This window comes from Glutamicibacter mishrai, assembly GCF_012221945.1.
Classification (GTDB): Bacteria; Actinomycetota; Actinomycetes; order Actinomycetales; family Micrococcaceae; genus Glutamicibacter; species Glutamicibacter mishrai.
In genome coordinates, this window is the sequence record NZ_CP032549.1 from 1,091,563 (window position 1) to 1,148,221 (window position 56,659).

Consider the following 56,659-nt stretch of genomic DNA (forward strand, 5'->3'; position numbering starts at 1 on the left):
AACGGCGAGACTAGTCTTCCAAGATGGCCCACTCGCCGACTTCTTCGTTCTGCGAGTCGTAAACGTCTTCTTGGGAACCGGGTTCCAAGGGGTACATGGCTACGCGCTGGGACCAGTCACCGAGGATTCTTTGCAGCTCCTCCATTGGCTTGAGCTGCATGTTCTCGGTATCAAAATTGACTTCCAAAACAAAACGCATGATCTGCTCCTTGCTCTTCCGGTTGCCGCCATCCTATGCCCGGGACCGGAGAAAAACGAGAGCTCTTCATGGCGTGCCGTGACGAAAGTTTCTGGCTGCGCACAGAAAAATAGCGGGCACCCGAGGTATCCCGGATTCCCGCAATTGGAAAGAGCAGCTGAAAGCTACTGGACGCCGCCCATGTATGCCAGCGACTGGATGGCTTCGTTGCCGCCGACCTTGTACAACGCCAAGACGAGGCCGCCGAAAACAATGCCCATGGCTGCGCTGAAGCCAAGTGAGATCTTGACCAGCGAACGTACTTCACCGCGGCTGACTTCAGCTTCATCGTTGAGGTACTTGGCTGCGCCCTGGCTGATGCTGGCAGCTGGGGTCAAGGCGCGAGCGGGAAGGGTCATCAGATTTGATGCGGCGTCGGTCTGGCCGTCGCGGAGGATGGCAATGGTGGCTCGGTTCTTGCGATCTTGGCGAAGCTTCACGATGTTGGCACCGTGGCGTGCCAAGAGAATATCTTCACCGAGTGGGATCGTTGCCATTGCTTTTGCTCCTAGTTAATTTCCATCACGTCTTTCCAGTACTATCAATCATTTCTGAAACGTTTTATTCCCGTAACCCTTTTGTCGAGAACCACACATGCTCTTGTGATGCAATCCGCATGATTCTGGGGCAAAATCGGCTTTTCAGGTGACCGGGGACATAGCCAAAAGCAAATTTCCCATGCTGACCGACGACCGTTTTCGGCAAGAAAAAACCCGAGGGAATCAGTTCCCTCGGGTAGTTTTCAGCGGTCTTGAAATCACTTATGCGGTCTTCAAGTCGTTGTTCTTCTGCTGTCGCTTTGCCTCGCGGATCTGGATGCCCAGATCATGGTTCGACAGGTCTTCAGGTGAAGCCACGCCATACCGGTAGGCCTTGGCTACCAGGGCTTGGCGAATTTCTGCTTGGTGGTCCTTCTTGTAACGGATCACCATGAAGACGCTCACGATTGCCAAGACAATCAGAGTCACCACTGCAGTCAGAATCGTAGTTTCCAGAGTCATAATCTTCTCGACCTCCCCATTTTTCAGTCACTGCTGCATTTGGCCCGCTCGTTTGGTCGAAGAACTTCGTCCGACGGCCGAGGGACCGCAGTATTGCTAAGAGAAGAACAACAAGTTTAGCATATTTCTTCGAAGAGCGCCCGCAGGTATCGCTGACTCCTACGACAAAAGGGTCGCCGTGGCGAAGCAACGGGTGAAGCTAGAACTCTCCGTGGCCCTGCCCATGTTCGAAGACCAGCGACGTTTGTGTTGTTGCGACGGCCGGGTTCGCCGAGAGGTTGTCCAGGACGAATTGGCGGACGTCGGCCGAGTTGCGCACGGCCACGTGCAGGACAAAGTCGTCGGCTCCGCCGAGGAAAAACAGCTGTCGGACTCCGGGTTTGGTTTTCATCTCGCTGGCAAAATTGGCCATGAGGTGGCGGGCTCCGGGGCGGATCTTCACGAAGATCAACGCTTCGAGCTCGCGGCCGAGAACCTGCGGGTCCACCTCGATGGTGAACCGGGAGATCACCCCGGAATCGCGCAGGGCGTTCAAGCGCGCCAGGCACGTAGAGGCAGCGATCCCCAGCTCTTCGGCCAGCGAATTGTTGGTCCGCCGGGAGTTCTTGCTGAGCAATGCCAAGAGCCTGCGATCAATCTCATCGAGTTGCACGGTGCGGTTCTCGCGCTTCGATAGATTCAACGACATGGCGCCGCACCTGCTCTCTGTGTTCCGTGGATCGCTGAAATCATCATACGACCGTCTAGCAATTGATTTGGGATGATTCCGGGGCAGTTGTTTCTTGGGCAGGCCGCTTGCGGGCCCGCCGCCGCAAGACGATGAACACGACCACGCCGATCAACGCCAGGGCGCCTGCAATCCATGGCCAGTCCAAAGCCAGCCAGGCATAAAATACCGCTAGGCCCACCGTGGTGTAAATAGCGGACCATAGCAGCGCGCCCACGGCCACGGCCGGGAGGTACCGGCGCAACGGCATGCGGCTGATCCCTGCCGAAGCGTTGACCGCACTCTGGATTCCCAACGTGAGGAAGCTCAGCGGGATGGCGAAGATGCCCCAGCGTTCGATGAATTTCTGCGCCCTGCGGTACACCGGTCCGTGCAGGTGCTTGTGGAAGCGGGTGCGCTCCACGCCTTTGGCGATTCCCCGGCCCACCCAATAGGTGGCATTTCCCCTGGCGAAGGCCCCGAGGAAGAAGAAAATGAACGTCACGCCGAAGGGCGCGTCGTTGATCAGCCAGGAAATCGTCTCAGCCATGGTTACGGAACGCTCTTGATCTTGCGCACCAGCACTGCGCCGAGCAAGCTGACAACCACCGAGCAGAGGAACAGCGTCGGGTAGCCGCCCAGCCACGTCACGGCCAGCCACGCGACCAGCGGCGCGACGACCTGCGGCAGCGAATTGGCGATGTTGATCATGCCCAGATCCTTGCCTCGCGAATCAGCGGTCGGAAGCACCTGGGTCAGCAGCGCGAAGTCCACCGCAAGGTATGCGCCAAACCCGATGCCCAAGAGCACCGCGGCGATAATGGCCATCGCGAAGGTCGAGGACACGGCCATGACTCCGGCTGCCGCGGCGACGATCACCGAGGAAATGATGACGTATTTCTTGCGCTGGCCATCGCGGTCGGAGAGCTTTCCGGAGATCACCGAAGAGAAGATCACGCAGAAGGCATAGATGGCTGTCAGCACCAGCACGCCCTGTGCCGGATTCGGATGGCCAATGGCGTCCTGCAGGAAGTACAACAGATACACCAGGCACAGCTGGCTGCCCAGGTACAGCAGGAATCGGGTCAGCCAAGCCCACCCGAAGTCCTTGTGCTTGACCGGGTTGATCCAGAAGCTCTGCGCGAATTGCAGTGCGCTCAGTGGCTCCAAGGTCCCTTTGGGCAGCGGCGTATCCTGGCGCATCAGCACAAAAGGCACCGCGCAAATGGCCACAGCCAAGGCAACCAGCGCGTAGCCGAAGACGAGGTTGCCGGCGGCCACCATGCCGATGACCGCGCCGATCAACGAGCCACAGGTCTGGCCCAAGGCGACCAGCCCGCCAACCACGCCACGCTGTTCCACGGGCACCCGGTCCGGGATGGCGGCGAAGATGGCAGCTACCGCTGCATTTCCGGCGGCCTGCATCAGCGCCCAGCCGAGGACCAACAGCCCCACGGTATGAGCGGTGGACATCAGCAACAGCGCGAGCGCGCCGCAAATGGTTCCGCAGAACACCCAGGGGATGCGGCGCCCGAACCTTGAGGTGCTCCGGTCGCTCAACGCGCCAAAGAGCGGGTTGGCGATCAGCGATACCGCCGCGCCGACACCGGTCACCAGGGAAAGGATGGCACCCTTCTGGCTGGCATCAAGCTGCTCGGCGTGCAGCCCCAGGAGCACCTGGATGGGCGCAAAAAATCCGACATTGATGCCAATGTGAACGGTGACAACCGCGGCAATCCAGCCTCGACTGACTCGTCTGGTCGGAACCTGCAAAGCCAGTGGAATCTTCGCTGGTTCAGCTGTGCTCATTGCTCGTTCCGCCCTAAGTCGCGGGGACCCACACCCGGGTCTTCCAGTTGTTCAATGCTTGGCGTGATGCCTCGCGCGATCAGGCGCTTGACCGCCTTGGCCATCAACCCGCCGTCGACCATGCTGGCGGCAACCAGTGTGCCCGTCGCATCGAGGCCGAACACGGTTTGGATCTTGCCCCGTCGATTGCGGCGGATGACCGTGCTGGCGGACTTGCTGAAGTCTCCGACGGTTTCCACGTGCATTTCGTGGCGGTCAGTCCAGAACCATGGCACCGAGCGCTGCACCGGGGCGGCATTGACAATCGTGGCCGCTGCTTGGGCGGCATCTTCCATGGCCGCTTCCCAGTGCACGGCACGACGAGCGCCCTGCACCCGAGCAGCATCGCCGATGGCGAGCACCTGGGGATGGCTGATCGAGCGTTGCTCTTCATCCACCACGATGCCGTCTTCTACGCTCAGTCCCATGGCCGAGGCCAAGGAGGTTTCCGGTTGTACGCCAATGGCGCTGACAATCAGTGCCGCTTCAACTCGTTCGCCATCAACCACCACGTGATCGGCTTCGAAGCTGGACACCGTTCCGGTGATGGTGCGGATGCCGCGTTGCGCGTGATCCGCATGCAATTGTTCGGCGAGCTCTTGGCCGAGCACCGCAGCCAGCGGCGATTCAGTGTTGGAGATCAGTGTGACCTGCGCGCCGAGCATGCTGGCGGTGGAGGCGAATTCCGCGCCGATCAGTCCAGCGCCAACCACCGCCACCTGCAGTCCGAACATCGATGCGTCCAGCACTTGAGCCAAGGCGGTGGCGTCGGCGGCGGTGTGCAGGGTGCGCGCGTGTTCGGCTCCGGGAACCTGCAAGAGATTTGGCGTAGTGCCGGTGGCCAGGACGACCCAGTCATCGGCCTCATCTGGCACTGCGAGGTCCTCGATCTCTTCCTGGATGAGGTTGATGCCGTGCTCGGCATACCATGCGACCGGGGCGAAGGGCTCGACCTGCAGGGATTTGCTCAGTGGCGGCCGGTCATAGGGCAGGCCTTGGGGGTCGCTGATGGTGATGGTTCCGGTGTAGTTCTGCCGCACCAGCTCCCTGGCGAGCGTGTAGCCCGCTACCCCGCCGCCGATGATATGTACGGATGGCATTTAGATGTCGAGTTCCAGGAAGCCGTCCACAACGTTCACGATGTAGGTGCGGGCATCCACGGTGGCTGGCATGCACTGGACGCGGCCGGTCTTCAAATCGAAGGTCGAGGAGTGGATAGGGCATTCGACCGAGCAGTCTTCAATCCAGCCGTCGGAGAGCGAGGCGACTTCATGGGTGCATTCATCCTGCAAGGCGTAGAAGTTGCCGTCTTCGGCGTGGAAGATCGCAATGTCTTCGGTAGCTCCGCTGTCCTTGGAATCGACTAGGAGCGATTCGCCTTCAGGGACTAGATCTACGGGACCGACACGATAGCTCACGATGACTCCTTTGGTGCTCATTACTTATGAACCTATCTTGTCACCTATTTATCTTCAGCACCTAGCTGGCGAACCGCCTCGTGACGCTTTTCGCGTCGGGTTCACCGCCTGCAGCGGGAGATCAGTTCTTGAAGGGCATGGCCGGCGGGAAGCTGCGCCAAGAGCTGCACGCCATCAAGGCCGTTGCCGGTGACGGCTTGGACCTGCGCCCCGGAGTGCCGGGTGTGAAGTTCTTGGGTGAAGGACTCGCGGACATGCTGGCCTTCGAAGACACCACCGATCGCGGCGACCGGAACCGAGCCGCTGCTCTCCAGCCCCACCCGGCGCAGTGCCGTTGCGGCCGAGTCGGCTAGTTCCTTGCCTGCTCGTGCGCAGATTCTGGCGGCAATCTGGTCCGAATCTGCCAGCTCAGCGACACTGGCGGCGAAGGACGCCACCGTGGAAATGCGGTCCGGCAGCGCCTGGAGGTCGATATACGCTTCTGATAGATCGGGCCATCGTTCTTTGACCACGGCAGTGAGTGCGGTGTGCTCCCCGCGTCCGTCGTAGTCGCGCATGACGGCCATCAGGGCTTGCTGGCCAATCCAGTATCCACTGCCCGCATCTCCCATGATGTGCCCCCAGCCATCGATTCTGGCTACCCGATTGGGCCCTACGCCGAGGGTGACCACTCCGGTTCCGGCCGCGACGACGGTTCCATGCTCATTGCCCAGCGCGCCGAGATAGCTGGTCACCGAGTCATGGGCCAGGGCCAGGTGGCGGAGGTCTGCTGAATCAATGAGCTCTGCGAGCCGGCCGGCATCGTGTTCTTCTTTGACAAGCCCGGTCGTTCCGACGGCGACAGTGTCGATCCGCGCAGGCGTCTCGGAGATGATCCGCTTGATCACGCGTGCCAGCTGCGGAAGGACGGCTTCGTCGGTTTGCACGCCCGGGAATTTCAGTTCCGTGCGCTCCCCGCCGCTTTCCAGGCGGACTTTGATGCCGCTCTGTCCACCGTCAACGGCCAATACTCCAACTGTCATCTGCGTGCTCCTGTTTGTGCTTGGTTTTCAGATTACTGTGTGCCGGGTTCTTCGGGACCGCAATGCCCGTTAGACCTTGGAAATTGCTCTCAGAGCGGCCGGAGCAACTACGTGTTCGGTGAGTTCATCGAAGTTGTTCGCGCTAACAACTTCATCAGCCTGATAAAACCCTACAGTCATTATTCAAGGAATTAGGCAATGTCATTATCGGTAGATCTAACACCACTCCCCTAGATCCCTTTTCAAATCTCCACCCTCATCAACCCTCGGCTTCCGGATGGATAACATCCATGGTTTCGGATAATAAGTTACGCGTTTACAGTGGTCAGGATGAATCTGAAAATTTTTTCCACCACAAACACCTGGATAACCGGCATTCATTTCGCAAACCCGCAAAAGCTCTGGGGTTCTGCCGAGCGAAGATATGAAACAACTTTTTAGTACATGGATGAATATAAAAGATTTATTTGATAACTACTTCCGCTCGGCATAGTTGTACCGCTACGCTCCATATCGGCACACCCCATTTCGCTTGATCACCGAATTTTGTGCGCCCAAAACCCAACAAGGAGAACTTCAATGGCACGTTTTTCTACCCCGCTCTCTCGATCGATAGCCGCCTCAGCCGCGGTCATGATCGGACTAGCCGGACTCGGCACCGGCGCATTGCCCGCTTCGGCGGCGCCGGTGACAGTTCCGGCCGAAAAAACCACCCCTGCCCCGGCCAATGAGACCAGCGTCAAGATTGGTTCCGTGGAATCCGGCGAGTCCTACGACCAATTCATCGTCACCTACAAGGCGTCTACCCAAAGCGCCGACAAATCAGGCCGCGCGAAAGCTTGGGGCAAGGCTGCCAAGGATGCCGGAGTCTCGGTCAAGGAGCTGAGGGCTATGGCCACCGGCGGCTACGTGGTCAAGGCAGACAAGAAACTCAAGGATGCAGGCGCACAGGAGTTCATGGCGGACATCGCCAAATCCGGACTCGTTGAAGCGGTAGAGCCTGATGCCATCATGAAAATCTCCATGTCCCCCAACGACACCCGCTATGGCGAGCAGTGGGATTTCCACGGCACCAACGGCATGCGCCTTCCTTCGGCCTGGGACGTCGCGACCGGGTCCGGAAGCATCGTTGCCGTCTTGGACACCGGCATCACCTCGCATACGGATCTGAACTCAAACGTCATCTCCGGATATGACTTCGTCTCCAGCTCAACTTCTGCCCGTGACGGCAATGGCCGTGACGCCAACCCGCAGGACGAGGGCGACTGGTACGCCGCAGGTGAATGCGGAGACAGCTACTCGGGCAATTCGTCCTGGCACGGCACCCACGTAGCCGGCACCGTCGCTGCGGTCACCGGCAATTCCAGTGGCGTCGCCGGCGTGGCTCCCAACGCAAAGATCCAGCCGGTACGCGTCCTGGCCAAGTGCGGCGGCAGCCTCTCCGACATCGCCGACGCGATCGTCTGGGCCTCGGGTGGCAGCGTTCCGAACATCCCCGCCAACGCCACTCCAGCGGACACCATCAACATGTCGCTCGGTGGCGGCGGAGCCTGCGGCACCACCTACCAGGCAGCCATTGATGCGGCCGTTTCCCGCGGAACTTCGGTCGTCGTGGCAGCAGGCAACGAAAGCCAGAACGCCTCGAATTCGCGTCCTGCCAACTGCAACAACGTGATCACCGTGGCGGCCAGCAACCCATCCGGTGCGCCGTCGTACTACACCAACTACGGTTCAGCCATTGATGTCACTGCCCCTGGCGGAGATACCCGCTACGCAGGCCAGGGCATCCTCTCCACGATCAACACCGGCACCACCACCCCATCCAGCCAGGGATACACCTTCTACCAGGGCACCTCGATGGCCACCCCGCACGTTGCAGGCATGGTCGCACTTATGAAATCAGTGAGCCCATCGATGACCCCGGCACAGGTCGAATCGGCACTGAAGAACGGCACCCGCCCAATGCCTGGCGGTTGCAGCATCGGCTGTGGCGCCGGTTTGGTTGACGCCACCAAGATCATGACCGCTTTGGGCGGAACCACCCCGGAGCCGACTCCTGAGCCAAGCGGCAATCTGCTGAAGAACCCGGGCTTTGAAAACGGCGCCGAGTCATGGACCGCTAATCGTGCCGACACCTTCGAGACCGGCAGCGCAGCCCGCTCGGGCAACGGGCTGGCCGGGCTGAATGGCTGGGGCTACTCCAGCACCTACACCCTGGATCAGAAGGTCACCATTCCTTCGAATGCCACTGCTGCACAGCTGAAGTTCTACCTTCGGGTGCTCACCAACGAGACTACTTCCTCGACCCAGTACGACAAGCTGACCGTGCAGGTGCTTGATGGCTATGGCACCTACAACGTCGGTTCATGGTCCAACCTGGATGCGAATTCCTCGTATGAACAGCAGAGCATCGATCTGAACAACTACCGCGGCAAGACCGTGACCCTGCGTTTCAAGGGCGTAGAGGATAGCTCGCAGGCAACCACCTTCCGCATCGACGATACTTCGGTATCAACCAGCTGATCTGTCCAGCAGACAGCCAAGCGCAAAAAAGGTGAAGCCGGCATTTGCCGGCTTCACCTTCTTGAGTCAAGACTTCACTCCTTGGTTAGCCCAGGGTCCACGAACGCTTCGAGAGCCCGAACCAGAAACCATCAATGGCTGTTTTAGCTTCGATTCCGCCCGATGCGTAGGCCGCGCCGAGGGCTACGTACAGCGGTGCCCAATGCTCGGAACGCGGATGCGCTTCACGAGCGGCCGGAGCCTTGTGCAGGAAATCGAGGATGGAATCCACATCGCCGCGGGCCATGGCTTCCTCAGCCCAGTGGTCGAATTCGCTCGACGCTGTTGGCGGTGAAGCGTCGGCGCCGGCAGCGGGGTTGAACCAACGCAGGTTATGCGTGGTGAATCCCGAACCGACAATCAGCGTCCCGCGGTCGCGCAGCGATGCCAGGCTCTTGCCCAGTTCGAACAGGCCAGTGGGATCCAAGGTGGGCATGGACATCTGCACCACCGGGACATCGGCCTCCGGGAACATTTCCTTCAGCGGGACGTAGGCCCCGTGGTCCAGCCCGCGCGATTCGTCGCGTGCGACGTGGTGGCCGTGGGCTGCGGTCAGCCGCTCGACTTCATTGGCCAGTTCCGGTGCCAGCGGCGCGTCGTAGCGAACGTCGTAGTATTTCTGGTCGAATCCCCAGAAGTCATAAACCAGTTCGTTCTTCTCTTGCGTTGCGCTCAGCGTCACCGGAGCGTTTTCCCAGTGGGCCGAGATCATCAGGATGTCTTTGGGCTTCTCGAAAGAATCCGACCAACTAGCCAGCTCCCGGGTCCAGCGCTGATCGTCGGCCAGCGGCGGAGCGCCGTGGCTGAGGAAGAGGACCGGTGGTGCGCCTGTCTGCTGTGTCATGATTCCAAAGTAACAACAATTACTTGAAGCGTCAATGAAATTAGACGAGACGCACTCCGGCCCCCTGCTCCAGCCCTAGGCGCTCACCGCCAACCCGGCCTCGGCCGCCGATTGAACCGGGAAATGGCACTCGGCGATCTGCTGCTCTTCGCTCCGTGAAACTGACGGCATGCCCAGCGAGATCGTTCCATCAGCAGCACGCACACGGCTATCGGGCCGCTCAACTGAACAAATCGGTTGCGCTTTCCAGCACCTGGTACGGAACCGGCAGCCCGAGGGCGGATCGAGCGGGGATGGTAGTTCACCTTGCAGGACAATGCGATTCTTCGGCCTCAAAGCAGGATCCAGCTTGGGCGAGGCCGACATCAACGACGCCGTGTACGGATGCAACGGCGATTCGAATACCTGCTCGGTGGAACCCGTTTCGATAATGCGCCCCAAATACATCACCGCAACGCGGTCGGTGACATGGCGAACGACCGAAAGATCATGGGAGATGAAAATATAGCTGACTCCCAGCTGCTGCTGGAGATCATTGAGCAGGTTCAGCACCTGCGCCTGCACCGACAGGTCCAAGGCAGATACCGGTTCATCCAAGATGATCAGATCCGGCCCCAGGGACAGAGCCCGGGCAATGCCGATACGCTGGCGCTGCCCACCGGAAAATTCCTGTGGCGACTTATCCGCATCGGTAGCACGCAGCCCGACCAGCTCAAGCAGCTCCTTCAACCGCTGCTTCCGGGCGGCGGCCGTAGGGTACAGGTCCTTATGGGTCGCGAAGGGCTCGGTGATGATTTGCCCCGCGGTCATCCGCGCATTAAGCGAGGCGAACGGGTCTTGGAAGACCATCTGCACCCGGCGGCGCCAGGCGCGCAAGGACTTGCCCCGCAGCGCGAATGGATCTTGCCCGTCAAAGCGAACCGTTCCGCCATCGGGTTGTTCCAGCATCATCAGCGTCCGAGCCAAGGTGGACTTTCCGCAACCGGACTCCCCCACCAGCCCCAGGGTTTCGCCGCGCTTGACGCTCAGGTTGATCCCATCCAGGGCCTTCAGTTCGCGGGTCCCGGAGCTGCCCGAGGCCACGTGGAAGGTCTTGGCCAGATCCTGGACTTCGAGAACGGTGCGTTCAGGTTCGGTCTGTGTCTCGATACTCATCAGTGCGCATCCTGTCCGTTAGCTGCTTCATCGTTGGACTGCATCGTTGATACCTGCTCGGCGAAGTGGCAGGCGGAGCGCTGCCCGGGGCCGGTTTCACGCAATGCCGGGCGCTGTTCGCGGCAGATCGCCGAAGCCAGCGGGCAACGGTCCTGGTAGACGCACCCGGCAGGGATCTTGCTCAGCTCCGGCGGGCTGCCCGGAATAGAGGACAGCCCCTCGCCGCGTTGCGCATCGGCAGGCACCGAGGACAAAAGCCCTTTGGTATACGGGTGCGTTGGCTGCGTGAACACCGTGTCAACGCTGCCCTGTTCCACCACGTTGCCGGCATACATCACGCACACGTCGTCGGCTTCTTCGGCGACCACCGCCAAGTCGTGGGTAATGAGCACCACCGCCATCTGCTCCTCGCTGCGCAGGTTGCGCAGCAGCTGCATGATCTGGGCCTGCACCGTCACGTCGAGTGCCGTCGTGGGTTCATCGGCAATCAGCAATTTGGGGCTCAGCGCAACTGCCATCGCGATCAGGATGCGCTGGCGCATGCCGCCGGAGAATTGATGCGGGTAGGAGTTCACGCGGGTTTCCGGCTCCGGGATGCCCACGCGGCGCATCAGCTCGATGGCCTCGGACTTGGCCTGCTTCTTGCTCGCACCGCGATGGATCCTGAAGGCTTCGCCAAGCTGGGTGCCAATGGTGTACACCGGGTTCAAGGCCGCCAACGCATCCTGGAAAACAATGCCTAAGCCCTCGCCGGCCACCGCGCGACGCTGCTTGCCGTTCATGGAGAACAAGTCCCGCGAATCCAGGTAGGCCTTGCCGCCAGCAACGGAAGCCACCGGATCGAGGAGCCCGGCAATGGCCTTGGCCGTCATGGATTTCCCGCAACCGGATTCACCCAGCAAGGCCAGGGTCTTGCCACGGCGAGCGCTGAACCCGACGTTGCTGACCACGCGCACGGTCCCCTTCGGTGTGCGGATATCTACATCCAAGCCTTGGACCTGCAGCACCGCTTCATCCTGCGGCTGCTTGTTGGACACTGGTTCTAGCATTTCGGTCATCATCAGTCATTGCCTTTCTTGGCCTGCATTTTGGCCGCCTGGCGGGTGGCTTTCTCAAAGGCCTTGGTGCTCTTGCGATCCAGTTCCAGCCGCCAGCGCTGGGCAGGGTCGGTGGCGATGCGCATCCAGGCGGCCAGCACATTGGCAGCCACCGCGGTCAGCACGATGGCAAGGCCCGGAAGGATGGACAGCCACCATGCGGTCTGCAGGTATTGGCGTCCCTGCGCCACCATCAGGCCCCAGGAAACATCCGGCGGCTGGATGCCGATACCGAGGAAGGACAGCGAGGATTCGGCGAGCATGACAAAGCAGAATTCCAGCGTGGCCAGGGTCAGCAGGGTTGGCGTGACCACCGGGATCACGTGGCGCAGGATGATCGCGTTGGGCTTGGTGCCGAAGGTGCGTGCGGCATCGACAAAGGTGCGCGACTGCAGTTCTGCGGATTCAGCCCTGGCGGTACGCAGGTAGATGGGGATGCGGGTAATCGCCAGGATCAGCACGATATTCGCGGCCGAAGGGCTGAAGACGAAGAGCACCACCACTGCCAGAAGCAGCGACGGGAAGGACATGATGATGTCGGCGATGCGCATCGATACCGCTTCGCGCCGGCCCCGGTGGTATCCGGCCCAGACGCCCCACAGCGAGCCGACGATCAAAGCCACCAGCACCGCAGGCACAGCAACCAAGAGGGTGGTCTGGGTGGCGACCACCATGCGGGCGAGCATCGAGCGTCCGAGTGAATCGGAGCCCAGGATGTACAGCCAGCCATTGGCTGGATCGAAGGGCGCCTTGTTCATGAACATCAGATTTTGCGCTGTCGCGCGCTCGCCCATCACCGCCGGACCGAAGATCGCGGTCAGTACCACCAGCACCAGGAAGACAGCGGCCACGGTGGCGAAGCGGTCACGCAGCAACATCGTGAACATCGAGACCCGGCCGTCTTTGCCTTTTGCGGCTTTGGCCGCTGACGCGGCCTGTTCAAGTGATGCCATCACTAGTTCCCCCTTGTGCTATCGGCGGCCATGGAGGCGGCTGCCAGCTGTGGCGTGTGCTGCTCGGATCCCTGGGTAGGGCCTTGGGCGGCACGGGCCTTGCGGCGCTTGCGCGCTCCGGCGCTGGGCCGCACACGCGGATCGAGCAATGCATAGCCCAGGTCGATCAGGATATTCAGGATGAAGATCGCCACCGCGGTGAGCAGCACGCAGGCCTGGAGCACCGCGAAATCCCGCTGCAGGATCGAATCGATCATCAGCTTGCCAATGCCTGGCCAGCCGAAGATCGTCTCCACCACCACGGCGCCGTTGACCAGTCCGACGGTCAGGTCGCCGGCAACGGTCAGCCCTGGAGCTGCGGCATTGCGCAGCGCGTGCTTCCCGATGACCCGGTATTCGGTGGCGCCCTTGGATCGGGCCAGCTTGATGTAGGGTTCGGACAGGGCCGAGACCATGGCTCCGCGGATGACCTGCACCAGGGTGCCGAAGGGCCGCATCACCAGGGTGGCGACCGGCAGGAACCAGGCCGCCGCGCCGGCAACGCCGGAGGTCGGGACCCAGCCCAGGGTGATCGCGAAGACCCAGATGCCCACGATGGCCAGCCAGAAATCCGGGATGGAGGCGGCGGTCATGGACAGGAAGGAGCTGCAGCGATCCAGGATCCCATTGGGCTTCATGGCGGCGGCCGAACCGACCACGATTGCCAGCAGGATGGCGATGGCCATCGTGGTGCCGGCCAGTTGCAAGGTGGCTGGGAAGGCCCGCAAGGCCATCTCGGCGGCATCCTGGCCGGTGCGCATGGAGGTTCCGAAATCCAGCCGGAAGATCCCGCCGAAGTATTGGGCCATCTGCACGAGGAGCGGCTGGTCCAGCCCGTTGCGAGCCGCGAATTCCTCGCGCATCGTTTCGGTGGCGTTCAGCGGCAGGTAGAGCGCCGCCGGATTGCCGGTCATTCGCGCCAGCGCGAAGACGCCGATGATGACCACGACCAAGGGCAGCGCCGAGGCGATAATCCTTTTACGCAAATAGGTAAGCATGATGCTGTGCTTTCAGTTGCCGTTGGTTACTTGGCCGCGGTGACTTCAGCCAGGCGCAGCTCATCGCCGCTGGACGAGTTCGGCTCGTAGGCCACCGACTGGGAAATGCCGAGCATGCCGGTCTGGTGGGCGATATGCGCGAACTGGACGACTTCGTCATTCTGGTATTTGAAGACCTTTTCGAATGCCGCCTGGCGGTCATCGCCGGTCGCGGCATCCGCCTGGGCGATCAGCTTGTCCAGCTCCGGGGTGCCGAAGGCGGACTGGGCGCCCTTGGTGGTCATGTACTGGTCCACGGTGAAGGCCGCGTCACCGGCCTGGTTGCCGTGCTGGGTCATCAGCATGATGGCCCCGTCTTCCTTGGTCGGGAACGGACGGACCTGGTAGGTCAGGTGCTGGCTGGTTTCGAGCATCTTCAGGTTCACGGTCAGCCCGGCCTGGGTCAGCTGTTCCTGGATGACCTGGGCCAGTTCCTGGATCTTCGGGAACTGCGCGGTGCGCACCACGAGGTTGATCGGTGCCGAGACATCGGTCCCGGCGGCCTTGGCCTCCGCGACGAGGTCCTTGGCCTTCTGCGCGTTGTACTCCCACACCGGAAGATCCTCGCTATGTCCTACGACGCCTGAGGGCACCAGCTGGGCGGCGGCCTTGTCGCGTCCTCCGTAGAGGGAGGCGACGATGGATTCCTTGTCGATGGCGTAGTTCACCGCGCGGCGGATGCGGATGTCGTCGAAGGGCGCCTTATCGGCGTGCATGCGCAGGGCGACGGTTTCGTTATTCGGGTAGGAGACCCCCAGATCCCCGATGTTGTCTTCAGGGCTCAGGCCCGTGGCGATGTCGGCCTCGCCCGAGGTGATCATGGCTGCGCGCACGCTGCCTTCGGACCGCCATTGGTAGTTGGCCTTCTGGAATTCAGGTGCTTCGCCCCAGTAGTCCGTGTAGGCGCTGGCGTTGATGCTCTGTCCGGCCTGCCAGTCATCCAGCTTGTAGGGACCAGTGCCAATTGGCTCGCGCACCTTTTCGGTGGCCGAGGTTTCCTCTGGCACGACTTCCAGGAAGGACAGGCGCAGCGGAAGGATCGGATCCTTCTTCGCAGCGGTGACTTCAACCGTGTAGTCATCCACTTCCTTGAGCTTCAAGTCGTCATCGCCGAAGACGTAGCCTTCAACGTTGCAGCCGAGCTTGGAGTTGACCGCGCGGTCGATGGTGGCCACGGCATCGGCCGCAGTGAACTCGGAACCGTCGTGGAATTTGACGCCTTCGCGGAGCTTCAGGGTCCAGGTCTTGTCGTCCTTGCTGGACCACTCGGTCGCAAGTTTCGGTTCCAGCTCGCCACTGGTGGGGTTTCTTTCGATCAGCGGCTCGGTGATGGTGGAACGGATGACCACCCCGGTGCTGGTCAGGTTGGATTCGCAGGCCTCAAGGGTCGGTGGCTCCTGTTGGAGCACGACGCGCAAGGTGTCGCTGGGAGCTGAGGATCCGCCGGAGGCTGCCTCTTCCGAGTTGGCGACGGAGCAGCCTGACAGCGCGGTGGTGCCCAGCAGGGCGGAGGCTGCAAGGGCTAATGGGATGCGGCGGGAGCGAGCGATTCGGTTATGCATTGTGGTTCCTTCGCGACGGTGCGATGTGCAAGGTGGATCAAGCGGGAAATCCGCAGAAGTTCGTATCCACAGCCTTGACCGCGCGCCGGGCCGGGTCAAGGTTTTATTGGCCGGTTGCAACCGCCACTAGTGACCGACATGAAGGTACCGGACGGTAGGTGGAATGTGACTTGCGCTACATTCCGGGAGCAACGGGGCATCCATACCTCAAGGGCATGGATTCATCTAATTTGCGTGTTGGACGTGAATTGATCGCGCTCCCTACGATGCAGTTATGCCCACTCAAACCAGCGCCGCAGCGCAAGAACAGAGCACCCCGATCACCGGAGAGCAGATCCTCCGCGTTGGCCCGGTCAACCCAACCGTGGCCGAGAGCCTGAAGGAAGAATTCGCGACCCTCGTACTGCCCGATTCAAGCGCTGAACGCGCGGCGTTGCTGGCCTCGCACGGCGAGCAGATCCGGGTTGCAGTGTGCTCCGGCCGCTTTGGCGTCGACAGTGAGCTGATGGCACAGCTGCCAAATCTGGAAGCCATCATCAACTTCGGCGTTGGCTATGACGCGACCGATACCCAGCAGGCCGCTGAACGAGGGATCGCCATTAGCAATACCCCTGATGTGCTCAACGACTGCGTGGCCGATACTGCGCTGGGGCTCTACCTTTCCACCCTGCGCTCCTTGGGCGCGGCGGAGCGGTTTGTGCGCGACGGTTCGTGGGCTTCCGGCCAGAATTTCCCGTTGGCCACGCGCGCCAGCGGCAAGAAGGTCGGGATCCTCGGCCTGGGGCGCATCGGACAGGCGATCGCCACCCGGCTGGAAGCTTTTGGGTGCGAAATCCACTATCACAACCGCAATCAGAAGCCAGAAGTGAGCTACCAATACCACTCGTCGGCCGCGCAGCTGGCAGCGGAGACCGAGGTGCTCATCGTGGCAGCTGCCGGCGGCCCGCAGTCGGCCAAACTGGTCAACCGGGAAGTCCTTTCGGCGGTGGGTCCGCAGGGATTCATCATCAACATCGCCCGCGGCACGGTCATTGACGAACAGGCACTGGTCCAGGCGCTGCTCTCCGGCGAGATCGCAGGAGCCGGATTGGATGTCTTCGAAAACGAGCCGAATGCCCCTTCCGAACTATTGGAACTGGATAACGTCGTACTCCTGCCCCACCTGGGCAGCGGCACGCGGGAAACGCGCGCAGATATGGCGTCGCTGACTCTGGAGAATCTTCGGGCTTATTTGACCGAGCGAAAGCTGATCACGCCTATTTCCTAGCCTTCTACCGCTTTGGCACCCACGCCCCGCTGATCCGGATTACCCAGATCAGCGGGGCATTATTTGCGCAGCGAGAGGGCATGGAAGGATCTCTGCTTTTCTATCAGGAAATCACTTGTTAGATAAGTTGATAACTTGTACGATAAGTTCAGAAGCTCAAACACCCCACTCCCAGGAGCATGTTTTCCATGACCTACACTCCAGACGCCATCCGCCACGTCAAGCTCTCCACCGCTCGACTGCCGCTGGCCACTCCCATCTCCGACGCCAAGGTATTCACCGGCCGCCAAAAGCCAATGACCGAGGTCGTCTTCCTCTTCGCGGAAATCACCACGGAACAGGGTTTTGAAGGCATGGGGTTCTCCTACTCCAAGCGAGCAGGCGGGCCAGCACAGTACGCGCACGCCAAGGAAGTCGCAGAGACGATGATCGGCGAGGACCCCAACGACATCGCCAAGCTGTATACCAAGCTCTTGTGGGCGGGCGCCTCCGTGGGCCGCTCAGGCGTGGCAACCCAGGCACTGGCCGCCCTGGACATCGCGCTCTACGACCTGAAGTCCAAGCGAGCAGGCCTGCCACTGGCCAAGTTCCTGGGTTCGCACCGCGACTCGGTGCGCACCTACAACACCTCCGGCGGCTTCCTCAACGCCTCCATCGAAGAGGTCAAGGAACGCGCCAGCCAGTCCATCGAAGAAGGAATCGGCGGCATCAAAATCAAGGTCGGCCTGCCGGACTCGGCAGAAGATCTTCGCCGCGTCGCCGCCGTCCGGGAACACATCGGCAACGACGTACCGCTGATGGTGGACGCCAACCAGCAGTGGGATCGCGCCACTGCCCTGCGAATGGGCCGCAAGCTGGAGCAGTTCGACCTGGTCTGGATCGAAGAGCCGCTGGATGCCTATGACGCCGAGGGCCACGCGGCACTCGCCGCAGCCTTGGATACCCCTATCGCCACCGGTGAAATGCTCGCTTCCGTTGCCGAGCATGAGCGGTTGATTGCCGCTCGCGCCTGCGACATCATCCAGCCCGATGCACCACGCGTTGGCGGCATCACCCAGTTCCTGCGTCTGGCCACTTTGGCGGATCAGGCTGGCTTGGATCTGGCGCCGCACTTCGCCATGGAAATCCACCTGCACCTGGCGGCGACCTACCCACGCGAGCCATGGGTGGAGCACTTCGACTGGCTGGATCCGCTATTCAACGAACGCCTTGAAACCAAGGACGGCCGTATGATCGTGCCAGACCGTCCGGGTCTGGGCTTCACCTTCAGCGACCAGGCTCGCGCTTGGACCACCGACACCGTGGAATTCGGCCGACCATAACCAGCTAGTGAACCAGTGCCGGTGCCCGCTTCAGGCGGTCACCGGCACTTATGCTTTAAGGATGCAGAGCATGAAACCCAATTTAGCTTCTTCGCTGGTTGACCACCTGCGTGAACGTATCAGTTCCGGAGATATTGCGGCGGGCGAAAAATTGCCGAGCGAGAATACCTTGATCGCTTCGCACGGGGTCTCGCGCACCGTAGTCCGAGAGGCCATCACCCGGCTGCAGACCGAGGGATTGATCTACACCCGCCGCGGTGCCGGCAGCTTTGCGCTGACCCCTCCCCCGGAATCTTCCCCGGAATCCCAGACGTTGATTCCCCGCACCTTGGCTGAGCGCCGCCAGCTGATCGAATACCGACTGGGATTTGAGACGGAAGCAGCAGCCGGCGCCGCCTTGATGGCTTCCGAAGAGGACCTTTCAGCCATGGATGCAGCTCTGCAAGGTTTCGAGGCTTCGCTGGGCAACGCTTCGGTAAGCATGAACTGCGACTTCCAGTTCCATTTGGCTGTGGCTCGCGCCACCGGAAATCCGTACTTCAGCCAGGCGGTCCAAAGCTTCGGCCCCGCAATGATTGCCATGCCGCGCCGGCGCTTGGATTCCTCGGACTCCTTGCCTTCTGGCAGGCTGGATTCGGTCGCCGCGGAGCATCGGACGATCCATCAGGCGATTGCAGCGGGCAATCCTCAGCTGGCGTCCGCCGCGATGAGAATCCATCTATCCAATTCCATGGCCCGTTTGCAGGCCGAGGCGTAGGACGCCAGCGAATAGCAGTGTGCCCCGAAAGGGTTTCTCCGTTCGGGACACACTGCTATTTGGCAGGTTAGCCAACGAGCTGGCTGAGCAATAGGACTCCCAGCAGCCCCAGGATCGCCAGGGTGGTGGTGTAGGTAGTGCGCACCGCGAGCGCCTGCCCGACATTGAGGTTGAAGTACTCCTTGAACATCCAGAAGCCGGGATCGTTCACATGGCTGAAGGCGATGGAACCGCAGGCTGTGGCCAGGACCATCAATTCCGGCGATGCTCCGGTGGCTGCGACCAATGGCGCCGCGATGCCCGCCGCGGTCGAGACCGCGACCGTAGCCGACCCCAGGGCGATGCGCAGGATCACGGCGATGAGCCAGGCCAGGATCAATGGGCTGAGGTTCCAGCCCGAGGTGGTCTCCGCGATGTAATCGGCGATTCCAGCCGAGACCAGTACCTCTTTGAACGCGCCACCAGCGCCGATGACCAAGAGGATCATCGCCATGGCGCGGGCTGACTCGCTCATGGATTTCGCGACCTGGTTCATGGAACGATTGCTCATCGGCCCGAAAGCGATGATGGCAACGATCAAGGCAATGAGCAAGGCTATTTCAGCCGAGCCCAGCAGCTTCAAGACGTTGTCCACGGGTTCGCTCAGCTGCAGCGACATCCGTGCCACCTCGGAGCCGGCAATCAGCACGATCGGCAGCAGCGCGACGATGAAGGACATCGCCGTGGATGGCAGCTCTTCATCCTTGAATTCCTTCTCAGCCAACAGGCCTGCAGGCATCTGGGGATTCATCTTCCGCACGAAGGGCAAGCGTGGCCAGGTCATCGCGATGGCAACACCCACCGGAATGGCGATCAGCAGCCCATAGGCCAGCGTGAGACCGACCGAAGCGTTGTACAGGCCTGCCACGGCCGTCGGGCCAGGGTGTGGCGGGAGGAACGAGTGCATGGTGGACAGCGAGATCGACATTGGCAGGCCAACCCACAATAGATTCACCTTCGTGGCGCGCACCAGGGTGAAGGCCACGGGAACCAAAATGACGAATGCCACCTCGTAGAACATCGTGACACCAATGAGCATGGCCGAAATAACCATGGCCCACTGCACGCCGCGCTCTCCGAAGACCGCAAGGATCTTTTTCGCGATGCGCTGGGCAGCGCCGGCATCGCCCATGACGCGACCGATCATCGCGCCCAAGCCGATCACGATGGCGGTTCCGCCCAGTTGCCCACCCAGGCCCTCGGCAATGATTTCCGGGATGTCCGCGACTCCCGCCGGTTGCCCATCGAAGGTGAGCGAATCGGTCGCCACGGCCCAGAAGGCAACGAGGGTGGCGACAAGAATTAGGGAGATAAAGCCGTTGAGCTTGAACTTCATCATGAGAATCAGCAGCACAACAACAGCCAGCGCGACGATGAGCAATGGCATAGGTGACTCCAATCTGATGGACTGTGGGAAGAAAAGATGCGGGACACTGAATGGGATGCGAAGGCAATTCGGAAAAGTGAACTGGCGCATAGCTCTTTGTGCCAGCAATCACGTTAGTGAGTTCAATTCAGCCCGTCCAAGACTCGAACCGCATTCATTGATACCCAGCTGGCATCAGTCCCCCACTTCGACACCCTCAAACAGCCCGGCATCCCCGAAAATTCGCCATTCACGCCCGATCACGTTCAGTCTCCATGGAGATTAAATCGAGTCCGCGAGCCAGATTCTTGTGATCAGCATCACTGTTTGACAAGCTGTTTTTCGTCCGTATCAATCGTGGTTTTGACATGGAAAAGCAGGCCATGCCCCGCTCCTAAAAGGAGCGGAACATGGCCTGCTAGCGGTGTCTACGAGCGGCTGAGCTGCCCTTAGGAAGCCTTGACCGCCAGTACCGGATGTTCTGCCTGCAGCAGGATCCGCTGGGCCTGCGAGCCCATGATGAACTTGCCTACCTGGGAACGCTGGCGCAGGCCGATGACAATCAGCGAAACCTGGTGCTTGTCGGCCAAGCCGAGGAACTCCTCGGTGAGGTCGTCTCGATAGGTTGATTCAATGACCTGGGCTTGGACCCCTGCTTTGAGCGAAGCATCCAGCACCCGTGCCAGGTCTTCTTCTGAGGCCGTGTTCTTGTCCACCAATGATCCCTCGCGGGAGGAGTTGACGATGAGCAGTGTCTCATCGCGCAGCTTCGCTTCCTTGATCGCTGCAGCGACTGCGGCTTCGCCAACACTAGAAGGAACGTATCCGACGATTATGCTCATGCGTTTTCCTTTACCTTGTTTTCGGCAACCGTGGCTGCCAGCGAAGAGTTCTTCCGCTTGTCAATGGCGCTCTTGATGATTGGCCACACGGCGACAACAACGAAAAGAACCAGCAGGGTGGCCGAGATCGGCCGGGTGAAGAATCCTGTCGGATCGCCTTCAAGAACCAGCAGCGAACGACGCAGGTTGGATTCAAGCAAGCTGCCCAAGACAAAGGCCAGAACCAGTGGACCTGGTTCGAACCCGAACTTTTTCATCAGGTAACCGATAGCTCCAAAGAGCACCACGAGCAGCACATCGAACATCGAGTTGCGGATGGTGTAGGCACCGAGCATCGTGATGAGCGCGGTAATCGGCGCCAGGATCGCCGCACGCACACGCAGAATCCTCACGAAGACGCCGATCAGCGGAATGGACATGATCAGCAGGAGGATATTGCCGATGTACATCGAGTTCACCACGCCCCAGAACAGCTGCGGATCATTGCTGATCAGCTGTGGACCTGGCGTAATGCCCTGAATCAGCAGGGCACCGAAGATGATGGCCATGGTGGCGTTGGCGGGAATACCCAGGGTGAGCAGCGGGATGAACGAGCTGGTGGCAGCAGCGTTGTTGGCAGACTCCGGGCCGGCCACACCTTCGATGGCGCCCTTGCCGAACCGCGAAGGATCCTTGGCGGTCTTCTTCTCCATGGCATAGGAAGCCAGCGAGGCAATGGTCGCGCCGCCACCGGGAAGAATGCCCAGGAAGAATCCGAGCACGGACCCGCGGCCAATCGCACCGGACGCTTCTTTGATGTCCTTGCGCTTGGGCCAGACATTGGACACCTTCACCGGCGCATTGGCCGCGCGATGGCGTTCCTCGAGGTTGTAGAGGATCTCGCCGACGCCGAACAGGCCCATGGCGATCGGCACGAAGTCGATCCCATCAGCCAGCGACAGGTTGCCGAAGGTGAAGCGCTCAGCGCCGGTAAAGCCGTCGCGGCCAATCGTCGCCAGGAACAATCCGACGGCTGCTGCGATGATGGCCTTGATCTTGGTGCCGCCCGAGATGGTCGCGACCAGCAGGATGCCCAGCATTGCCAAGGCCGTGTATTCCGGCGGGCCGAAGTCCAGCGCGAAGCTGGCCACCAGCGGAGCCAGGAAGGTCAACCCGATGATCGAGATGGTGGCGCCGAAGAAGGAACCGATGGCGGCAATGCCCAAAGCGGCGCCCGCCCTGCCCTGCTTGGCCATCACGTATCCGTCGAAAACGGTGACCACGGAGCTTGCCTCGCCGGGCAGCCGCAGCAGTACCGAAGTGATGGTTCCGCCGTATTGCGCGCCGTAGAAAATGCCGGCCAGCATGATGATGGCGGTGACTGGTTCCACGCCATAGGTCATCGGCAGCAAGATGGCGATGGTTGCCGCTGGCCCCAGGCCGGGCAGCACGCCGATGAGCATGCCGACCACGACGCCCAGCAGGCAGTACAGAAGGTTTGTAGGATCCAGGACGACGTTGAAGCCGTCGAGGACCGGTCCGAAGAATTCCATGCGAATAAGCCTTTACGTGCTTTAGAAAAGTCGAGGGATCGTGGTGCCCAAGGCTGCGATGAAAATTGCGTAGAAGGCGAGAACGATCAAGATCGAATAGATCGTGGCCGACCTCCAGCGCTCACCGCCCAGCCAGCGCATCCACACGAAGCACAGCAGTAGCGATGGGATTTCGAAGCCGATGACCGGCATGAGGACCACCATCAGGATCAGCGTGCCGAACCCGATCGCGGCGTACCAGCTCAGGGCACTGAACTTCTCCCCGTCCTTGCCGCCGCGGCGGCCGACAATCACCTGCGCGATGGCCATCACGGAAGCAATGAGCGAAATAATAAAAGGCCACATGCCCGCGGCCGGCTCGGATGGAGTCCCCAATCCGAGCCCGGCCGAGAGCACCATGCCGGCGATGCCCGAGCCCAGGACCACCAAGGAGGAGAGCAGATTGGCAATCGGGCCAGCGGGTTCCGCGGCCTCGGCTTCCCACTGCGCGGCCAGCTCTTCAGGGGTTAGCGCTTCTTCAATGTCAGGCGCCTGCGCCACCTGGGTTTCCTCAACGCTGGCTTCAGCAGCATGCCGCGCGCGTTTCTCGTCCATAAGTTTCATCCTGGGATTCTCGCTTTCGCGTCTCGATGCGGGCTCGGTTGGCTACTTGCCAGCGAGCGAGATCCCGTGCTCGTCGGTGAGTTCCTTGTAGGTCGAAGCCAGTTCCTTCCATTCGGAAACCACTTCTTCGCCGCTGATCTCGTGAGGAGTCAGCATGTTCTTTTCGTTGAACGACTTGTAGCTGTCGGCTGCGGTGGCGTCCTTGATCGATGCCACCAGCTTCTCCTTGGCCTCGTCGCTCAGGCCCTTGGGGGCGGCGATGGCGCGGTACTGGGAGACTGGAACTTCGTAGCCGGCTTCGATGGCAGTAGGCACATCAGGGAGGAACTCGTTGCGCTCCTTGGAGAAGACGACAATCGGGGTCACCTTGCCGGCGTCGATCTGCGGCTTTGCTTCGCCCAACTGGATGGTGGACACCTGGACCTGGTCCCCCATGACCGCGGTCAGTGCCGGTGAGCCGGAATCGAAGGGAACCGTGGTTCCGTCAATGTCAGCCTGAGCCATCAGAAGTTCCTGGGCCAGCTGCGAACCGGTCCCCACGCCGGTAGTGCCGAAAGACAGCTTCTTCTTGCTCTTCTTGATGTCGTCAATGCTCTTAACACCTGAGGCGGTGCTGGCAACCATGACGTAGTCATCCTGGGACAGCCCCATGAGCACATCCAGGTCATCGAGCGAGACGGTCTCGTCTTCAGAAACAGCCAGCGGCGTAATGGTGATCAGCGATGCGTTCAGCAGAACCAGGTTCTGGCCGTCCGGTTCCATGGCAGCGACTTCCTTGGTGGCCAACGCCCCATTGGCACCAGCCTTGTTTACCACTGGCATGGAAACGCCAAGAGAATCTGCCATGCCTTCAGCGGCAGCTCGGGCAATCAGATCCGTTGATCCGCCTGGGGCCTGGCCCACGGTCATGGTCACCGGACCGGAAGGGAAGCTGCTGGATTCCTTGCTTCCTGCTCCAACGTTTCCACCGCAAGCGGTCAATGCCAGGACGGCACCAGTGGCGGTCAGCGCGAGCATCGTGCGACGAGTCATACGGTTTTTCATGATGTTCTCCTGCGTCTTCGAGTGTATGTGACCCGGATCCTTACCTTGCGTGAGGTAAGTCACCTTGCTGGTCCCGGATATAGCCTAGAAACTAGAAGTGATGCATGTCCAAGGCTGAATGTGCATGGAGTGATTCCCGGAAGGTATTGAATGTTTACTCTGGATCAGGCCCGAAGCTTTGTTGCGGTGGCAGAAGAATTGCATTTCGGTCGCGCGGCCGAACGGCTGAACATGACGCAGCCGCCGTTGAGCCGGCAAATCCAGAAGCTTGAGCGCACGGTGGGCGTCGAATTATTGGAACGTGATAACCGCCGCGTCTCGCTTACCGCAGCAGGCCAGGCATTCTTGCAAGATGCCCGGCGCCTGGTCATTGCCGCCGAACGCGCTCCGGATAATGCGCGACGGATCGCCGCCGGACAGCTGGGAGAACTGCGCATCGGGTTCACCGCCGCTTCCGGCTTCAGCCTGCTGGGCCCGTTGCTAGGAGAGATCTCGGCCCAGATGCCGCAGGTTCATGTGGAACTCGCCGAAATGGTGACCAGTGAACAAGTCGATGCGCTGCTCGATGGCGACCTGGATTTGGGGCTGGCCCGCCCGCCGTTTGATGAATCGCTCTTCGAATCGGCGTTGCTGTTTTCCGAGGGCCTTGTGGCAGCAGTTCCGGCCAACCATCCACTGGCCCAGTCCAAGCACGAAATCACTTTTGAGGACTTGCGCGATGAACCGCTGATCATGCATTCCCCGACAAAAGCACGCTACTTTTATGATCTCGTGGTGCGCTTGATCGATGTCGAGCACAAGAACGTGCGCCATACCGTGAGCCAGATCCTGACTATGATCGCTCTGGTGTCAGCCGGGCGAGGCATTGCTTTTGTTCCGGAGAGCGCCAAGCTCCTTGGCGTTCCCGGCGTGAGCTACCTTCGCCTGCCTGAGGTCCGCGAAGATCCTGTGCAGCTGCATGCGATCTGGAGCCGGACGTCCAAAAACCCTGCGCTGGAACGCCTGGTCAATATCGTCAGAGGCAGTCTTCACGGCAATGATGCCGACTAGGTATCAAACAATACAAATATGGGCTTGGACAGGCATCATCGGGTGTTCCTACGCTGAGAGTAATAGCTGATCAACTCTCACTTCTTTTCCGCGGTCTCCAGACGCGGGATACGAAACAAAGGACACCTTTCATGGCCCAGTACACCCCTGCCGAACTTGCCAATAAGCTCAAGGACGGACTGCTCTCGTTCCCAGTCACCGCTTTCGACGCCAACCTCGAAATCGATGAGGCCGCCTACCGCAAGCACCTGGCATGGCAGTCGAGCTTCGATGTCGCGGGACTGTTTGCCGCCGGCGGCACCGGAGAAGGCTTCACCCTTACCCCGCAGGAAGCGTCCAAGGTTGTGCGCATGGCCGTTGAGGAAGCAGGCTCCAGCGTTCCAGTGCTGGCGTCGGCCGGCGGCTCCACCAAGCAGGCCATCCAGAACGCCCAAGATGCTGAGGCTGCAGGCGCCGAAGGACTCTTGCTGTTGCCTCCATACCTGACCGAATGCGATCAGGAAGGCCTGTACCAGCACGTCTCGGCCATCTGCTCTTCGACCAAGACCGGCGTCATCGTCTACAACCGCGCCAACGCCGTCTACTCTGCAGACACCGTGGCACGACTGGCTGACAACCACGAAAACTTCATCGGCTTCAAGGACGCGCTGGGCGACATCGAGCAGATCACCAAGGTCTACGCCAAGAACGGCGACCGCCTGTTCTACCTCGGCGGCCTGCCCACCGCAGAGACCTTCGCTTTGCCGCTGCTGCAGCTGGGCATGAGCACCTACTCCTCTGCCATGTACAACTTCGTCCCAGAATTCGCTCTGGACTTCTACAAGGATGTTCGTGCCCAGGACCGCGTGGCCATCAACGAGAAGCTGAACCGCTTCGTCTTGCCTTACCTGGAAATCCGCGACCGCGTGAAGGGCTACGGCGTATCCATCGTCAAGGGCGGATTGAAGGCCATCGGCCGTGACGCCGGATCGGTGCGCCCACCGCTGCAGGATCTGACCGAGGCAGACCTCGCGGATCTCTCGGCACTGATCCAGAAGGCAGGCATCGTTCCTGCTGGCGCCACACTCTAGAACTGAACGGGCAAATTTTCGAATCGCAAGGAGCACCATGACTACCAACACCGAGCAACTTACCGGGCAGTCGATTCTCGCTGGTGAAAGAATTACTGGCACCGGACGAACCGTCAACGGTTTCAACCCTGCCACCAACCAGCCGCTGGAACCGGGCTACAGCCTGATCGATACCGAACAGCTGAAGATCGCCACCTCCGCAGCGGCCGAAGCATTCGATTCCTTCCGCGCACTTGATCCAGAAAAGCATGCGGCCTTCCTCGAAGCCATCGCCGATAACATCGAGGCCGTCGGCGAGGAATTGGTAGAGCGCGCCATGGCCGAAACCGGCCTGCCAGCAGCCCGATTGAACGGCGAGCGCGGACGCACCACCGGTCAGCTGCGCTTGTTCGCAAAGGTAGTTCGCCAGGGCGATTTCCGTGGCGTGCGCATCGACCCGGCACTGCCTGAACGCACCCCATTGCCACGCGTGGACATCCGACAGCGCAAGATTCCTCTGGGACCGGTCGCCGTTTTCGGCGCCTCCAACTTCCCGCTGGCCTTCTCCACCGCCGGTGGCGATACCGCTTCGGCATTGGCTGCCGGCTGCCCGGTGGTCTTCAAGGCCCACAATGCGCATCCAGGCACCAGCGAAATCGTTGGCCAAGCCATCACTCAAGCTGTCGCCGACGCTGGATTGCACCCAGGCGTGTTCTCCCTGGTCTACGGACCCGGTGCTTCGATCGGCCAGGCATTGGTCGCTGACCCGGTGATCAAGGCAGTTGGATTCACCGGTTCGCGTTCCGGTGGTACTGCGCTCATGGCTACCGCCGCCGCACGTCCAGAACCGATTCCGGTCTATGCCGAAATGAGCGCCATCAACCCGGTGATCTTCTTCGAAGGTGCGCTCTCCGAGGATCCTGAAGCCCATGCCAAGGCCTACCTCGGCTCGGTCACCGGTTCTTCGGGCCAGCTGTGCACGGCTCCCGGCCTGGTCTTCGTCCCTGCCGGCGCCGCCGGTGACGCATTTGTAAAGGCCATTGCCCCGGCGACTGCGTCCAGCGCTGGCCAGACCATGCTGACCGAAGGAATCTACAACGCGTGGACCGAAGGGATTTCGGCACTGGAAAAGCAGGATGGTGTTGAACTGCTCGGACGCGGTACCGAAGGTTCCAGCGAAAATGCTCCGGCGCCGGTGATCTTTGCCTCCGGTGTTGAGCAGCTGCTGACCAATCCTGTCCTGCAGGAAGAGATCTTCGGCGCGGCTTCTCTCGTGATCCGCTACAACAGTTCTGAAGAGCTGGTCAGCACCTTGTCCAAGCTGGAAGGGCAGCTCACCGCCACCTTGCAGCTCAACGACTCGGATCACCAGCTCGCGACCGAGGTGCTGCCGGTTCTGGAAACCAAGGCTGGACGCATTCTGGTCAATGGCTGGCCTACCGGTGTTGAAGTGGGTGACGCAATGGTGCACGGCGGTCCATTCCCAGCCACCTCGGCGCCTCACACGACGTCGGTTGGCACCTTGGCCATTGAGCGCTTCCTGCGTCCGGTGGCTTACCAGAACTTCCCGGAAGGTCTGTTACCTGCGCCGCTGGCTACCGACAACCCATGGAATTTGAATCGTCGCGTGGATGGCACGCTAAAGCTTGCAGGAGAATAACGCATGAGCGCACAACCAACTATTGTCTCCGTAGAAGTCATCCCCGTCGCCGGACACGATTCCATGCTGTTGAATCTCTCGGGAGCCCACGGACCTTTCTTCACAAGAAATATCGTGATCGTCACCGACTCCGAGGGACGCACCGGTTTGGGCGAAGTGCCTGGCGGTGAAGCAATCCGATCAACTATTGAAGAAGCCGGAACGCTGATCAATGGTGCACCGGTAGCGAAATACCGTTCATTGCTTCGACAGATTTCCAGCCGTTTCGCGGACCGCGACAAGGGCGGACGAGGAGCGCAAACATTCGATTTGCGCACCACCGTTCACGCCGTCACCGCGGTTGAGTCGGCGTTGCTGGATCTGCACGGCCAGCATTTGGGTGTGCCGGTTGCGGAGTTGCTGGGAGATGGCCAACAGCGCGATGCGGTGCCGATGCTTGGATACCTCTTCTACGTGGGCAACCCGGATGCGACCGATCTCCCCTACCTTCGTGAGCCACAAGGCGCTGACGATTGGGAAAAGATCCGTCGTGAAGAAGCCATGACCCCAGAAGCAGTAGTGCGATTGGCTGAAGCGGCGCAGAAGCGTTACGGGTTCAAGGACTTCAAGCTCAAGGGCGGTGTGCAGCAGGGCGATGCTGAGGTAGATGCGGTGGTCGCGCTCAAGGAACGCTTCCCCGACGCACGCATCACTCTGGACCCTAATGGCGGTTGGCTGTTGGAAGACGCCATCCGCTTGGGCAAGCGCATGCGTGGTGTAGTGGCTTACGCCGAGGACCCTTGCGGTTCAGAGGGCCGCTTCTCAGGACGTGAAGTGATGAGCGAGTTCCGTCGCGCCACCGGCCTGCAGACCGCAACGAACATGATTGCCACCGATTGGCGCGAAATGTCCCACGCAGTTCGCACCAACGCGGTAGATATTCCATTGGCTGATCCGCATTTCTGGACCATGTCCGGTTCGGTGCGAGTAGCCCAGCTATGCAATGAGTTCGGGCTGACGTGGGGTTCGCATTCGAATAACCACTTCGATATCTCGCTGGCCATGTTCACCCAGGTTGGTGCCGCGGCACCGGGGGAAATCACCGCCTTGGATACCCACTGGATTTGGCAGGACGGCCAGGGGCTCACCGAGGAACCGCTGCAAATCCGAGATGGGCAGATCGAGGTGCCGCAGCGTCCTGGTCTGGGTGTTGAGCTGAACCGCGAGCGGGTCAACGAGGCATACGAGCTGTACTTGGAGCACGGCCTCGGTTCGCGGGACGACGCGGTATCAATGCAGTACCTCATTCCAGGCTGGACTTTTGATTCCAAGAGCCCGGCGTTGGTTCGTTAAGCGTTGATATTGAATAAGTGAAAGCCAAGGGACGGCTGGGACAGCATTCATTGTTGTCCGGCCGTCCCTGCTGTGCTGCCTGCAAGGAATCCTTGGGATGCAGCGCAAGTGCAAGCGGGAGAATAAATGCAAGGCGTGATGCAAGGTTTCGCGATAGTCCTGATTCTTATCGGGGTTGGTCTGGCGACGGCAAAATTTCTCCCGGGCAAACGCCAGGCAATCTCCACCGGCCTGACTCCGCTGATCTTCTACATCACCAATCCGGCCTTGATGTTCATCTTGTTGGCCGATGCGGATCTGGGTTTGGTCCTTGGCGTTTTCACGCCTATCGCACTGCTGACCGCAGCGTTCACCGGTGCGCTATTTGCTGTGGTTTCCAGGGTCTTCCTCAAGACGCCGGCCCGCCACCTGCCAGCGGCCGCCATGGCGACAAGCTACGTCAATGCCGGGAACATCGGCATCCCCTTGGCTCTGTATGCAGTTGGAAGCACCACTCCCGCCGTCTCCGTTTTAATTGCCCAGTTGCTGGTGATCGCACCGGCGTACCTGTGCATGTTCGCGCTGATCTCTCGAAAGCTCAACCCGGAGACACAAGATCTTCCACTGGGCCCAACCATCCTTAAATCCATTGCCAACCCGGTCACGGTGGCAACGGCCATAGGCGCCTGTTTTTCCTTCTTCCAGTTCAAGCTCCCTGAAGTGCTGCATGCTCCCCTGGAGATGCTGGGCAACGCATCCATCCCACTGCTATTGATGGCTTTTGGCATGTCCTTGTACGGTCAAAAACCGTTGGCCGACAAGGAGGGACGGCCAGAGGTGTTCCTGGGTGTCGCGTTCAAAGTCCTGATCATGCCGTGTGTTGCATGGGTTTTGGGAAGGTTTGTTTTCGGCCTCGAATCAATGGAACTCATGGGTGTTGTGGTGATGGCCGCGCTGCCTACTGCGCAGAATGTTCTCTTGTTCAGCCAGCAGTTTTCCCTCAAGCCAACAGTGCCTCGTGAAGTCATCCTGGCCAGTACTTTCTTGTCCATCCCGGTAGCATTACTAGCAACGTTCCTGTTGAGCTAGGAGTTCAAGCCCGTCTCATGTTTGGTGTCTTTGAAGGATTTTTCGGTATCTGGGCCATCATTGGCATTGGCTACTGGGCTGCAAAGAAGAACATCTTCGGCTCTGAGGGGCGGATGGTCCTCAACCGGCTTACGTTCTTCATTGCTTCCCCGGCCTTGTTGTTTACGACCATCGCCGGTGCCAATCCCCAGGAAGCATTAGGCCCACAGCTATTCATCGCCGGCATCTCAGCCCTTGTCGTGTTCGTGCTGTTCCATGTGCTCTCCCGCTGGTTCTTCAAGCGCTCCGCGGCCGAACGAACCATTGGCGCGATGGCGGCTTCCACGGTGAATGCCGGCAACTTAGGGCTTCCCATTGCGCTGTATGCGCTAGGTGATATTTCCATTGCGGCCCCGGTCGCGCTATTCCAGATGGCCATCATGACACCGGTCTCGCTGTCGATGATGGAAAAAGCGACAAGCACCCGGGAAGCGGGCAAGCGCAGCGTATTAATCCGGACCCTGTCCAATCCGATGATTATCGCCTCGGCCGCCGGTTTGGCCTGTTCAATTTTCCACTGGATGCCGCCGCAGCTGATATTGACTCCTATCGAGTTGCTGGCCGGCGCATCCATTCCCGCCATGCTTCTGGGCTTCGGCATTTCACTGGTCGGTTCCAAGCCATTGCAGAAGGCAACACAGCGTCGAACCGAGGTATGGACTGCGGCAGTGCTGAAGCTGGTGATTCACCCGCTGTTGGCATGGGCGCTGGCGGCCTGGGTTTTCCGGCTGGACTCCACGGGGCAATACATTGCCATCATCATGGCGGCCCTGCCCACCGCACAGAATATTTTTGTCAACGCCGACCGCTACGACGCCGGCATCACCGTTGCCAAGGACACCGTTCTGGTAACCACGATTCTTGGCATCCCGGTGATGCTGGCATTTGCGGGGTTGCTTCATCACTAGCCGCTCGAAGACCGCGGTGCGCGCAGAGTCCGATTCAGGAATTCTCAGGTGGAGCTGACTTCTCGGGAATGGGTGTTCCTTCGACGTTCTCCAACGAGTCAATGAAGATCTCCCGCAGACGTTGCGCCGCAGGATTCACCGATCCTTCTTCCCAGGCAATAAAAATATCGGAGTGGTTCAAGTCCTGGAGCCCGTCGGGGCCTGTGAGTTCCTCGAATACTACTCCCGGTGGAGCAAAGTCCATCGCGCTGGCCGGTACCAGGGACACGCCGAGTCCGGCGGCTACCAAAGCCAGAAGCGCTGGTATCTGGCTGGCAATCTGCGTGATCGTCGGTTTGGTTCCAACGGAGTCAAAGAGCCTGATCACCAGGTCGTAGAAGTATCGGGCTTCATTCGTTGAATACATCATCAGAGGCAGGCCCACCAGCTCCTTGATGAGTACGCCTTTGCCCGTAACCAAGTGATGTCCTGAAGGAAGAGCTGCCACCAGGCGGTCCTTCTTCACCAAGCACGATTGAACCCCTGCCCGGCTCACCACGGGACGCAATAAGCCAACATCGATATTTCCGCTGCTCAAGGCATCGAGTTGGTCAATAGAAACGGCCTCGCGCAATACCAGAGTCACCTCTGGCAGGTGACGTGCCGCAGTCGAGAGCAATGCCGGAAGCACCGACTGGCCCGCCACCGACGTGTACCCGACAACCACGGTTCCGGAATCCCCAGTCGAGACTCGTGAGACTTCAACGCTGGTGCGCCTGCTCAGCTCCAAGAGCCTGCGCGCATTGGGCAGCAAGACTTCTCCGGCGGCTGTCAGTTGCACATTGCGGGAGGTCCGGGTGAAGAGCTTGGCTGAGAGTTCGCGTTCCAGCAACTGGATCTGCCGGCTCAACGGCGGCTGAGTCATGTTCAGCCGTTCGGCAGCAGCGCCGAAGTGGAGTTCTTCAGCGACGGCTACGAACGACTCCAGTTGAATGAGCGAAAACATCAATGCTCTCCTTGAATCGTTGATTGCATAAGTTAGCTTGGACAGGTATCGATAGGGGCTTCTAAAGTGATTCTAGACCTAGAGAACCAGGGGAGCCCTCCATGCTGGATGCAACGACGCACCATGTCTCCACCGATGAGCAGCACCGCCGCACGGCGTCTTGCCGCATTCGAGAAATCACTGTCACGCCGGTAGCTTTTGCCGATCCGCCATTGCTGAATTCGGTGGGCGTTCATGAACCATTCGCACTTCGAGCCATCATTGTCGTTCACACCGAGAATGGACATTACGGGCTAGGCGAAACCTACGGGGATGAAGCGCACGTGGCACGACTTCGCCGAGCCGCGGAGGAACTTATCGGCGCTGATCCTTTTAATCTGAACCTCATCGCCCGGTTGGTATCCCAGTCGCTAGCTCAGGACGACGGCCAGGGCGGGCACGGCACCGGCGGCATGGTCACCACGACATCGCTTGATGACAGGGTGCTCTCCGCATTCAACGTTGCCTGCCTCGACATCCAAGGAAAGATCCTCGGCCTGCCCGTGAGCACTCTGCTGGGAGGATGCGTGCGGGAGCACGTGGATTTCAGCGGATACCTTTTCTACAAGTGGGCCAATCACCCAGGCCAGGAACCCGACCGTTGGGGCGCCGCTGTGGATCCGGCAGGCATAGTCTCCCAAGCTCGAATTATGGTCAACGACTACGGCTTCCGTGCCCTGAAGCTCAAAGGCGGGGTCTTCCCGCCAGATCTGGAAGCTGAAGCCGTCGAGGCGTTGCATCAAGAATTCCCGGATATTCCGCTGCGGCTGGATCCTAATGGGGTGTGGAGCGTGCCGACAGCTATCAAGGTCGGACATCGCTTGGAATCCTCTCTTGAATATCTCGAGGACCCTTGTTTAAGCATTGCAGATAATGCTGCGGTGCGTGCTGAGGTCGCGTTGCCGCTTGCCACTAACATGTGCGTGGTTGCCTTCGACGACCTGCCGCCGGCCATAGAAGCCAAAGCCGTGGACATCGTGCTGTCTGACCATCATTTCTGGGGTGGGCTTAGCCGTTCGAAGCTGCTCTCCGGGATGGCAGAAACCTTCGGGCTGCGGCTTTCCATGCACTCTAATTCCCATCTGGGAATCAGTTTCGCCGCGATGATCCATTTGGCCGCTGCCACCGAGAATATCGACTACGCGTGCGACACCCACTGGCCTTGGAAGCGCGAAGAGGACGACGTAATTGTCCCCGGCGTACTGAGCATTCACGAAGGCCGGGTCAAAGTCCCCACCGCGCCAGGCCTTGGCATCGAATTGGATGTCCAAGCATTAGCGCGCATGCACCAGCAATATCTGGATTGCGGCCTGCGCCAGCGCAACGACACCGGTTACATGCAATCCATCGACCCCAGCTACGAGCTCAAGAGCCCGCGATGGTAGACGCACTCAAGATCGTGGTCACCGATCCAATCGTGAGCCGCTTCGAATCCCGCTTTCGCGAATTGGCGGCAGGCTTCGAATGGCATTTTGTGGCCGATTTGCAGGCAAAAGAGCAGTCATCGCGCATTGCGGAAGCCGACGTGCTCGTCTGCTCCAAGCTCGCGCCCGAAGATGCGCAACAATGCCAGGCGCGGTTGGTGCATGTTACCGGCTCGGGAACGGATCGTGTTGCTTTGCAGCAGCTCCCGGCAACCACCGGCATTGCCACCACCTCGCATCACGAACGCTCCATCGCCGAGTACGTGCTGATGGCCATCCTTGCCCACGAACGTCGCCTGTTTGAAGTTACCGCCGAATTGCGCGAAGGCACTTGGAAGACGGTGGCCACCGACCAGTCAGTGCCAATGTTCCGCACGTTCAAGGACCTGACTGTCGGTTTCATCGGGCTGGGCGGAATTGGCGCAAAGACATCAGCGGCTGTCTCGGCGTTAGGCGCGAAAGCTATTGCCGTTCGCCGCAATCCATCAACGCCTTCAGAAGCCGACCAGAAGCTGGCGTGGGTCAAGTCCATGGAGCATCTGCCTGAGCTTCTGGAAACCAGTGACGTTGTGGTTCTCTGCCTGCCCCTGACAGATGAGACGCGCGGTCTCATTGGCGCGGAGCAACTCGAACTAATGCGCAAAGATGCGCTCCTGGTGAATGTATCGCGTGGACCGATCATTGATGCCCAGGCTCTGATCGCTGCCTTGGAGCAGCGAATCATCGGCGGAGCTGCCTTGGATGTCTGGTGGGATGCGCCCAACGGCACCAAAGCTCCCGAGCTGACACGGCAGCTCGCCGCCCATCCACGGGTGATCGCTACCCCGCATTATTCAGGACATGCCCGGAACACTTTTGAATCCAGGGTGGACGAGATCTGTGAAAACATCCTCGCCTTCACGGCCTTGCCCGGATCCCTATCCGCAGCGCCTGCCACCGATAGCTGAGCCAAAGGAATCGCTAGGGCTGGGAATTCACAAATGCCGATTCGTGCCGGATGAAATTCTGTCATGGGACAGTCCACTCCATAGAATGGTTCCCATGCAAGATGAAAAGCTGCTGCACATGGTTGAAGAAGAATTCACCGCCATACTTTTGCACGCCCGGGATATGCTCCTGCGCCGCGCCAAAGCTGTGCACCCCGACCTGCAAGCACCTGGTTACCGGGTACTGGCCCTCGTCATCCGCGACGATGCCCAGCAGCAAGGCGAGCTGGCTGAAGCGCTGAGCCTAGACAAGGCCACCATCTCCCGACTGGTCAAACATCTTGAAACTCTTGGACTGGTCAACCGCACCCAAGATCCTTCCGATGGCCGGGCGCAGCTGGTCTCTGCCACACCTATGGCACACGAGAAGTGGAAGGCCAGCGGCAACACCCTGCGCCAGGAGCTTCGTCGTCAACTCACCGAATGGGAACCAGGCGAACTGCAGAACTTCGGCGAGCTCTTACACCGTCTGAACATCAGTTTCGACGAACTCGATTAACCGGGAAACTACTCCATCAGGGCCAAGAAATCATCTGCGCTGAGCGCTGCTGGCTGGCCCGCTTGGGCTTCGTCTCCGAGGACATCATTGAACAGCTGAGTCTTCTTCGCTTGAAGCGCCAGCACCTTGGACTCAATAGTGTCCTTGGCAACCAGACGATAAACATAGACAGGTTTCTCTTGGCCGATGCGGTGTGCTCGGTCAATGGCTTGGGCCTCAGCCGCCGGATTCCACCATGGGTCCAACAAGATGCAGTAGTCCGCCGCGGTGAGGTTGATGCCAAAGCCGCCAGACTTCAGCGAGATGAAGAAGACCGGGAAGTCGCCGTCGGTGAATCCTTCGATCAGATCCTTGCGCTTGGCACCACTGGTCGAGCCATCCAGATAGCCGTGATCAATGCCTAGTTCTACGGCGATGTCCTTCGCTTTGGTCAGGAAGCTAGTGAACTGGCTGAAGACCAGGATCTTGTGGCCCTCGGCGACGGCATCGCCCATCATTTCACGCAGCAATTCGAGCTTCGCGCTGGCACCGTCCCCTTCGCCTACCAGTGAGGGGTCCAAAGCCAGCTGGCGAAGCAGCGTCAAGGACTGCAAGATCTTGAATCTGTTCGAATCAACATCATCCACCAAACCGAGCACTTCCTGACGCACACGCTGGAAACGACGATCATAGGCTTTACGGTGGCTTGGCTCCAGTTCCACTTCCAGGATCTGTTCGGTCTTGGCAGGTAATTCTGGCACAACTTGTTCTTTGGTACGGCGAAGGACGAAAGGACGCAGACGGCTCTTGAGCCGATCCAGCCGTTCCTTGTCCCCATCAGCGATCTGCTTTTGGTAATTGTCTTTGAAGGCGTTTTGACCGCCCAGCAATCCGGGAGCAGCCATCGAAACCAGAGCCCACAGTTCCATCAGGTTATTTTCCATCGGAGTGCCGGTGACCACGAATTTGCATGGAACTGGCAGCTGCCGAGCTTGCTTGTAGCCCTTGGATGTGTGGTTCTTTAGCTGTTGCGCCTCATCCATGATCATGACGGAAAAGCCGGCGGCTTCGAATTCCTCATAGGACAGCCGGAAGATCGTATAGCTGGTTACGATCAGCTGGGCATCGCCCAACTGATCGGCTACGGTTTGGCCGGCCTTCTTGGCTGTCGAGGTAATGCCCCACGTTTTGAGGTTCGGGGTGAATCGGTGGGCTTCATTGATCCAGTTGCCTACGACGGATGTCGGAGCCAGGACGAGGAACTTTTGATCTGGATTCTCAAGGCGGGCCTGTTCGAGACAAGCCAGCAATTGGACGGTCTTGCCCAGCCCCATGTCATCTGCGAGTACCCCGCCCAACGAGTGGGTGCGCAGGAAATTCAACCATGAAAGCCCCTGTTCCTGGTAGGGGCGAAGGTTCGCTTTGAAGCTTTCGGGAAGCTGCACCTTTTGAAGTTCTTCACCGCGGCTGAGCTCATTCATGTTCTGCAACCACTGGCTATGCTGGGCTTCGATGATGCCCAGATCCAGCAGCTCGTGCCACCAGTCAATGCTTAGCTTGTGGACTCGAATCGTATTGCCTTCGACTTTGCCTAGTTCGCCAGCTTCTGCGATCAGCTGGCGCAATTGCGCGAAGTCTTCACTTGCAATGGGAATGACCGTCATGTCTTCAAGGACCAAGTAATCCAATCGCAGAGTGAGTGCTGCCAGCAACAACGCGAAGGGCACCTTGATGTCATCGATGGTGACTTCGACCGTTAGATCAAACCAGTCGCCGGTGTTTTCACCGGCCTCGATAGAGACCGTTGCCGGCGTATCAAGGATCCGATACTTAGGTAGCTGATTCTGCGCTTCGATGAGAATATCTGGGTGTTCTTCAAGCAACGGCAGGGTATAGACCATGAAGTCGATGGACTCATCGATGCTCAACTCGCGGTCCTCGTAGATCCCGCGTGAATTCACGTTGCCTAACGCCGAGTCGTCGCCCAATTTATCCTTGATTGAAGCCAAGATCTCTTTTTCGACGCTGCGCTGCTTGGTCGCTTTGGGCGCGTACTTCCACGAATAGTGCAGATTCACCGTTTCGGCAGTGCTGGAAACTCGCAGCCTCAACACCGGGCGAGGAGGCTCGGGAATGGCGTAGGAAACGTCAGCGCTTTTCAACGGTGCCAATGCCCTCATGCGGTCCAGATGGGAATCTTCGAATCGTTGGACATCGGTTGACGGAATGAACTGCACACCAGAAGCGATAAAGGTCGCTAGCTCGCCCGAAACGGGCTCGGCAAATTCGGCCAGTCCCCAGTCCTTGGATTTCTCCAGCGGTTTCGACGAATACGCCAAAAGAGCTGGCGGGTTGCCGATAGGCAATAAGTGAGTGTGCTCCTCTACAGGTCCTCTGAGGATGCCTTCTACCGTCAACCCGTTCTCGCCGCGACGCATATCCAGGTACGCCTGGGCCTGTACCTCGCTGAAGTTCACTTCAGATTTGCCTGAAGTGGCACCGTTGATGATCGCTACGCCAGCGTCCCGAAGCTCTCCAAATGCAGCTATCAAGTCCCTGCCGGGCACCTCCATCAAGGAAATCCAGTCCTTGGCTTCCCAGAAATGACCATACTTCTGCTTTTCTGCGTGCTCTCGCAGACGGTTCAGTTCAATTACCGCTCGGCGCTGTTCCCGAGGGAAATGTTCGTCAAAGGCCACTGATTTCCAGCTCACCCCGGACTGCACCCAAGGACTCTTGCTTCCCCGCTTAGCTGGGCGCGCTTGAAGAGTCAGCAGGTCGTCGCCACCATACCGAGGCGTTCTAAGAATCTTCAGGATCAGCCCCAAAGGTTCTTCAATAATGTCTATTTCGTCCTCGGGCACCGGCAACAGTCGGTTAAGATTTCGCTCCCACTGAGGTACTGCATTGCGACGCCACGCGTATGGGTCCGATTCGATGTCAGAAACAATCAGCGGATCATCCTCGTCGCTGAGGACCTCTAGGAGTAACGCCGCCACCTCTGCGCAGCTTTTTTCGGATGGATGCCCTGAGCAAAATCCTTCAAATTCAATGCGATCCCCCACAATGTGGAAATTCGCCACCACTTCAAGACCTGCGACCAGGCCGGTGACGCCTGAACTGCTAACCCTTTGGTATCGGTCAACGTCTTGAACGAGACCCGCTTTGTGATACATCCGTCCAGCACGAAGTTCATCGTCAGAGACCAATAAGTCCAGAGATTCAAAGTTCAGCTGGAATTCCATCATCGCCATCCAAAAGTAGTGCGTTAGAGCGGATTGCTACCCTCCATCCTATCGATGCATAGCGACAAGACAGCCATGACGAAACGTTAAGTGGATACTTTACCGAGCCCAGTGTTAGCGGATAAAAAGGAACTACTGAATCACGAGTTCCACTCATCAAGGCCCTGGCTGAGCGGACGGCAACCCTTGAGCCATTGTGCGGGGTGCCCCAGGTGACGATTCGACGCATCTTGAAATCCAAGATCGTAAACGATGGCGCCCCCTGCGCCAGAAAGGGGATGACTCCCCCATGTCTCACGCAACAGCAAAACTCTCAGTAGCCGAGGACCGTTCACAGCGCCTTCAAGAAGCAGGTGCAGGTTGGGGCGAACGGATTTCCGCCGCACCGCATAGCGCCGCGTTGACCTTTACGGTCCAGGGCGAAGGCTTTGATTCGGTGGCCAGCAATATCCGCGCCGGCAAGCATACCTTCACCGTCGATGAACCAGCAGCGCTCGGTGGCAGCGACGTGGCCGCCAGCCCCGTTGAATACGCTTTGGCAGCTTTGGTGTCCTGCCAGGTCGTGGTCTATCGGCTCTACGCCGAGAACCTGGGAATCCAGGTTGACGATGTCCAGATCACTGCGGACGGGCAGCTCGATGTCCGCGGGCTCTTCGGCATCGATCCTTCCATCCGCCCCGGCTTCTCTTCGGTGGACCTGAAGGTGCAGATTGCTGGTCCGGAATCCGCCGAACGCTACGAGGAATTGCGCCAGGCAGTAGATGCACACTGCCCCGTGCTTGACCTCTTCGCCAACCCGGTGCCCGTCACCACCTCGGTGCAGCTGATCGAAGCCAGCTAGCCTAAGCTGAAAACAGCAGTGCACTGTGGCGGCCATTGATACTACTGGCCGCCACAGTGCACTTTGGGACTCGCGAGAGCTACTGGTCCAGGAAGTTGAGCAGCACCTTGCCCGAGGTCGAGGAGTCCTTGGCGGTTTCAAAGGCTTCAATCCCATCAACCACTGGGAACTCATGGGTGACGGCTGCACCTATCTGCAGGGAGCCGTCGGCCAGGGCTTCGAGCACCTGATCGATTTCGCCGTTGAAGCGGAAGGAACCGACTAGTTCCAGTTCCCGGGTGATGGCCAGTGAAATCAGCGCGGGCTGTTCGCCGCTTGGCAACAGGCCCACCATGACCACTCGGCCACCACGCACTGCGCCGCGGACCGCTGAGGCCAAGCCGCGATAGTTGCCGCTGGCCTCGATCACCACATCTGCGTTGATGTTGGCGATGGCTTCCTGGTCATCGGCGCGCAGGGTGGAGGTGGCGCCCAGTTCCCGGGCGATGGCCAATGGCTTCTCGTGCATATCCACTGCGATGATCTCGCTGGCGCCGCCACGCTTGAGCACTGCCACAGCGAGCGCGCCGATAGGGCCGGCCCCGATCACCAGGGCCTTTTTGCCTGAGACATCTCCGGCACGCGAAACGGCATGCCACGCCACCGCTGCCGGTTCGGCCAGCGCGGCATCGCGCAGCGAGAGTCCCCCAGGCAGTTCGCGCAGCATGCGCGTTGGCAGGTTCACTTCGCGAGCGAAGGCGCCTTCGGTGTGCGGGTAACGGGCGGCCGAGCCGAGGTAGGTGCAGCCCGGGGAAAGATTCGGACGATCTGCCGGGTACGGTTCGCCGGTGTCCCCCGGTGTTGCGGGGTGCACGGCGATCTTGGTTCCGGCTGCTGGCCCGCTGCCATCGGTGGCGGCTTCAATGACAGTTCCCACGATCTCGTGTCCGAGAATCATCGGTGCCCTGAGGATGGATTCCCCGGCGGCGCCGTGGCTCCAGTAGTGCAGGTCCGATCCGCAGATGCCGCCGTACGCGATGGCGATGCGTGCTTCGTCGGCCTTCGGTGCCGGCACGTCGATCTGTTCGATGCGCAGGTCTCCGGCGGCGTGGGCGACCACAGCCATGGTCGTGGAGGAAAGGGTGCTAGACGACAACGCTCATGCCTCCGTCGATGAAAATGGTTTGCCCGTTGACGTAGTTGGAGCCATCCGATGCCAGCCAGATGGCCGGGCCGGCCAGGTCCTCGACGGTGCCCCAGCGGGCAGCCGGGGTGCGGCCCAGGATCCACGAGTTGAACTTTTCATCGTCCACCAGGTTCTGGGTCATCTCAGTGTGGATGTAGCCCGGTGCGATGCCATTGATCTGCAGTCCAGCGCCAGCCCATTCGGCGGTCATGGCGCGGGTGAGGTTGCGCAGGCCGCCCTTGGCTGCGGTGTAGGCGGAAATGGTCGGGCGGGCCAGGTCGGTTTGCACCGAACAGATATTGATGATCTTGCCTTCGCCGCGTTCCACCATGCCGCGGGCTACTTCGCGTCCTACCAGGAAGGCGCTGGTCAGGTTGGTATCGATCACTCGCTGCCAGTCGGCGACTTCCAAATCCAGCATGGGCACGCGGTGCTGGATTCCGGCGTTGTTCACCAGGATGCGGATGGCGCCGATGTTCTTTTCGATGGCTGCGATGTTCTCGCGTACGGAGGCGTCATCGGTGACGTCGAAGCAGACGCTGTGGACCCGCTCTTCTCCGTAGCGGCTGGTGAAGTCCGCAGCGGTTTCGGCCAGGCGCTGTTCGTCCCGGCCGTGCAGGATGATGGTGGCTCCGGCGTTGGCCAGGGCGCGGGCCAGTTCGCGGCCGATGCCGCGGGAGGACCCGGTGACTAGGGCCAATCGTCCGGATAGGTCAAAGAGTTGACTCATGAATTCCCTCGCATGGAAGTGTCGATGGTTCATCGACGGGAACCCACTGCCGGTAAAAACCAGCTGCCGTATCCGCAAAAGTAGCCCCGTCGCTTTCCCAAAACATATCAGACATAAGGGAGTCGTGGAGCTATAAAGTCCTACTTATTGAGTTGTTACGCTCCCGGCTACATCGACCGCGTCTGCGAGTAGAACCAGTTGATGTGCTCTTCGAGCAGCTGGGCTGCGCGCTCGCGCTGCCCTGTGGCGAAGGCGTGGTGGATGGCCTTGTGCTGGCGGCGCAGAACGCGCACCACCGGCTGCCATGCCTCATCGCTGGGCACCGAGTCGGAGACGTAATCGCTGATTGAATTGCGCAGCGATTCCATCATGGATTCGACCACCGAGTTGCCGGCCATGGACGCGAGCAGCACATGGAATTCTGCATCAATGCGGTGGAAGGCCTCGCGCGAGAGCTGCGGATCATCCATGCGCATGATCAACACCGCGGTGCGGTCGATCACCTGCTGGGCATAGACCGGGTCACGTGGGTTCATTTGCGCGGCCCAGGTCTCCAGCAGGATGCGCGACTCGACGATCTCGCGGACGTTGATCCCCTTGGCCGCCAAGTGCAGGCGCAAAGCCTGCGAAATGCCGGCCGAGGGGTTGGAGATGATCACCGCTCCGGAGTTGGGTCCGGAGCCGGTGGAAGTCTTGATAATGCCCATCACGTCAAGGATGCGGATGGCATCGCGCACCGAGGCGCGGGAGATCCCATGCTGCTCCGCGAGCGCACGTTCACCGGGAAGCTGGTCCCCCACGGACAACTTCTCGGTACGCAGATCTTCCTCAATTGCTTGAAGCACGATCTGGTACGCACGCGGAGCTGGGTTAATTGGCATCGGATCTATTTTAGCCGGTCAGCTAACTATGGAAGCATCCAGGAGAGCACCGGGGTGGACTGCAGGTAGACCAGGGCGCACAGCACCAGCAGCATGCCGACCGACCATCCGGCGACCTTCTTCAGGATCACCGATTCCTGGCCTTCCATCTTCACGCTGGTTGCGGCGATGGCCAGGTTCTGCGGGGAGATCAGCTTGCCGACCACGCCGCCGGAGGTGTTGGCGGCAACCAGCAGGTTCGGATCGATGCCGGCATTGATGCCAGCTGTTTGCTGCAGCTTGGCGAACAGTGCGTTGGCCGAGGTGTCCGAACCGGTCACCGCGGTGCCGATCCAGCCCAGGATTGGCGAGAGGAAGGCGAAGAATCCGCCGGCGCCAGCCAGCCAGGTGCCCACGGTGATGGTCTGGCCGGACAGGTTCATCACGTAGGCCAGACCCAGCACCGAGAGGATGGTCAGCGCGGCGAAGCGCATGTTGTAGATGGTCTTGCCGATCTCGGACAGGCCTTCGCCGAAGGTCATCGCGTACTTGCCGCCACCGGTATTGCGCGAGTAGACAAAGGCGACGATCACGCCGGTGATCAGCAGCAGGGTGCCTGGCGAGGAGAGCCAGGAGAAGGTGTATATGGTCGAGGAGACGGCCTCGCCATCGGCATTGACCACCTTGCCATGCAGGCCCGGCCAGCCGAACTTGATGTCGGTGCTCGCCAGCCAGGCCGGGATATCGATGCCCAGCTTCCACAGCTTGGCCAGTCCGAAGATCACGATCACCAGCAGGTATGGGAACAGCGCCATCCAGGTGTTGGCCTTTTCCAGCTTGTTGCCGCTCTCCACCGGCAATGCGGCGGCTTCGGCGGTCAGCACGCGGGCACGAGCCTCGTCGGCGCCCTTGGGAGTCCAGAAGCGCAGCAGGATCACCGCGGCGGCCAGGCCAACGAGCGAAGCGACGATGTCGGTCAGTTCGTAGGAGAAATAAGTGGAGCACAGCCACTGGGCGATGCCGAAGGAGATGCCGATGGTCAGCGTGGCTGGAAGTACCTGGCGCACACCGCGCCAGCCATCGAGGATCAAGACCAGGATGGTGGGAACGAACAGTGCCAGCAGCGGCGACTGGTGGCCGACGACTGCACCGATTTCATGGGCAGGGATGCCGGTCAGCGCGCCGGCCGTGGTGATCGGAATGGCCACGGCGCCAAAGGCCACCGGTGCGGTATTCGCGATCAGCACGGCGCAGGCTGCGCGCAACGGGGAGAGGCCCAGGGCCAGCAGCATGGTTGCGGTAATGGCTACCGGCGCTCCGAATCCGGCCAGCGCTTCGAGCAGTCCGCCGAAGCAGAAGGCGATCAGCACTGCCTGGATGCGGACATCTCCGCCGCCGATCACGTCGAAGACGCGGCGCAGGTCTTCAAAGCGTCCGGACTTGACGGTGACCTGGTAGAGGAAAATGGCCATGACCACGATCCAGACGATCGGGAAGGCACCGAAAACCATGCCCATGACCCCGGAGTTCAGGGCCATGGCCACCGGCATTTTCCAGCCGAGGATGGCGACGATGATGGCCACTGCCAGGGATCCCAGACCGGCCCAGTGGGCCTTGGTCTTGATCACGGCTAGCAGTACAAAAAAGGTGACGAGAGGAATCAGTGCGATCAGCGCAGAGATCGCAACACTTCCTGCTATCGGTTCAGTGGAGGGAGTAAACACGGTGTGGGCGCCTTTGCTCGAGTGGTGGTCTGACCATATGTGGTCCGACCAATACCGTACAGCGTGAGTGGCATCACAAACAAGTCTTGACTATTGCAAAAATCTTGGCATAGTATGGTCAGACCACACCTGAAAGAGTCATTTATTATGCGAATTGCTCTCTTTGCCACGTGCATCGTGGATGCTATGTATCCGGAAACCGCCAAGTCGACCGTGAAAATCCTGGAACGCTTGGGCCATGAAGTCATTTTCCCGAAGGCTCAAGCCTGCTGTGGGCAAATGCATATGAATTCCGGCTATATGCCTGAAGCGCTGCCCGTTGTCGAAAACCACATCAATGCCTTCGACACCGAAGACTATGACGTTGCGGTCGCCCCCTCGGGTTCCTGCGTCGCTTCGGTCAAGCACCAGCACCCCTACCTGGCCGAGCGCCTGGGCAAGCCCGAGCTGAAGGACCGCGCAGTTGCCGTCGGCAAGCGCACCTATGAACTGACCCAGCTGCTGGTGGATGTCCTGGGCATCACCAACGCGGCCGAGCAGCTGGGCAGCTACTTCCCCGAAACCATCACCTACCACCCCTCCTGCCACGGCATGCGCTCATTGGGACTCGGCGACCGCCAGCTGGACCTGCTTAAGACCGTCGGCGGCATCACCGTCAACGAGCTGCCCGAAGCAGACCAGTGCTGCGGTTTCGGTGGAACCTTTTCGATCAAGAACGCGGACGTCTCCTCGGCCATGCTCGATGACAAGGTGAAGAACATCTGCTCCACCGGCGCCTCTGCCTGCTCCGGCGGCGATGCCTCCTGCCTGATGCACATCGGCGGCGGCCTCTCGCGCACCGGCGCCAAGCCAAAGACCCTGCACCTGGCCGATATCCTGGCCAGCACCATGGAAGAGACGGTGTCACTGTGACTCAGGTATTCCTCGGCATGCCGGCCGGCGGACAGGGCAACCTGTTCGAATCCGAGCCATTCCCCAAGGCGGCGCACCGCGAGCTGGGCAATACCCAGATGCGCAAGAACCTGCGCCATGCCACCCACACCATCCGCGACAAACGGCTGAAGGTCGTGGGCGAGCTTCCCGACTGGGAGGCCCTGCGCGATGCTGGCAGCACCATCAAGAACAACTCGATGGCCACCCTCGAAGAACGCCTGCTGGAGTTCGAAAAGAACTTCACCGCGCGCGGCGGCGTGGTCCACTGGGCCCGCGACGCCGATGAAGCGAACAAGATCGTCACCGAACTGGTCAAAGCCACCGGCTCCCAAGAGGTGGTCAAGGTCAAGTCCATGGCCACCCAGGAAATCGGGCTCAACGAGCATCTGGAAACCGAAGGCATCGACGCCTTCGAAACCGACCTGGCCGAACTGATCGTCCAGCTCGGGCACGATAAGCCAAGCCACATCCTGGTCCCGGCCATCCACAAAAACCGCACCGAAGTGCGCGACATCTTCCTGAGCCAAATGCCGGTTGTGGATCCGAACCTGACCGATGAGCCGGCCAAGCTGGCCGAGGCCGCCCGCGCCCACCTGCGCAAGAAGTTCCTGGCCGCCAAGGTCGCGATCTCCGGAGCCAACTTCGCCCTGGCCGACACCGGCACCTTGGGCGTGGTGGAATCCGAAGGCAACGGCCGCATGTGCCTGACCCTGCCCGAAACCCTGATCACCGTCATGGGCATCGAGAAGGTCCTGCCTCACTGGGAGGACATCGAAGTCTTCATGCAGCTGCTGCCTCGCTCCTCCACCGGCGAGCGCATGAACCCGTACACCTCGCTGTGGACCGGTGTCACCGAAGACGACGGCCCGCAGAACGTGCACATCGTGCTGCTGGACAACGGACGCACCCGCGCGCTGGCCGACCGCTTCGGCCGCACCGCGCTGAACTGCATCCGCTGCTCGGCCTGCATGAACGTGTGCCCAGTCTACGAACGCACCGGCGGCCACGCCTACGGCTCCACCTACCCGGGCCCGATCGGCGCGATCCTCTCCCCGCTGCTGACCGGCATCGAGGTCGAGGAAAACGGCTCGCTGCCCTACGCGTCTTCGCTGTGCGGCGCCTGCTATGAGGCCTGCCCGGTCAAGATCAACATCCCGGAAATCCTCGTGCACCTGCGCGGCGACGATGTGGATGCCAAGCGCGAAAAGCACAAGCTGCCAACCCAGATGGATCTGCTGATGAAGGGCGGCTCCTGGGCCTTGGGCAAGGGCAAGAACATCGGCCTGCTCGAAAAGGCGCTGCCATTGGGCCGGCTGGCCGCTGGCAAGGATAAGAAGATCAAGAAGCTGCCGGGCATCGCTGCCGGGTGGACCCAGAGCCGAGATATTCCAGCCCCGCCCAACAAGTCCTTCCGCGACTGGTGGAGCGACGAAAAGGAGTCCAAGTGAGCGCGAAAGACGAAATCCTCTCGCGGATCCGTTCGGCCCTGGCCGACACCCCGGCCACCGAAGAGGTTCCCCGCGAATACCGCACCACTTCGGAGATGAACGAAGAGCAGCTCATCGAGCTGCTGGTGGATCGCCTGGTGGACTACAAGGCGGGAGTCGAGGTCATCGAGGCCGCGCAGATTCCCGAATTCGTGGCCGCCAAGCTCAAGGACGCTTCCAGTGTCGTCTACCCGCAGGGCCTGGATACCGCATGGCTTTCAGCCTTGGGCCAGAACGTGGAACAGCGCATTGATGCACCGGGAGCCCGCTTGAGCGTGGCCGAACTGGATGCCACCAGCGCTGTGGTGACTTCTTCGGCGGTCTCCGTGGCCGAGTCGGGAACCATCATCCTAGATGGCCAGCCAGACCAAGGTCGCCGTGCCATTTCGCTGGTTCCGGATCACCACGTGTGCATTGTCCCGATCTCCACGATCGTGCAGCTGCTGCCCGAAGCCATGCCGCGCCTGTCCATCACCCGCCCGCTGACCTGGATCTCCGGCCCCTCGGCCACCAGCGATATCGAGCTGGAACGCGTTGAAGGCGTCCACGGTCCACGAACCTTGGATGTGCTCATGGTGCGCGGGCTGTAAACCACGTATCAAGCATTGTGGCCGATTCCCCTCGCTGGCTCAGGGAGGGGAATCGGCCACATTTGCGTACTGCTGGCGCTACTTGGTGGTCACAGCCACTTCGTTAGGCTCCGCATCCAGTTCCACGGTCGCGGTCTTTTCGCCGGTTTCCAGATCGATCGCGTAAAGCGATTTCTTGGCTGGCTCGCTGACATAGGCGGTGTTGCCGTCAATGCGCAAAGACGGGTGCGCCTCCTGCCATTGAGCTGGTCCCTCCCACGGGTCAATAACGTCAAGGCTTCGGGAGATCTTGCCGGTGCTCGGGTCAATCACGTGGATCTTTCCGTCAGTACCCAGCAAGTAGCCAAGGTCTTCAGGGCCACGAGCCACCCCGCGCCAGGTGTATTCCACGCCCCCAGGCAAGTCGACCACCTGGTAGCTTGGCTTGGCCGTGTCGATCAGGGTGATCTGGTGCAGCAGGTTGCCTTCCGCATCAGGATCATCCTTGTAGTCGCCGATCACCAGTTCGCTGGTCGGCGAGACATAGGCGTTGCCCATGCGCCCGTAGGCATCCGGGGCAGTGAGCTTGGTGAATTTTCCGTCAGCGAAGACCAGTGCTCCGTCCTCGCAACCGAAGACCGCTCGACCCTGTGCCGCGGTGCCCTCGCCGTGCACCCCTGGGCAGTCGGTGTTCTCGGCGACCTTCTGGTGCTTGTCATCCAGCAACTGCACCCCGGTGCGCGTGTCAGCGTCGCCAATGGTGGTCAGCACCGAGCCATCTTCCATGGCCACGGATACCCCGTGGTGCGCAGGCGATTCAATGGTTTGCGCTTCCGGCAATTTTCCATTGGCGTCAGCGAGCTTATCGGTGTCGAAGAGTGTGGTGGTTCCGCTGCCGTCGTCAAAGAGCGCCGTCTTGCCTGCATGCGGGACCACATGCCCGGCAGCCGAAGCGGCGAACGTGGTCTGTGTGAGCTGAGGGGTCGCTGCGTCCAGGACCTGGAATCCCTTGGACGTGGTTAGCATGAAGTTCTTCCCGTCGCCGGCGGAGTTCAGGCGGGTGAATTCCTCGGTGTCGAAGCTCTTGAGCATTTCCAGGCTCTGCCCATCGAGGACGGCGACCCCGTTGGCGTAGGTCACTGCGACTCGGGTGGGTGTCGGGGCGCTGGAGTCGGCGGCGCTCTGCGCCGAGCAGCCGGTGGCCAGCAGGCCCAGGACGGCCAGGGCGGACCCGGCTTTGAGCGTGCGAGGTGATGTGATTTTCATGGTTCCTTTCTTGCTGCGCTTAGTTGCGCAGGGCTTGGGTGATTCGTTCGGTATTTACTTGCATCATCTGCAGATAGCTGTCGGCGCCTTCGCCGGGCAGGGTCAGCGACTCTGAATACAGCTCTACGATCTGCACGTCGATGTTTGCTTCTTGGGCCAGTGCCCGGGCCAGCTTGTCGGGCTGGGCTGATTCGACGAAGATCGCGGGTACCTTTGAGCTTCGGATGGCCTCGGCCAGCGAAGCCAAATCCGCGGCGCTTGGCGAGGCCAACGTGGTCCCTGAAGGAATCACTGCCCCGATGGTCCGAAAACCGAAGCTGTCGGCGAGATACCCAAAGACATGGTGATTGGTGACCAAGGCACGGGAAGCTTCCGGAATCTGCTCAAATGATTCGCTCATCTGCTGTTGCAGTCCGGACAGCTCGCTTCGATAGGCCTGGGCATCAGCCTGCAGCTGTTCCACTGAGACTCCGGGAACCTGCCCCAAATCTTCTTCCAAGGCGTCAACGACGTCGATCATGCGCGCAGGATCGGTCCAGAAGTGCGGGTCCTTGGCATCGCTGGATCCCGAAACGTTCAAGACCTCCACGTGGTCGGTTGCCACGAAGTGGTTGCCCCCGGCAGCATCTACCGCTTCCAGCTGGCGCTGCAATCCTTCCTCAAGATTCAGCCCGTTGGACACCACCAGATCTGCCTCGTTGAGCACGGCGGCTTGCTGGGCCGAGATCTCGAAGGAATGCGGATCAACGTTGGCAGGCATGAGCGTATGGACCTGCGCTTGGTCGCCGGCCAGATTCTGCACAACGTCCGCGAGGATGTTGGTGGTGACCACGATGCTTGGCTTGTCATCCGGCTGTGCGGTGCCGATGCAGCCGGTCAGGATCAGCGGCAACACTGCTAATGCGGCCAGCGCTTTTGCGGGGTTCATGGCGAAGCGTCTCAATTGCCCACCTGCGTCATCCAGGTGGGCGCGGTGCCGGGACTGAGGGTTCGCGCGATGCGTGCCGAGTCGGCAAAGTCGATTTCATAGACGAGTTTTTCGGCTGGTGCATTAACGTACGCGCGCTGCGCGTCGAGGACCAGATTCACACTGTCCATGGCGCGTGGATCCTTCAGGCTCTTTTTCAGCAGCGGCTCGGTGGTGCCGACGACCTTTCCGGATTCGGTCGAATACACCAGCACGCGGCCCTGGGCATCGAGCGCCACCACGTGCCCCTTCGCGTCACCGACGGCACTGACCTTGAGCAGTTTCTGATCGCTCATCACCTTGGTCATCGTCAGGTTCCGTGTATTGATAACCCAAGCGCCCCGTTCCCCCGCCACGCCGGCCACGACCGGACGTGATTTGCGATGATTGAGTTCTTTGATGCGCTGGTCAGCGCTCGTTTTCTTGGGATACTGCAGCAAGGAGAATTCCAAGCCGCCTGACTGCTTTTCGGACGCTACGACGATTCCCTGGTCACAGGCGATAGCCAGTCCGGCTGCCGTGTGGGTCGCGTCTGCGGGGTTTCCGCACTCGGTTTGAGCTCCCTCAACCCGGTTTCCCTGCGCATCGAGGTACTGCACCCGGGCCGGCTGGGACCCGGTGGCGGGCTCGCTTTGGATGGCCCCGTCGCCTAGCGGTGCTATCAGTCCTTGGTGGGCTGTAGTTTGCGTGGTGAACCGCTCGCTAATGCGCCCTTCGGCCAGTTCTGCATTATCGAGCAAGATCGCTTTGCCGGTTTCGGGAAAATACACGCCAGTACTTCCGGCAGTGGACAGGGGCCCGCCGATGATTCGCGCCGCGCCTTCGCCGGACACCTGGCCCACCTGCTGTGGTGTGCCACGGTAGTAGTGGAAGTGGTCTGTGTGATTCCAGCTCCACATTCCGCTATCCAATACTTCGACTCCGGAACCGGTGTCAGCAAAAAGGTAGCGCCCGTCGGTTTCCAGATTCTCGACTTCGGGCAGCTGTGGCAAACCGGTCTCTTCGTCACCCAGCAGATCCAGCATGCCGGTTTTGCCTGATTGATCAACCGTGACCAGATGCAGCGGGGCTTCGGGCATTTCTTGCGCCCCTTCCACTGCCCCGTGGTCGGATGGTTCGGCAGCGGTTTGCTGACTCGTTGCCACGGGATTCGAGGCGCAGCCTGCCAGCAGGACTCCGCCCACCAGCGCTGCGGTCAATCCATAAATTTTGGCCTTCATTTGGCACTTTCACGTTGTAGGGGTAATTCGTTGTCGGTTATTGCGTGGGACTTCGGGCTGCGTGTGAGCATTCGGCGCATCAGCGCTGAGATTCCAGCAAGCCCGATAGCCAGGCAAGAGATCGATGGGCCCGCTGCGGTTTGGGCGTACCAGGAAATGAGCAGTCCACCGGCCACGCTGAGTATTCCGATGCCTGAAGCGACCGCCATGATTGCGGGGATTCGGTTGACCCATGCTTTGGCCGCCACGACAGGTGCCAGCAGCATGCCGACCATGAGCAAGGTGCCCACCGAGCGGAACGATGCGGTGATGGCCACGGCGACCAGCGCCACCAGCATGATCTGCGCCAACCCAGGCTTGAGTCCCAGGGTCTGGGCGATGCGGGTGTCGAAGGCGCTGGCGACGAAGGCTCGATGGAACTTGGCTGCGATGGCGCAGCTGAGCAGCAGGGCCGCAATCAGCAGCCACAGGTCAGCGGTGGAGATTGCCAAGATATCGCCGAAGAGCATATTGGTCGCGTCGGTGGCGAAGCTGCGCGAGTGGGAGACGATGATGATCCCCAAGGACAGCATGCCGACAAAAACCAGGCCGATGCTGGTGTCATAGGAGAGCTTGCCGCGACGCTGCATCATACCGAGCAAGCCGGTCATTGCCACCGCGCTGACACCAGCGCCGAGCATCACGGGCAGTCCCAGGACCGTGGCGATGGCGACTCCGGGCAGCATGCCGTGGCCGATGGCTTCCCCGAGGAATGCCATCCCGCGGATGACAACCCAGGTTCCAGCGACAGCACAGATCACGGCGACGAGGCAGCCGCCGATGAGGGCGCGCTCCATGAAGTCAGATGCGAAAGGATTGATGAACACATCGTACAGAGTAACCTTAAATGAGAATCATTATCAATTGATACACTGGAGCTATGACAACTCATTCCCCTTTGGTCCGCGTTCACGAGGCGCACTTCTCCTACGGGCACGAGCAGGTCCTTCATGGCGTTTCCCTGTCGGTGAATCCCGGCGAGATTCTTGCAATCACCGGTGCCAACGGATCCGGGAAATCAACATTGCTGGAGCTGATCGCCGGGACCAATATCCCTAGCCACGGCCACATCGAGCGCATCGCACCGGTGGCTCTTGTTGTCCAGCGCCCCAACATTCCCGCCGGGCTGCCGCTCACCGTTGCCGATGTAGTCGCAATGGGCACCTGGCGAACCCGCGCTCCTCGCGCGCAGGTCCGGGAATCAATCACCAATGCCCTCAGCCGGGTGGGACTCCCCGGATTCGAGCGCCGCGATTTCGCCCAGCTTTCCGGAGGGCAGCGGCAGCGCACACTCATTGCCCAGGGGCTGGTGCAGCAAACCCCCGTGCTGCTGCTTGATGAACCCCTGGCTTCTTTGGACGCGGACAGCCGAGAAAAGATCCACGAAATCCTTCGCGCCGAAGCGAACCACGGCACCGCGGTGGTGCTGGTGACCCATGACCAGGATTCCCAAGGATTAGCGGACCGGACCGTCACCTTGCGTGACGGGCGCATTGCGCCTCACGTGATCTTGAGCGGCGGCATCGACCTATAGCCAAGAGGCAGCCTGGCCGCAATCAGTGATGGCCCCGTTGATGTTCATGCCCGCAGTGACCAAACTTTCGCGATACGTCTGCTTACATTGGTGGGTAAGCCGACGCATTCTTTGAAGGACGTTCATGACTCAGCAGCCACCACCGGAACCGGTGTATGCCGTTCCCGACTCAGCGCTGCGCTTCATTGGATTCTTGTCGTTTTTCGACCGGTACGGCACCCCACCGATGCTCCTGGCACTCTCTTTGGGTACCTCGTTGGATTTCTCCCAGGCAGTGCAGCTCATTGCCGCATACTCGTTGTTCTATGCCATCGGGCAGCCGCTATGGGGACTGGTCAGCGATCGTTTTGGCCGTTTGATTGTCCTGCGGACAGCGCTGGCCGGCGCCGGCATCGGCGCGCTGGCGAGCATCATGTTCAGCGATTATGTGCCATTGCTTGTCGCACGCTGTTTTACCGGGCTGATGTTCGGCGCACTGTACCCCACCCTGCTGACTTTGCTCGGCGACACCCGCCAAGGCGTTGAACGCGCTCGCGGCCTCTCCGATCTCCAGATCTATTCGTCGCTTGGGACCACGTTGGCAACGGTTTCCGCCGGCGCGCTGGCTACCTCCCTTGATTGGCGGTTGGTGTTTGCGCTGCCTGCCGTGGGATGCGTGGCCGCACTGTATTCATTGCGACGAGTACGCGAACCGCAGCATCCTCGCACGGGGTTCAGCCTGGTTGCGGCCTTGCGCCCGATGAATTTGGCCCTGTACACCATCGTCTTCCTAGAGGGCGCGCTGCTCATGGGGCTGCTGACCTATGTCGTTCCCGCCTTGCAGCACACTGGCGTATCCGTTGGACTTGCGGGCATCTTGGGGTGCGGGTTTGCCATTGGCGTGATCCTTGGAGCGCGGTTGATGCGGCGCTTGGTGGCTCGCTTCTCAAGAACCTGGCTGATCGGTTGCGGAGGACTGATGCTGTGCGGAGCTTTCCTGCCCTCGGCATTCTGGCCTTCGGCGTTTTCCTACACGGTCACCGCGCTGCTTTTGGGTGCCACGAACGCCATCATGCATTCGTCAATGCAGGGCTGGGCCACCGATATTGCGCCCGATGCCCGGGCTACGACGGTGTCATTCTTCGTGTTTTCGCTATTTGCCGGCGCTTCGGTGGCCACTTATCTCAGCGCAGCCATGGCCGAACAAGGGCACTACGCACAGATCTTCGGTTACGGCCTTGTCTTGAGCTTGGTGCTGGTTTTCGTTGCTGCTGGAACCCATGAGCTGTGGCGCAAGAATACCTCGGCAAACTAGGCGTTAGGTGCCTATAGCTGGTTATTTGAAGGCGCTGATGATCACGCCAAGCCCCATCAGGAACAGCGCAGCACAAGCCGTCCATTCCAGGCGCAACGCGATTTCTGGGCGCTTGAACCAGTGCATCGCCTTGGACGCGGCCGTGCTCAAGATCAGCATGTACAAGAATCCAACGGACGCGAAAATTGCGCCCAGGCCCATGCCCCAGAGGAAAGTATTCGAATCTTTGGGGATGAAGCTTGGCATCATGGCCAGGAACAGCAGGCCCAGCTTGGGATTCAGCGCGGCCGAAAGCATGCCGGAGATAAAGGTCTTGCCCAGCGAGTGATCGGCCTGGCGCGGCCCCTCGCGGGTTTCGGTTCGGGCGATAGCACTGTCAGCTTTCGCGACAGCCCGGGATTTCAAGAAACCCGTGACTCCGAGATAAACGAGATACAGCCCGCCGAGTATCGCAATGATGGTCTCGACGATGGGATACCGCTGAATCACCGAGGCGGCTCCTGCCCCGGCCAATGTCGCCCAGGCGAAGATGGCCACCATCATGCCGAGCGCTGCCACGATTCCGTGCAGTTGCCGTACCAGCGAATAACGCAGCACAAGGAAAGTGTCTGGTCCCGGTGAAAGTGTCACCATGACGCACACGCCAAGATACGCACAGAAAGAAGCCCAAGTCATAATGCACCAGTCTAGAAATGCCACGGCCCGCCTGACTAAACGGTGACGAGATCATGTCCGAGTTCCAGCCGTGCTGCAACACATTTTGCCGGTTCTTAGCAGAATTGGCCTAAAGGTTGATTTAATAGGTTCACCAACGAATTTGAAAGCAGGCGGCAATGTCTACTCCGAATGGCGAACCGCAGAATCCATATACAGCGGGGCAGCCAAATCAGGGCCAGAACCAGCAGTTCGGGCAGTATCGGCAATACCCGCAGTCGCAGTACCAGCAATCCCCGTATCAGCAGGGCTATCCCGGCTACCCGACGCAAGCGCAGTTCGAGGGAAGTCAACTTGCGCAGACGTCAATGGTCCTGGGCATCTTGTCGATTTTTATCTTGAATATCATTTTGGGACCTATCGCGATCGCCAAGGCCAACCGTGCTGAGCGCGTGTTCAATACGGCTGCGACAGCAGGCAAGGTGACCGGATGGATCGGCACCATCATCGGCCTGTTCTGGGTTCTCGGATTCGTAGGCACGATTCTCATGGCGATATTGGCACCGGAAATGTCCTACGAAACCTACGACAACGGGTTCTAGAACCACTCAAGAATTCGCTTAACGACAAATCCTCCGAACCACAATGGTTCGGAGGATTTGCCGGTATCGGCCCTCATACCGTCAACCCCATGACGGCCCTCGGGAAGCTATTTAGGCTGCAGCAGGCAGTACGAAGGAAGCATCGAGCTCGATCTTGACCTTGTCGCTGACCAGAACGCCACCGGCTTCCAGTGCCGCGTTCCAGGTGATGCCGAATTCCTTGCGGGAGATGGTGGTGGATGCGAAGAAGCCTGCGCGGGTTGCGCCGAAAGCGTCAACAGCCTGGCCGCCAACCTCAACTTCGAATTCAACTTCCTTGGATACGCCGCGGATGGTCAGGTCGCCTACGAGGATGAACTCGTCTGCGCCGCCCTTGACGCCGGTCGACTTGAAGGTCATGGTTGGGAACTGCTCGGCGTCGAAGAAGTCAGCGCTCTTCAGGTGGCCGTCGCGGTTCTCGTCCTTGGTGTTGACCGAGTTGATCTGGACGGTTGCTTCAACGCTGGAGGTTTCCAGGGTCTCGCCGATGTTCAGTGTTGCGTCGAATTCGGTGAAGCTACCGCGAACCTTGGAGATGCCAGCGTGGCGGACGGAGAAGCCAACCTCGGAGTGCGATGCGTCGAGGTTCCAGGTACCAGCGGTCAATGCAGTTGCAGCCATGTCTAAATCCTTTCGTCACGCCAACAGGTAGTTGACGTTTCAATTTGTTTCCTTGATACCAGTATGCACCGATTAAGTTGAAGCGTCAACAAGTTTTCTCAAGAAAATCTTGAACCTGCTGGATAGAACACGCCAATTCGGCCATTGACCTGCACTTTTATCGCGCAAAAAACTTTTCAACTTCTGCCGAAATCCCTTGCCCAAACTCAGAAAGCTCGCGCTCAAGGCTTCCGCTCTACTTCATTCTGCGCCCTACGCCGGCCCGGCGGAACCAACCGGGAATGAATCTTCAATGACAAAAGCTGAACCCCGACTCCTCCGAAGTCGGGGTTCAGCTTTTCAACTCATTGGATCCTGCACGCTAGATCATGGCTTGGAAACCAGGCCTTGATCAACCATCCATTCAAAGGCGACATCGGCTGGCTCGCGGCCAATAACATCCACTTGGTAGTTCAGTTCCATCAAGACCTCATCGGTCAGCAACGGAGCGATCTTGGCCATGATGTCCTTGACCTCAGGATGCTTCTTCAAGAACTCCCCATTGAACGCTGGTGCCGCGTTGTAGCTTGGGAAATACTTCCTGTCGTCTTCCAGAACCGTCAGGTTCAACGCCTTGATACGGCCATCGGTAGTGAATACCTCACCGAAGTTGCACGCGCCATCGGCGGTAGCCTGATAGATCGCGCCGACGTCATACAGGCCGATATTGCTCTCAGGCACTTCCGCGCCACGGTCGATTCCGTAGTGCTCCAGCATCGGGGTCAGGCCATCACGACGCGAATTGAATTCCGGGTCGACACAGAAGGTCAGATCCTTGGGATCAACATTCTTCAGCTCCGAAAGCTTGGTCACTCCCAGGCGCTTAGCGGTCTCTTCATTCATGGCCATCGCGTAGGTGTTATTCAACGGCGCCGGCTTGCCCCAGTCGATGCCGTTGGGAATGTCATCCTTCTTCACCGCTTCCCACTGGGCCTGTTCGCCATCGACCGGTTCTTCATGGCCAAGATAGGTCAGCCACGCGGTACCGGTGTATTCCCACAGCAAACTCGCGTCACCTGAAAGCAACAGCTGTCGCGCGGGCTGGGAGCCTGGCACGTTGGTCAGGTCCGTGACGTCGTAGCCTGCGGCTTCCAGAGCGATCACGGTGATCTTGCCCAAGAGCAGCTGCTCGGTGAAGGACTTGGACGTGACCGTCACTTCCACCTTTTCCGAATTCCCTGCTACGGGCTGGATCTTTCCTGGCCCCACCGCAGGCACTGTGCCGGTGGATGGGCTCAAGCCGCAACCGGTCAATCCAATGACAGCGGCAATGGATACCAAGGACAGTTTCATCGTATTTTTCATGACAGTCCCTTCGGCCGTGCAACCTGTTCGACAACGCGCCCCAGCCAGTCAATGGTCAAGGCCAGCAACGCAACCAGCAGAGAACCGGTAATCAGCACGACGTTGAGGTTGAGGTTCACACCGGTGGTAATCAGGATTCCCAGTCCGCCGCCGTTGATGAAGGTTGCCAGGGTGGCGGTACCCACCAGCAGCACCAGTGCTGTGCGGATACCCGATAGCATCACGGGGACCGCCAACGGCAGTTCCACTTTGA

At 60.1% G+C, this 56,659-nt stretch carries 55 protein-coding genes and 1 riboswitch (2 of these 56 running past the window's edge); of the genes, 21 read left to right on the top strand and 34 right to left on the bottom strand.

The annotated features are described in order from the left end of the window. Positions 1–14 carry the end of a LapA family protein gene (locus D3791_RS05180; RefSeq protein ID WP_028268720.1) on the top strand. The gene continues 208 nt to the left of window position 1, outside the view, so only the last 14 of its 222 coding nucleotides appear in the window; the start codon falls outside the window, past its left edge; it ends in the stop codon at positions 12–14. On the opposite strand, the gene D3791_RS05185 is transcribed toward D3791_RS05180, so the two are convergent. The 9 genes from D3791_RS05185 to D3791_RS05225 form a co-directional block, all read right to left on the bottom strand. Continuing rightward, a complete protein-coding gene (locus tag D3791_RS05185; RefSeq protein WP_028268721.1) occupies positions 11–199 on the bottom strand; it encodes a hypothetical protein in 189 nt (62 codons plus the stop codon). The genes D3791_RS05180 and D3791_RS05185 overlap by 4 nt on opposite strands. A gap of 164 nt (positions 200–363) precedes the next feature. Further along, entirely contained in the window at positions 364–735 is a 372-nt protein-coding gene (locus tag D3791_RS05190) for a hypothetical protein (protein ID WP_022876098.1), read from the bottom strand. 264 nt (positions 736–999) lie between these two features. After that, a complete protein-coding gene (locus D3791_RS05195) occupies positions 1,000–1,239 on the bottom strand; it encodes a hypothetical protein (RefSeq protein ID WP_022876099.1) in 240 nt (79 codons plus the stop codon). Between the two features lie 199 nt (positions 1,240–1,438). Next, positions 1,439–1,927 carry an Lrp/AsnC family transcriptional regulator gene (locus D3791_RS05200; protein ID WP_022876100.1) on the bottom strand — a complete coding sequence of 163 codons (489 nt, stop codon included), beginning with the start codon at positions 1,925–1,927 and terminating at the stop codon, positions 1,439–1,441. Between the two features lie 55 nt (positions 1,928–1,982). Next, complete coding sequence (locus D3791_RS05205; protein ID WP_022876101.1) at positions 1,983–2,495, bottom strand: DedA family protein; 513 nt, start codon at positions 2,493–2,495, stop codon at positions 1,983–1,985. 2 nt (positions 2,496–2,497) lie between these two features. After that, positions 2,498–3,754: an MFS transporter gene (locus D3791_RS05210; RefSeq protein WP_172511490.1), complete on the bottom strand. Its 1,257-nt coding sequence runs from the start codon at positions 3,752–3,754 to the stop codon at positions 2,498–2,500. Continuing rightward, positions 3,751–4,893 carry an NAD(P)/FAD-dependent oxidoreductase gene (locus tag D3791_RS05215; RefSeq protein WP_172511491.1) on the bottom strand — a complete coding sequence of 381 codons (1,143 nt, stop codon included), beginning with the start codon at positions 4,891–4,893 and terminating at the stop codon, positions 3,751–3,753. The genes D3791_RS05210 and D3791_RS05215 overlap by 4 nt, the downstream gene beginning before the upstream one ends. After that, positions 4,894–5,232: a non-heme iron oxygenase ferredoxin subunit gene (locus D3791_RS05220; protein WP_172511492.1), complete on the bottom strand. Its 339-nt coding sequence runs from the start codon at positions 5,230–5,232 to the stop codon at positions 4,894–4,896. 80 nt (positions 5,233–5,312) lie between these two features. Continuing rightward, the gene (locus D3791_RS05225) at positions 5,313–6,233 is read right to left on the bottom strand and encodes an N-acetylglucosamine kinase (protein WP_172511493.1); all 921 of its coding nucleotides are present in this window, start codon (positions 6,231–6,233) and stop codon (positions 5,313–5,315) included. A gap of 579 nt (positions 6,234–6,812) precedes the next feature. Here D3791_RS05225 and D3791_RS05230 point away from each other — a divergent pair. Further along, positions 6,813–8,756, top strand: a complete 1,944-nt coding sequence (locus tag D3791_RS05230; protein WP_172511494.1) for a S8 family serine peptidase — start codon at positions 6,813–6,815, stop codon at positions 8,754–8,756. An 85-nt stretch (positions 8,757–8,841) separates the two neighbouring features. On the opposite strand, the gene D3791_RS05235 is transcribed toward D3791_RS05230, so the two are convergent. The 6 genes from D3791_RS05235 to D3791_RS05260 all read right to left on the bottom strand — a co-directional run bounded on the left by D3791_RS05235 (position 8,842) and on the right by D3791_RS05260 (position 15,482). Then, positions 8,842–9,639, bottom strand: a complete 798-nt coding sequence (locus D3791_RS05235) for a dioxygenase family protein (RefSeq protein WP_172511495.1) — start codon at positions 9,637–9,639, stop codon at positions 8,842–8,844. Positions 9,640–9,714: 75 nt separating this feature from the next. Beyond that, complete coding sequence (locus D3791_RS05240; RefSeq protein ID WP_172511496.1) at positions 9,715–10,794, bottom strand: ABC transporter ATP-binding protein; 1,080 nt, start codon at positions 10,792–10,794, stop codon at positions 9,715–9,717. Continuing rightward, entirely contained in the window at positions 10,794–11,852 is a 1,059-nt protein-coding gene (locus D3791_RS05245) for an ABC transporter ATP-binding protein (RefSeq protein WP_216847373.1), read from the bottom strand. The genes D3791_RS05240 and D3791_RS05245 overlap by 1 nt, the downstream gene beginning before the upstream one ends. 2 nt (positions 11,853–11,854) lie before the next feature. Beyond that, positions 11,855–12,844, bottom strand: coding sequence for an ABC transporter permease (locus D3791_RS05250; RefSeq protein ID WP_172511497.1), 990 nt, complete (start codon positions 12,842–12,844; stop codon positions 11,855–11,857). A 2-nt stretch (positions 12,845–12,846) separates the two neighbouring features. Continuing rightward, complete coding sequence (locus D3791_RS05255) at positions 12,847–13,881, bottom strand: ABC transporter permease (protein ID WP_172511498.1); 1,035 nt, start codon at positions 13,879–13,881, stop codon at positions 12,847–12,849. Positions 13,882–13,907: 26 nt separating this feature from the next. Beyond that, positions 13,908–15,482, bottom strand: coding sequence for an ABC transporter substrate-binding protein (locus tag D3791_RS05260; RefSeq protein ID WP_172511499.1), 1,575 nt, complete (start codon positions 15,480–15,482; stop codon positions 13,908–13,910). A gap of 274 nt (positions 15,483–15,756) precedes the next feature. On the opposite strand from D3791_RS05260, the gene D3791_RS05265 reads away from it, so the two are divergent. From D3791_RS05265 to D3791_RS05275, 3 genes are all read left to right on the top strand, one after another. Continuing rightward, positions 15,757–16,749, top strand: a complete 993-nt coding sequence (locus tag D3791_RS05265; RefSeq protein ID WP_172511500.1) for a 2-hydroxyacid dehydrogenase — start codon at positions 15,757–15,759, stop codon at positions 16,747–16,749. A 188-nt stretch (positions 16,750–16,937) separates the two neighbouring features. After that, the gene (locus D3791_RS05270; RefSeq protein WP_028268726.1) at positions 16,938–18,071 is read left to right on the top strand and encodes an L-talarate/galactarate dehydratase; all 1,134 of its coding nucleotides are present in this window, start codon (positions 16,938–16,940) and stop codon (positions 18,069–18,071) included. 70 nt (positions 18,072–18,141) lie between these two features. Further along, positions 18,142–18,828, top strand: a complete 687-nt coding sequence (locus tag D3791_RS05275; protein WP_172511501.1) for a FadR/GntR family transcriptional regulator — start codon at positions 18,142–18,144, stop codon at positions 18,826–18,828. A 67-nt stretch (positions 18,829–18,895) separates the two neighbouring features. Here D3791_RS05275 and D3791_RS05280 read toward each other — a convergent pair whose 3' ends face one another. The 5 genes from D3791_RS05280 to D3791_RS05300 all read right to left on the bottom strand — a co-directional run bounded on the left by D3791_RS05280 (position 18,896) and on the right by D3791_RS05300 (position 24,254). Continuing rightward, positions 18,896–20,254: a gluconate:H+ symporter gene (locus D3791_RS05280; protein ID WP_172511502.1), complete on the bottom strand. Its 1,359-nt coding sequence runs from the start codon at positions 20,252–20,254 to the stop codon at positions 18,896–18,898. Between the two features lie 428 nt (positions 20,255–20,682). After that, positions 20,683–21,075 (bottom strand): universal stress protein, encoded by a 393-nt coding sequence (locus D3791_RS05285; protein WP_022876117.1) that lies wholly within the window; start codon positions 21,073–21,075, stop codon positions 20,683–20,685. Continuing rightward, on the bottom strand, positions 21,072–22,607 hold the full coding sequence (locus tag D3791_RS05290) for a tripartite tricarboxylate transporter permease (RefSeq protein ID WP_022876118.1): 1,536 nt from the start codon (positions 22,605–22,607) through the stop codon (positions 21,072–21,074). The genes D3791_RS05285 and D3791_RS05290 overlap by 4 nt, the downstream gene beginning before the upstream one ends. 21 nt (positions 22,608–22,628) lie before the next feature. Beyond that, positions 22,629–23,201, bottom strand: a complete 573-nt coding sequence (locus D3791_RS05295) for a tripartite tricarboxylate transporter TctB family protein (RefSeq protein ID WP_172511503.1) — start codon at positions 23,199–23,201, stop codon at positions 22,629–22,631. Between the two features lie 51 nt (positions 23,202–23,252). Continuing rightward, a complete protein-coding gene (locus D3791_RS05300) occupies positions 23,253–24,254 on the bottom strand; it encodes a Bug family tripartite tricarboxylate transporter substrate binding protein (protein ID WP_028268728.1) in 1,002 nt (333 codons plus the stop codon). A gap of 150 nt (positions 24,255–24,404) precedes the next feature. Here D3791_RS05300 and D3791_RS05305 point away from each other — a divergent pair, with 150 nt between their 5' ends. From D3791_RS05305 to D3791_RS05330, 6 genes are all read left to right on the top strand, one after another. After that, positions 24,405–25,304, top strand: a complete 900-nt coding sequence (locus tag D3791_RS05305; RefSeq protein ID WP_061953893.1) for a LysR family transcriptional regulator — start codon at positions 24,405–24,407, stop codon at positions 25,302–25,304. A gap of 131 nt (positions 25,305–25,435) precedes the next feature. After that, entirely contained in the window at positions 25,436–26,374 is a 939-nt protein-coding gene (gene kdgD, locus D3791_RS05310; protein ID WP_172511504.1) for a 5-dehydro-4-deoxyglucarate dehydratase, read from the top strand. A 37-nt stretch (positions 26,375–26,411) separates the two neighbouring features. Continuing rightward, positions 26,412–28,013: an aldehyde dehydrogenase (NADP(+)) gene (locus D3791_RS05315; protein ID WP_172511505.1), complete on the top strand. Its 1,602-nt coding sequence runs from the start codon at positions 26,412–26,414 to the stop codon at positions 28,011–28,013. A 3-nt stretch (positions 28,014–28,016) separates the two neighbouring features. Further along, positions 28,017–29,345 (top strand): enolase C-terminal domain-like protein, encoded by a 1,329-nt coding sequence (locus tag D3791_RS05320; RefSeq protein WP_172511506.1) that lies wholly within the window; start codon positions 28,017–28,019, stop codon positions 29,343–29,345. A 126-nt stretch (positions 29,346–29,471) separates the two neighbouring features. After that, a complete protein-coding gene (locus tag D3791_RS05325; protein ID WP_022876125.1) occupies positions 29,472–30,413 on the top strand; it encodes an AEC family transporter in 942 nt (313 codons plus the stop codon). A 17-nt stretch (positions 30,414–30,430) separates the two neighbouring features. After that, positions 30,431–31,360 carry an AEC family transporter gene (locus D3791_RS05330; RefSeq protein ID WP_172511507.1) on the top strand — a complete coding sequence of 310 codons (930 nt, stop codon included), beginning with the start codon at positions 30,431–30,433 and terminating at the stop codon, positions 31,358–31,360. A gap of 34 nt (positions 31,361–31,394) precedes the next feature. Here D3791_RS05330 and D3791_RS05335 read toward each other — a convergent pair whose 3' ends face one another. Then, positions 31,395–32,345 (bottom strand): LysR family transcriptional regulator, encoded by a 951-nt coding sequence (locus D3791_RS05335; protein WP_022876127.1) that lies wholly within the window; start codon positions 32,343–32,345, stop codon positions 31,395–31,397. Positions 32,346–32,446: 101 nt separating this feature from the next. Here D3791_RS05335 and D3791_RS05340 point away from each other — a divergent pair, with 101 nt between their 5' ends. The 3 genes from D3791_RS05340 (at position 32,447) to D3791_RS05350 (ending at position 35,293) form a co-directional block, all read left to right on the top strand. Continuing rightward, positions 32,447–33,769 carry a glucarate dehydratase family protein gene (locus D3791_RS05340; RefSeq protein WP_172511508.1) on the top strand — a complete coding sequence of 441 codons (1,323 nt, stop codon included), beginning with the start codon at positions 32,447–32,449 and terminating at the stop codon, positions 33,767–33,769. Continuing rightward, positions 33,763–34,755 (top strand): 2-hydroxyacid dehydrogenase, encoded by a 993-nt coding sequence (locus D3791_RS05345; protein WP_172511509.1) that lies wholly within the window; start codon positions 33,763–33,765, stop codon positions 34,753–34,755. Before D3791_RS05340 ends, D3791_RS05345 begins: the two co-directional genes overlap by 7 nt. A gap of 94 nt (positions 34,756–34,849) precedes the next feature. After that, positions 34,850–35,293 (top strand): MarR family winged helix-turn-helix transcriptional regulator, encoded by a 444-nt coding sequence (locus D3791_RS05350; protein WP_172511510.1) that lies wholly within the window; start codon positions 34,850–34,852, stop codon positions 35,291–35,293. Positions 35,294–35,301: 8 nt separating this feature from the next. On the opposite strand, the gene D3791_RS05355 is transcribed toward D3791_RS05350, so the two are convergent. Beyond that, positions 35,302–38,271: a DEAD/DEAH box helicase gene (locus tag D3791_RS05355; RefSeq protein WP_172511511.1), complete on the bottom strand. Its 2,970-nt coding sequence runs from the start codon at positions 38,269–38,271 to the stop codon at positions 35,302–35,304. Positions 38,272–38,655: 384 nt separating this feature from the next. Continuing rightward, positions 38,656–38,775: riboswitch (SAM riboswitch) on the top strand. A gap of 31 nt (positions 38,776–38,806) precedes the next feature. Between D3791_RS05355 and D3791_RS05360 the strand changes: the two genes are divergently transcribed. Beyond that, the gene (locus tag D3791_RS05360; protein WP_172511512.1) at positions 38,807–39,358 is read left to right on the top strand and encodes an OsmC family protein; all 552 of its coding nucleotides are present in this window, start codon (positions 38,807–38,809) and stop codon (positions 39,356–39,358) included. Positions 39,359–39,437: 79 nt separating this feature from the next. Here D3791_RS05360 and D3791_RS05365 read toward each other — a convergent pair whose 3' ends face one another. The 4 genes from D3791_RS05365 to D3791_RS05380 all read right to left on the bottom strand — a co-directional run bounded on the left by D3791_RS05365 (position 39,438) and on the right by D3791_RS05380 (position 43,837). Further along, the gene (locus tag D3791_RS05365; protein WP_172512906.1) at positions 39,438–40,463 is read right to left on the bottom strand and encodes an L-idonate 5-dehydrogenase; all 1,026 of its coding nucleotides are present in this window, start codon (positions 40,461–40,463) and stop codon (positions 39,438–39,440) included. A gap of 19 nt (positions 40,464–40,482) precedes the next feature. Beyond that, the gene (locus tag D3791_RS05370) at positions 40,483–41,253 is read right to left on the bottom strand and encodes an SDR family oxidoreductase (RefSeq protein ID WP_172511513.1); all 771 of its coding nucleotides are present in this window, start codon (positions 41,251–41,253) and stop codon (positions 40,483–40,485) included. Positions 41,254–41,420: 167 nt separating this feature from the next. Further along, positions 41,421–42,134 (bottom strand): FadR/GntR family transcriptional regulator, encoded by a 714-nt coding sequence (locus D3791_RS05375; RefSeq protein ID WP_172511514.1) that lies wholly within the window; start codon positions 42,132–42,134, stop codon positions 41,421–41,423. 26 nt (positions 42,135–42,160) lie between these two features. After that, complete coding sequence (locus D3791_RS05380; RefSeq protein WP_172511515.1) at positions 42,161–43,837, bottom strand: L-lactate permease; 1,677 nt, start codon at positions 43,835–43,837, stop codon at positions 42,161–42,163. 147 nt (positions 43,838–43,984) lie between these two features. On the opposite strand from D3791_RS05380, the gene D3791_RS05385 reads away from it, so the two are divergent. From D3791_RS05385 to D3791_RS05395, 3 genes are read left to right on the top strand one after another with little or no spacing between them, the layout of a single operon-like run. Continuing rightward, the gene (locus tag D3791_RS05385) at positions 43,985–44,749 is read left to right on the top strand and encodes a (Fe-S)-binding protein (RefSeq protein ID WP_172511516.1); all 765 of its coding nucleotides are present in this window, start codon (positions 43,985–43,987) and stop codon (positions 44,747–44,749) included. A 17-nt stretch (positions 44,750–44,766) separates the two neighbouring features. After that, positions 44,767–46,218, top strand: coding sequence for a LutB/LldF family L-lactate oxidation iron-sulfur protein (locus tag D3791_RS05390; RefSeq protein ID WP_035762398.1), 1,452 nt, complete (start codon positions 44,767–44,769; stop codon positions 46,216–46,218). After that, entirely contained in the window at positions 46,215–46,847 is a 633-nt protein-coding gene (locus D3791_RS05395) for a LutC/YkgG family protein (protein WP_022876141.1), read from the top strand. Before D3791_RS05390 ends, D3791_RS05395 begins: the two co-directional genes overlap by 4 nt. A gap of 78 nt (positions 46,848–46,925) precedes the next feature. Here D3791_RS05395 and aztD read toward each other — a convergent pair whose 3' ends face one another. The 4 genes from aztD to aztB are packed head-to-tail and all read right to left on the bottom strand — an operon-like array spanning position 46,926 to position 51,145. Then, positions 46,926–48,092, bottom strand: a complete 1,167-nt coding sequence (aztD, locus tag D3791_RS05400) for a zinc metallochaperone AztD (protein ID WP_022876142.1) — start codon at positions 48,090–48,092, stop codon at positions 46,926–46,928. A gap of 19 nt (positions 48,093–48,111) precedes the next feature. After that, positions 48,112–49,020: a metal ABC transporter substrate-binding protein gene (locus D3791_RS05405; protein ID WP_022876143.1), complete on the bottom strand. Its 909-nt coding sequence runs from the start codon at positions 49,018–49,020 to the stop codon at positions 48,112–48,114. 11 nt (positions 49,021–49,031) lie between these two features. Further along, positions 49,032–50,279, bottom strand: coding sequence for a hypothetical protein (locus D3791_RS05410; protein ID WP_022876144.1), 1,248 nt, complete (start codon positions 50,277–50,279; stop codon positions 49,032–49,034). Beyond that, on the bottom strand, positions 50,276–51,145 hold the full coding sequence (aztB, locus tag D3791_RS05415) for a zinc ABC transporter permease AztB (RefSeq protein WP_246242351.1): 870 nt from the start codon (positions 51,143–51,145) through the stop codon (positions 50,276–50,278). The genes D3791_RS05410 and aztB overlap by 4 nt, the downstream gene beginning before the upstream one ends. 53 nt (positions 51,146–51,198) lie before the next feature. Here aztB and D3791_RS05420 point away from each other — a divergent pair, with 53 nt between their 5' ends. Both D3791_RS05420 and D3791_RS05425 read left to right on the top strand, forming a co-directional pair. Continuing rightward, positions 51,199–51,852 (top strand): metal ABC transporter ATP-binding protein, encoded by a 654-nt coding sequence (locus D3791_RS05420; RefSeq protein WP_022876146.1) that lies wholly within the window; start codon positions 51,199–51,201, stop codon positions 51,850–51,852. 124 nt (positions 51,853–51,976) lie between these two features. Then, positions 51,977–53,146, top strand: coding sequence for an MFS transporter (locus tag D3791_RS05425; protein WP_172511517.1), 1,170 nt, complete (start codon positions 51,977–51,979; stop codon positions 53,144–53,146). Positions 53,147–53,167: 21 nt separating this feature from the next. Here D3791_RS05425 and D3791_RS05430 read toward each other — a convergent pair whose 3' ends face one another. Beyond that, positions 53,168–53,779, bottom strand: coding sequence for a LysE family translocator (locus D3791_RS05430; protein WP_172511518.1), 612 nt, complete (start codon positions 53,777–53,779; stop codon positions 53,168–53,170). A gap of 200 nt (positions 53,780–53,979) precedes the next feature. On the opposite strand from D3791_RS05430, the gene D3791_RS05435 reads away from it, so the two are divergent. Next, complete coding sequence (locus tag D3791_RS05435; protein ID WP_022876149.1) at positions 53,980–54,402, top strand: DUF4190 domain-containing protein; 423 nt, start codon at positions 53,980–53,982, stop codon at positions 54,400–54,402. Between the two features lie 111 nt (positions 54,403–54,513). Here the strand turns inward: D3791_RS05435 and D3791_RS05440 are convergent, their stop codons facing one another. The 3 genes from D3791_RS05440 to D3791_RS05450 all read right to left on the bottom strand — a co-directional run. Then, positions 54,514–55,062: a YceI family protein gene (locus D3791_RS05440; RefSeq protein WP_022876150.1), complete on the bottom strand. Its 549-nt coding sequence runs from the start codon at positions 55,060–55,062 to the stop codon at positions 54,514–54,516. A gap of 366 nt (positions 55,063–55,428) precedes the next feature. Beyond that, on the bottom strand, positions 55,429–56,406 hold the full coding sequence (locus D3791_RS05445; protein WP_172511519.1) for a glycine betaine ABC transporter substrate-binding protein: 978 nt from the start codon (positions 56,404–56,406) through the stop codon (positions 55,429–55,431). After that, positions 56,403–56,659, bottom strand: partial view of an ABC transporter permease gene (locus tag D3791_RS05450; RefSeq protein ID WP_022876152.1) — the 3' end only. The gene runs 472 nt beyond the window's last position; only the last 257 of its 729 coding nucleotides appear in the window; its start codon lies off the right edge, out of view; its stop codon occupies positions 56,403–56,405. The genes D3791_RS05445 and D3791_RS05450 overlap by 4 nt, the downstream gene beginning before the upstream one ends.

Coding starts and splice junctions, on each gene's coding strand:
- D3791_RS05425 (WP_172511517.1), top strand. CDS start 51,977: ATGACTCAGCAGCCACCACCGGAACCGGTGTATGCCGTTCCCGACTCA.
- D3791_RS05370 (WP_172511513.1), bottom strand. CDS start 41,253: ATGAGTCAACTCTTTGACCTATCCGGACGATTGGCCCTAGTCACCGGG.
- D3791_RS05275 (WP_172511501.1), top strand. CDS start 18,142: ATGAAACCCAATTTAGCTTCTTCGCTGGTTGACCACCTGCGTGAACGT.
- D3791_RS05285 (WP_022876117.1), bottom strand. CDS start 21,075: ATGAGCATAATCGTCGGATACGTTCCTTCTAGTGTTGGCGAAGCCGCA.
- D3791_RS05265 (WP_172511500.1), top strand. CDS start 15,757: ATGCCCACTCAAACCAGCGCCGCAGCGCAAGAACAGAGCACCCCGATC.
- D3791_RS05225 (WP_172511493.1), bottom strand. CDS start 6,233: ATGACAGTTGGAGTATTGGCCGTTGACGGTGGACAGAGCGGCATCAAA.
- aztD (WP_022876142.1), bottom strand. CDS start 48,092: ATGAAAATCACATCACCTCGCACGCTCAAAGCCGGGTCCGCCCTGGCC.
- D3791_RS05210 (WP_172511490.1), bottom strand. CDS start 3,754: ATGAGCACAGCTGAACCAGCGAAGATTCCACTGGCTTTGCAGGTTCCG.
- D3791_RS05345 (WP_172511509.1), top strand. CDS start 33,763: ATGGTAGACGCACTCAAGATCGTGGTCACCGATCCAATCGTGAGCCGC.
- D3791_RS05240 (WP_172511496.1), bottom strand. CDS start 10,794: ATGAGTATCGAGACACAGACCGAACCTGAACGCACCGTTCTCGAAGTC.
- D3791_RS05315 (WP_172511505.1), top strand. CDS start 26,412: ATGACTACCAACACCGAGCAACTTACCGGGCAGTCGATTCTCGCTGGT.
- D3791_RS05420 (WP_022876146.1), top strand. CDS start 51,199: ATGACAACTCATTCCCCTTTGGTCCGCGTTCACGAGGCGCACTTCTCC.
- D3791_RS05205 (WP_022876101.1), bottom strand. CDS start 2,495: ATGGCTGAGACGATTTCCTGGCTGATCAACGACGCGCCCTTCGGCGTG.
- D3791_RS05190 (WP_022876098.1), bottom strand. CDS start 735: ATGGCAACGATCCCACTCGGTGAAGATATTCTCTTGGCACGCCACGGT.
- D3791_RS05260 (WP_172511499.1), bottom strand. CDS start 15,482: ATGCATAACCGAATCGCTCGCTCCCGCCGCATCCCATTAGCCCTTGCA.
- kdgD (WP_172511504.1), top strand. CDS start 25,436: ATGGCCCAGTACACCCCTGCCGAACTTGCCAATAAGCTCAAGGACGGA.
- D3791_RS05235 (WP_172511495.1), bottom strand. CDS start 9,639: ATGACACAGCAGACAGGCGCACCACCGGTCCTCTTCCTCAGCCACGGC.
- D3791_RS05195 (WP_022876099.1), bottom strand. CDS start 1,239: ATGACTCTGGAAACTACGATTCTGACTGCAGTGGTGACTCTGATTGTC.
- D3791_RS05270 (WP_028268726.1), top strand. CDS start 16,938: ATGACCTACACTCCAGACGCCATCCGCCACGTCAAGCTCTCCACCGCT.
- D3791_RS05295 (WP_172511503.1), bottom strand. CDS start 23,201: ATGGACGAGAAACGCGCGCGGCATGCTGCTGAAGCCAGCGTTGAGGAA.
- D3791_RS05250 (WP_172511497.1), bottom strand. CDS start 12,844: ATGGCATCACTTGAACAGGCCGCGTCAGCGGCCAAAGCCGCAAAAGGC.
- D3791_RS05185 (WP_028268721.1), bottom strand. CDS start 199: ATGCGTTTTGTTTTGGAAGTCAATTTTGATACCGAGAACATGCAGCTC.
- D3791_RS05320 (WP_172511506.1), top strand. CDS start 28,017: ATGAGCGCACAACCAACTATTGTCTCCGTAGAAGTCATCCCCGTCGCC.
- D3791_RS05360 (WP_172511512.1), top strand. CDS start 38,807: ATGTCTCACGCAACAGCAAAACTCTCAGTAGCCGAGGACCGTTCACAG.
- D3791_RS05365 (WP_172512906.1), bottom strand. CDS start 40,463: ATGGCTGTGGTCGCCCACGCCGCCGGAGACCTGCGCATCGAACAGATC.
- D3791_RS05340 (WP_172511508.1), top strand. CDS start 32,447: ATGCTGGATGCAACGACGCACCATGTCTCCACCGATGAGCAGCACCGC.
- D3791_RS05325 (WP_022876125.1), top strand. CDS start 29,472: ATGCAAGGCGTGATGCAAGGTTTCGCGATAGTCCTGATTCTTATCGGG.
- D3791_RS05350 (WP_172511510.1), top strand. CDS start 34,850: ATGCAAGATGAAAAGCTGCTGCACATGGTTGAAGAAGAATTCACCGCC.
- D3791_RS05330 (WP_172511507.1), top strand. CDS start 30,431: ATGTTTGGTGTCTTTGAAGGATTTTTCGGTATCTGGGCCATCATTGGC.
- D3791_RS05375 (WP_172511514.1), bottom strand. CDS start 42,134: ATGCCAATTAACCCAGCTCCGCGTGCGTACCAGATCGTGCTTCAAGCA.
- D3791_RS05410 (WP_022876144.1), bottom strand. CDS start 50,279: ATGAAGGCCAAAATTTATGGATTGACCGCAGCGCTGGTGGGCGGAGTC.
- D3791_RS05280 (WP_172511502.1), bottom strand. CDS start 20,254: ATGCCATTGCTCATCGTCGCGCTGGCTGTTGTTGTGCTGCTGATTCTC.
- D3791_RS05335 (WP_022876127.1), bottom strand. CDS start 32,345: ATGTTTTCGCTCATTCAACTGGAGTCGTTCGTAGCCGTCGCTGAAGAA.
- D3791_RS05445 (WP_172511519.1), bottom strand. CDS start 56,406: ATGAAAAATACGATGAAACTGTCCTTGGTATCCATTGCCGCTGTCATT.
- D3791_RS05215 (WP_172511491.1), bottom strand. CDS start 4,893: ATGCCATCCGTACATATCATCGGCGGCGGGGTAGCGGGCTACACGCTC.
- D3791_RS05405 (WP_022876143.1), bottom strand. CDS start 49,020: ATGAACCCCGCAAAAGCGCTGGCCGCATTAGCAGTGTTGCCGCTGATC.
- D3791_RS05220 (WP_172511492.1), bottom strand. CDS start 5,232: ATGAGCACCAAAGGAGTCATCGTGAGCTATCGTGTCGGTCCCGTAGAT.
- D3791_RS05390 (WP_035762398.1), top strand. CDS start 44,767: ATGCCGGCCGGCGGACAGGGCAACCTGTTCGAATCCGAGCCATTCCCC.
- D3791_RS05440 (WP_022876150.1), bottom strand. CDS start 55,062: ATGGCTGCAACTGCATTGACCGCTGGTACCTGGAACCTCGACGCATCG.
- D3791_RS05255 (WP_172511498.1), bottom strand. CDS start 13,881: ATGCTTACCTATTTGCGTAAAAGGATTATCGCCTCGGCGCTGCCCTTG.
- D3791_RS05300 (WP_028268728.1), bottom strand. CDS start 24,254: ATGAAAAACCGTATGACTCGTCGCACGATGCTCGCGCTGACCGCCACT.
- D3791_RS05385 (WP_172511516.1), top strand. CDS start 43,985: ATGCGAATTGCTCTCTTTGCCACGTGCATCGTGGATGCTATGTATCCG.
- D3791_RS05430 (WP_172511518.1), bottom strand. CDS start 53,779: ATGGTGACACTTTCACCGGGACCAGACACTTTCCTTGTGCTGCGTTAT.
- D3791_RS05245 (WP_216847373.1), bottom strand. CDS start 11,852: ATGACCGAAATGCTAGAACCAGTGTCCAACAAGCAGCCGCAGGATGAA.
- D3791_RS05305 (WP_061953893.1), top strand. CDS start 24,405: ATGTTTACTCTGGATCAGGCCCGAAGCTTTGTTGCGGTGGCAGAAGAA.
- D3791_RS05200 (WP_022876100.1), bottom strand. CDS start 1,927: ATGTCGTTGAATCTATCGAAGCGCGAGAACCGCACCGTGCAACTCGAT.
- D3791_RS05435 (WP_022876149.1), top strand. CDS start 53,980: ATGTCTACTCCGAATGGCGAACCGCAGAATCCATATACAGCGGGGCAG.
- D3791_RS05230 (WP_172511494.1), top strand. CDS start 6,813: ATGGCACGTTTTTCTACCCCGCTCTCTCGATCGATAGCCGCCTCAGCC.
- D3791_RS05290 (WP_022876118.1), bottom strand. CDS start 22,607: ATGGAATTCTTCGGACCGGTCCTCGACGGCTTCAACGTCGTCCTGGAT.